The 57,671-nt window shown below is 68.9% G+C and carries 45 protein-coding genes (1 of these 45 running past the window's edge); 21 read left to right on the top strand and 24 right to left on the bottom strand.

Annotation, left to right across the window (positions count from 1 at the left end):
* The 6 genes from ACTOWL_RS21750 to ACTOWL_RS21725 all read left to right on the top strand — a co-directional run.
* Window positions 1-1,393, top strand: partial view of a glycerol-3-phosphate dehydrogenase gene (locus ACTOWL_RS21750; protein ID WP_441323373.1) — the 3' portion only. The gene continues 155 nt to the left of window position 1, outside the view; the window shows 1,393 of its 1,548 coding nt (coding positions 156-1,548); the start codon falls outside the window, past its left edge; it ends in the stop codon at window positions 1,391-1,393.
* Between the two features lie 151 nt (window positions 1,394-1,544).
* Window positions 1,545-2,597: a class II aldolase/adducin family protein gene (locus ACTOWL_RS21745; RefSeq protein WP_441323372.1), complete on the top strand. Its 1,053-nt coding sequence runs from the start codon at window positions 1,545-1,547 to the stop codon at window positions 2,595-2,597.
* A 2-nt stretch (window positions 2,598-2,599) separates the two neighbouring features.
* Entirely contained in the window at window positions 2,600-3,862 is a 1,263-nt protein-coding gene (locus tag ACTOWL_RS21740) for an FGGY-family carbohydrate kinase (RefSeq protein WP_441323371.1), read from the top strand.
* Window positions 3,862-4,710: a TIGR01459 family HAD-type hydrolase gene (locus ACTOWL_RS21735; protein ID WP_441323370.1), complete on the top strand. Its 849-nt coding sequence runs from the start codon at window positions 3,862-3,864 to the stop codon at window positions 4,708-4,710. Before ACTOWL_RS21740 ends, ACTOWL_RS21735 begins: the two co-directional genes overlap by 1 nt.
* A 99-nt stretch (window positions 4,711-4,809) precedes the next feature.
* A complete protein-coding gene (locus ACTOWL_RS21730) occupies window positions 4,810-5,559 on the top strand; it encodes a LuxR C-terminal-related transcriptional regulator (RefSeq protein ID WP_441323369.1) in 750 nt (249 codons plus the stop codon).
* Window positions 5,560-5,659: 100 nt separating this feature from the next.
* Window positions 5,660-6,439 (top strand): SDR family oxidoreductase, encoded by a 780-nt coding sequence (locus tag ACTOWL_RS21725; protein ID WP_441323368.1) that lies wholly within the window; start codon window positions 5,660-5,662, stop codon window positions 6,437-6,439.
* Between the two features lie 13 nt (window positions 6,440-6,452).
* Here the strand turns inward: ACTOWL_RS21725 and ACTOWL_RS21720 are convergent, their stop codons facing one another.
* Window positions 6,453-7,178 carry a TylF/MycF/NovP-related O-methyltransferase gene (locus ACTOWL_RS21720; RefSeq protein WP_441323367.1) on the bottom strand — a complete coding sequence of 242 codons (726 nt, stop codon included), beginning with the start codon at window positions 7,176-7,178 and terminating at the stop codon, window positions 6,453-6,455.
* 197 nt (window positions 7,179-7,375) lie between these two features.
* Here ACTOWL_RS21720 and ACTOWL_RS21715 point away from each other — a divergent pair, with 197 nt between their 5' ends.
* Entirely contained in the window at window positions 7,376-8,182 is an 807-nt protein-coding gene (locus ACTOWL_RS21715) for a DUF899 domain-containing protein (RefSeq protein WP_441323366.1), read from the top strand.
* Window positions 8,183-8,201: 19 nt separating this feature from the next.
* Here ACTOWL_RS21715 and ACTOWL_RS21710 read toward each other — a convergent pair whose 3' ends face one another.
* Window positions 8,202-8,768, bottom strand: coding sequence for a GNAT family N-acetyltransferase (locus tag ACTOWL_RS21710; protein WP_441323365.1), 567 nt, complete (start codon window positions 8,766-8,768; stop codon window positions 8,202-8,204).
* Between the two features lie 102 nt (window positions 8,769-8,870).
* Between ACTOWL_RS21710 and ACTOWL_RS21705 the strand changes: the two genes are divergently transcribed.
* Window positions 8,871-9,296, top strand: coding sequence for a GNAT family N-acetyltransferase (locus ACTOWL_RS21705; protein WP_441323364.1), 426 nt, complete (start codon window positions 8,871-8,873; stop codon window positions 9,294-9,296).
* A gap of 4 nt (window positions 9,297-9,300) precedes the next feature.
* Entirely contained in the window at window positions 9,301-10,068 is a 768-nt protein-coding gene (locus tag ACTOWL_RS21700) for an alpha/beta fold hydrolase (protein ID WP_441323363.1), read from the top strand.
* A 2-nt stretch (window positions 10,069-10,070) separates the two neighbouring features.
* On the opposite strand, the gene ACTOWL_RS21695 is transcribed toward ACTOWL_RS21700, so the two are convergent.
* On the bottom strand, window positions 10,071-10,919 hold the full coding sequence (locus ACTOWL_RS21695; protein ID WP_441323362.1) for a class I SAM-dependent methyltransferase: 849 nt from the start codon (window positions 10,917-10,919) through the stop codon (window positions 10,071-10,073).
* Between the two features lie 103 nt (window positions 10,920-11,022).
* On the opposite strand from ACTOWL_RS21695, the gene ACTOWL_RS21690 reads away from it, so the two are divergent.
* On the top strand, window positions 11,023-13,035 hold the full coding sequence (locus ACTOWL_RS21690; RefSeq protein ID WP_441323361.1) for a tetratricopeptide repeat protein: 2,013 nt from the start codon (window positions 11,023-11,025) through the stop codon (window positions 13,033-13,035).
* 13 nt (window positions 13,036-13,048) lie between these two features.
* On the opposite strand, the gene ACTOWL_RS21685 is transcribed toward ACTOWL_RS21690, so the two are convergent.
* Window positions 13,049-13,876, bottom strand: coding sequence for an oxidoreductase (locus tag ACTOWL_RS21685; RefSeq protein WP_441323360.1), 828 nt, complete (start codon window positions 13,874-13,876; stop codon window positions 13,049-13,051).
* An 87-nt stretch (window positions 13,877-13,963) separates the two neighbouring features.
* Here ACTOWL_RS21685 and ACTOWL_RS21680 point away from each other — a divergent pair, with 87 nt between their 5' ends.
* Window positions 13,964-14,383, top strand: a complete 420-nt coding sequence (locus tag ACTOWL_RS21680; protein ID WP_441323359.1) for a MerR family transcriptional regulator — start codon at window positions 13,964-13,966, stop codon at window positions 14,381-14,383.
* A gap of 60 nt (window positions 14,384-14,443) precedes the next feature.
* Here the strand turns inward: ACTOWL_RS21680 and ACTOWL_RS21675 are convergent, their stop codons facing one another.
* The 5 genes from ACTOWL_RS21675 to ACTOWL_RS21655 form a co-directional block, all read right to left on the bottom strand.
* The gene (locus ACTOWL_RS21675; RefSeq protein ID WP_441323358.1) at window positions 14,444-15,655 is read right to left on the bottom strand and encodes a CHRD domain-containing protein; all 1,212 of its coding nucleotides are present in this window, start codon (window positions 15,653-15,655) and stop codon (window positions 14,444-14,446) included.
* 138 nt (window positions 15,656-15,793) lie between these two features.
* Entirely contained in the window at window positions 15,794-18,445 is a 2,652-nt protein-coding gene (locus ACTOWL_RS21670) for a beta strand repeat-containing protein (protein ID WP_441323357.1), read from the bottom strand.
* A 288-nt stretch (window positions 18,446-18,733) separates the two neighbouring features.
* On the bottom strand, window positions 18,734-21,520 hold the full coding sequence (locus tag ACTOWL_RS21665) for a hypothetical protein (RefSeq protein WP_441323356.1): 2,787 nt from the start codon (window positions 21,518-21,520) through the stop codon (window positions 18,734-18,736).
* A gap of 268 nt (window positions 21,521-21,788) precedes the next feature.
* Window positions 21,789-23,033, bottom strand: a complete 1,245-nt coding sequence (locus ACTOWL_RS21660; RefSeq protein WP_441323355.1) for a glycerate kinase type-2 family protein — start codon at window positions 23,031-23,033, stop codon at window positions 21,789-21,791.
* Between the two features lie 121 nt (window positions 23,034-23,154).
* Window positions 23,155-24,252 (bottom strand): hypothetical protein, encoded by a 1,098-nt coding sequence (locus tag ACTOWL_RS21655; RefSeq protein WP_441323354.1) that lies wholly within the window; start codon window positions 24,250-24,252, stop codon window positions 23,155-23,157.
* Between the two features lie 247 nt (window positions 24,253-24,499).
* Between ACTOWL_RS21655 and ACTOWL_RS21650 the strand changes: the two genes are divergently transcribed.
* Together ACTOWL_RS21650 and ACTOWL_RS21645 are read left to right on the top strand one after the other, a co-directional pair.
* On the top strand, window positions 24,500-25,432 hold the full coding sequence (locus ACTOWL_RS21650) for a DMT family transporter (RefSeq protein WP_441323353.1): 933 nt from the start codon (window positions 24,500-24,502) through the stop codon (window positions 25,430-25,432).
* Between the two features lie 77 nt (window positions 25,433-25,509).
* On the top strand, window positions 25,510-26,634 hold the full coding sequence (locus ACTOWL_RS21645) for a lipase family protein (RefSeq protein WP_441323352.1): 1,125 nt from the start codon (window positions 25,510-25,512) through the stop codon (window positions 26,632-26,634).
* 124 nt (window positions 26,635-26,758) lie between these two features.
* Here ACTOWL_RS21645 and ACTOWL_RS21640 read toward each other — a convergent pair whose 3' ends face one another.
* The 3 genes from ACTOWL_RS21640 to ACTOWL_RS21630 form a co-directional block, all read right to left on the bottom strand.
* Window positions 26,759-27,736: an L-carnitine dehydrogenase gene (locus tag ACTOWL_RS21640; protein WP_441323351.1), complete on the bottom strand. Its 978-nt coding sequence runs from the start codon at window positions 27,734-27,736 to the stop codon at window positions 26,759-26,761.
* Window positions 27,726-28,649, bottom strand: a complete 924-nt coding sequence (locus ACTOWL_RS21635; protein WP_441323350.1) for a 3-keto-5-aminohexanoate cleavage protein — start codon at window positions 28,647-28,649, stop codon at window positions 27,726-27,728. The genes ACTOWL_RS21640 and ACTOWL_RS21635 overlap by 11 nt, the downstream gene beginning before the upstream one ends.
* Before the next feature lie 107 nt (window positions 28,650-28,756).
* Entirely contained in the window at window positions 28,757-29,713 is a 957-nt protein-coding gene (locus ACTOWL_RS21630; protein ID WP_441323349.1) for a GlxA family transcriptional regulator, read from the bottom strand.
* A 148-nt stretch (window positions 29,714-29,861) separates the two neighbouring features.
* On the opposite strand from ACTOWL_RS21630, the gene ACTOWL_RS21625 reads away from it, so the two are divergent.
* A complete protein-coding gene (locus ACTOWL_RS21625; RefSeq protein WP_441323348.1) occupies window positions 29,862-31,622 on the top strand; it encodes a VanW family protein in 1,761 nt (586 codons plus the stop codon).
* Here the strand turns inward: ACTOWL_RS21625 and ACTOWL_RS21620 are convergent.
* Entirely contained in the window at window positions 31,595-32,332 is a 738-nt protein-coding gene (locus ACTOWL_RS21620) for a creatininase family protein (RefSeq protein WP_441323347.1), read from the bottom strand. The two genes, ACTOWL_RS21625 and ACTOWL_RS21620, sit on opposite strands and share 28 nt — an antisense overlap.
* 89 nt (window positions 32,333-32,421) lie before the next feature.
* Window positions 32,422-34,011, bottom strand: a complete 1,590-nt coding sequence (locus ACTOWL_RS21615; protein WP_441323346.1) for a gamma-glutamyltransferase family protein — start codon at window positions 34,009-34,011, stop codon at window positions 32,422-32,424.
* Between the two features lie 334 nt (window positions 34,012-34,345).
* On the opposite strand from ACTOWL_RS21615, the gene ACTOWL_RS21610 reads away from it, so the two are divergent.
* A complete protein-coding gene (locus tag ACTOWL_RS21610; RefSeq protein WP_441323345.1) occupies window positions 34,346-35,500 on the top strand; it encodes a porin in 1,155 nt (384 codons plus the stop codon).
* Window positions 35,501-35,771: 271 nt separating this feature from the next.
* Window positions 35,772-36,926: a porin gene (locus tag ACTOWL_RS21605; RefSeq protein ID WP_441323344.1), complete on the top strand. Its 1,155-nt coding sequence runs from the start codon at window positions 35,772-35,774 to the stop codon at window positions 36,924-36,926.
* An 82-nt stretch (window positions 36,927-37,008) separates the two neighbouring features.
* Here the strand turns inward: ACTOWL_RS21605 and ACTOWL_RS21600 are convergent, their stop codons facing one another.
* A complete protein-coding gene (locus ACTOWL_RS21600) occupies window positions 37,009-38,055 on the bottom strand; it encodes a LysR family transcriptional regulator (protein WP_441323343.1) in 1,047 nt (348 codons plus the stop codon).
* Between the two features lie 519 nt (window positions 38,056-38,574).
* On the opposite strand from ACTOWL_RS21600, the gene ACTOWL_RS21595 reads away from it, so the two are divergent.
* On the top strand, window positions 38,575-40,161 hold the full coding sequence (locus ACTOWL_RS21595; protein WP_441323342.1) for a helicase HerA domain-containing protein: 1,587 nt from the start codon (window positions 38,575-38,577) through the stop codon (window positions 40,159-40,161).
* Between the two features lie 89 nt (window positions 40,162-40,250).
* Here the strand turns inward: ACTOWL_RS21595 and ACTOWL_RS21590 are convergent, their stop codons facing one another.
* Both ACTOWL_RS21590 and ACTOWL_RS21585 read right to left on the bottom strand, forming a co-directional pair.
* The gene (locus ACTOWL_RS21590) at window positions 40,251-41,243 is read right to left on the bottom strand and encodes a hypothetical protein (protein WP_441323341.1); all 993 of its coding nucleotides are present in this window, start codon (window positions 41,241-41,243) and stop codon (window positions 40,251-40,253) included.
* A 540-nt stretch (window positions 41,244-41,783) separates the two neighbouring features.
* Window positions 41,784-42,878: a DUF4238 domain-containing protein gene (locus ACTOWL_RS21585; protein WP_441323340.1), complete on the bottom strand. Its 1,095-nt coding sequence runs from the start codon at window positions 42,876-42,878 to the stop codon at window positions 41,784-41,786.
* 461 nt (window positions 42,879-43,339) lie between these two features.
* Between ACTOWL_RS21585 and ACTOWL_RS21580 the strand changes: the two genes are divergently transcribed.
* Window positions 43,340-47,746, top strand: coding sequence for a hypothetical protein (locus ACTOWL_RS21580; RefSeq protein ID WP_441323339.1), 4,407 nt, complete (start codon window positions 43,340-43,342; stop codon window positions 47,744-47,746).
* A gap of 323 nt (window positions 47,747-48,069) precedes the next feature.
* Here ACTOWL_RS21580 and ACTOWL_RS21575 read toward each other — a convergent pair whose 3' ends face one another.
* Window positions 48,070-48,906 carry a helix-turn-helix domain-containing protein gene (locus ACTOWL_RS21575; protein WP_441323338.1) on the bottom strand — a complete coding sequence of 279 codons (837 nt, stop codon included), beginning with the start codon at window positions 48,904-48,906 and terminating at the stop codon, window positions 48,070-48,072.
* Window positions 48,907-48,983: 77 nt separating this feature from the next.
* Between ACTOWL_RS21575 and ACTOWL_RS21570 the strand changes: the two genes are divergently transcribed.
* Together ACTOWL_RS21570 and ACTOWL_RS21565 are read left to right on the top strand one after the other, a co-directional pair.
* Window positions 48,984-49,712 carry an alanyl-tRNA editing protein gene (locus ACTOWL_RS21570; RefSeq protein ID WP_441323337.1) on the top strand — a complete coding sequence of 243 codons (729 nt, stop codon included), beginning with the start codon at window positions 48,984-48,986 and terminating at the stop codon, window positions 49,710-49,712.
* Entirely contained in the window at window positions 49,709-50,722 is a 1,014-nt protein-coding gene (locus tag ACTOWL_RS21565; RefSeq protein ID WP_441323336.1) for a DMT family transporter, read from the top strand. The genes ACTOWL_RS21570 and ACTOWL_RS21565 overlap by 4 nt, the downstream gene beginning before the upstream one ends.
* A 111-nt stretch (window positions 50,723-50,833) precedes the next feature.
* On the opposite strand, the gene ACTOWL_RS21560 is transcribed toward ACTOWL_RS21565, so the two are convergent.
* From ACTOWL_RS21560 to ACTOWL_RS21540, 5 genes are all read right to left on the bottom strand, one after another.
* Window positions 50,834-51,532 carry a GntR family transcriptional regulator gene (locus ACTOWL_RS21560; protein ID WP_441323335.1) on the bottom strand — a complete coding sequence of 233 codons (699 nt, stop codon included), beginning with the start codon at window positions 51,530-51,532 and terminating at the stop codon, window positions 50,834-50,836.
* A gap of 25 nt (window positions 51,533-51,557) precedes the next feature.
* A complete protein-coding gene (locus ACTOWL_RS21555) occupies window positions 51,558-53,081 on the bottom strand; it encodes a tripartite tricarboxylate transporter permease (RefSeq protein ID WP_441323334.1) in 1,524 nt (507 codons plus the stop codon).
* A gap of 64 nt (window positions 53,082-53,145) precedes the next feature.
* Window positions 53,146-53,652, bottom strand: coding sequence for a tripartite tricarboxylate transporter TctB family protein (locus tag ACTOWL_RS21550; RefSeq protein ID WP_441323333.1), 507 nt, complete (start codon window positions 53,650-53,652; stop codon window positions 53,146-53,148).
* 66 nt (window positions 53,653-53,718) lie between these two features.
* Window positions 53,719-54,735, bottom strand: a complete 1,017-nt coding sequence (locus tag ACTOWL_RS21545; RefSeq protein WP_441323332.1) for a Bug family tripartite tricarboxylate transporter substrate binding protein — start codon at window positions 54,733-54,735, stop codon at window positions 53,719-53,721.
* A 336-nt stretch (window positions 54,736-55,071) separates the two neighbouring features.
* Window positions 55,072-55,263, bottom strand: coding sequence for a hypothetical protein (locus ACTOWL_RS21540; protein WP_441323331.1), 192 nt, complete (start codon window positions 55,261-55,263; stop codon window positions 55,072-55,074).
* Between the two features lie 319 nt (window positions 55,264-55,582).
* Between ACTOWL_RS21540 and ACTOWL_RS21535 the strand changes: the two genes are divergently transcribed.
* Window positions 55,583-55,783, top strand: a complete 201-nt coding sequence (locus ACTOWL_RS21535) for a hypothetical protein (RefSeq protein WP_441323330.1) — start codon at window positions 55,583-55,585, stop codon at window positions 55,781-55,783.
* Between the two features lie 84 nt (window positions 55,784-55,867).
* On the opposite strand, the gene oxlT is transcribed toward ACTOWL_RS21535, so the two are convergent.
* Entirely contained in the window at window positions 55,868-57,184 is a 1,317-nt protein-coding gene (oxlT, locus tag ACTOWL_RS21530; RefSeq protein WP_441323329.1) for an oxalate/formate MFS antiporter, read from the bottom strand.
* Window positions 57,185-57,671 lie beyond the last annotated feature (487 nt).

Below are 57,671 nucleotides of genomic sequence, written 5' to 3'. Positions count from 1 at the left end.
CCGCAGCGGCAAGCTGGTTCATGGCGGGCTGCGCTACCTCGAATACTATGAGTTCCGGCTGGTGCGCGAGGCGTTGATCGAGCGCGAGGTGCTGCTGGAAGCGGCGCCGCACATCATCTGGCCGATGCGCTTCGTGCTGCCGCATGACGGCGGCCTGCGCCCGGCCTGGCTGCTGCGGCTGGGGCTGGCCCTGTACGACCATCTCGGCGGCCGCAAGCGCCTGCCGGCCAGCCGCGGCCTGGACCTGCACCGCGCCCCCGAGGGCAAGCCGCTGCAGGACCGCTTCCGCCGCGGCTTCGAATATTCCGACTGCTGGGTCGACGATGCCCGGCTGGTGGTGCTGAACGCGATCGGCGCGGCCGAGCGCGGCGCCGAGATCCTGACCCGCACCGAATGCGTGTCGCTGCGGCGCCGCGACGGGCTGTGGCATGCGGTGCTGCGCCCGGCCGGCGGCGGGGCCGAAAGGCCCGTCGTCGCCCGCGCCGTGGCCAACGCCGCCGGGCCTTGGGTCGACCGGGTGCTGACCGGCGCCGCCGGCCTGAAGTCGGGCAAGAAGATCCGGCTGGTGCGCGGCAGCCACATCGTGGTGCCGAAGTTCTATGACGGGCCGCAGGCCTATCTGGTGCAGAACACCGACAAGCGGGTGATCTTCATCAACCCCTATGAGCATGGCTATCTGCTGATCGGCACCACCGACATCCCGCAGACCGGCGACCCCGACCGGGTGGCGGTCGACCCGGCGGAGGTCGAGTATCTCTGCGGCGTGCTGAACCGCACCTTCCAGCGCCAGATCGGGCCGCAGGACGTGGTGCATTCCTTCGCCGGGGTGCGGCCGCTGTTCGACGACGACGCCGCCAACCCTTCAGCCGTGACCCGCGACTATGTCTTCGACGTCGACGACGACGGCGGCCGGGCGCCGATTTTGTCGGTGTTCGGCGGCAAGATCACCACCTTCCGCAAGCTGGCCGAGCACGCTCTGGATCGGCTGAAGCCCTTCTTCCCGGCGATGGGGCCGGCCTGGACCGCGGCGGTGCCGCTGCCCGGCGGCGACATGCCCGGCGCCGATTTCGATCGCTGGCTGGCGGAGTTCCGCCGCCGCCATCCCTGGCTGCCGGAGGATCTGGCCCTGCATTACGGCCGGCTCTACGGCACAAGGGCCGATACGCTGCTGGATGGCGCCCGGTCGTTGGCCGATCTCGGCCGCCATTTCGGCGGCCTGCTGTACGAGCGCGAGGCGGCCTGGCTGCGGGTGCAGGAATGGGCCGAAGACGCCGAGGACATCCTGTGGCGCCGCACCAAGCACGGGCTGCATCTGTCACCGGCGGAGACCGCGGCCTTCACCGAATGGCTGGAGGCCGCACCGGCACCGGCCGCCCAGGCGGCGGGGCGGTGATGGGCAATATGCCGTTAGATCGTAGGTTGGGTTCGCTTGGCGAACCCAACACCCGTCCAGGTTGCACGATGTTGGGTTCGCGTGCCCGCGAACCCAACCTACGCGCTCTCCTTGCGAGAGGGAGAGAGTGGATTTTTCGGGACACTTGCCCATGACCCTCGACCCAGCAACCGATCCCGAATTCCGCGCCCTGCGCGCCCTGTCCGCCAAGCTCGGCCGCGACCCGGACCGGGTGCAGGCGGCGGGCGGCAACACCTCGCTGAAGCGCGACGGCACGATGTGGATCAAGGCCTCCGGCACCTGGCTGGCCCGGGCTGAGGACGAGGAGATCCTGGTGCCGGTGCGGCTCGACCCGCTGCTGCGGGCGATGCGCGACGGCGACCCCACCGCCGAGACCGCCCGCGACTTCGTAGTGGCGGAGCACAATCCGCGCGGGCTGCGGCCGTCGATCGAGACCACCGTGCATGCGGTGCTGCCCTTCACCGCGGTGCTGCATGTCCATTGCGTCTCGACCATCGCCCTGGCCATCCGCAGCGATGCCGAGGCGCGGCTGGCCGAGCGGCTGGACGGGCTGCCCGGCGTGGACTGGGCCTTCGTGCCCTATTGCAAGCCGGGCCTGATCCTGTCGCAGGCGATCGCGGAGCGGCTTTGGCCCGGGACCAATGTCGTGGTGCTGGGCAATCACGGGCTGGTGGTGGCGGCCGACGGCGTCGCCGCGGCCGGAGCGCTGCTGGACCGCGTCTGCGCCGCCCTTGCTCTACCTCGCCGCCCCTCCCCCGCGGCGCAGCCGGAGACGCTGGCCGAGTTCGTCCGCGGCACGCCCTACCGGCTGCCGCAGGACCCGGTCGCGCATGACGCCGCGACCGATCCCGCCAGCCTGGCGCTGGCCACGGCCGGCGCCTTCTACCCCGATCATGTGATCTTCCTCGGCGCCGCCCTCGCCACGGCCCGGAATCCGGCCGAGCTGGCGGCGCTGGGCGAAGGGCCGCGCGCGCCGGCGATCGTCGGCGTGCAGGGCCGTGGCGTCGTGCTGCACCAGGGCGTGCTGCGCGGGGCGGACGAGATGGCGCGCTGCCTGGCCGATGTCGCCGCGCGGGTGCCCGCCAGTACCTCCGTCCGGCCCTTCACCCAGCCGCAGATCGACGAGTTGACCCAATGGGACGCGGAGCAATACCGGCAGTCGCTGAGCCGGCGGGAGGGCTGAGCATGACGGCACGCGCGATCGGCATTGATGTCGGCACCTCCGGCGTGCGGGCGGTGGCGGTGGACGCCGCCGGCCGCCCGGTCGGACGCGGCACCATGGCGACCGACGGCCCGGGGCTGGACCCGCGCGACCCGGAGATGTGGTGGCTGGCCACCGTGGCGGCACTGCGCCGGCTGGCGGCGGAGGCCGACCTGTCCGCGGTCGGCGCCCTGTCGGTCGACGGCACCTCCGGCACCGTGCTGGCGGCTGACGCGGCCGGGCGGCCGGTCGGATCGGCGCTGATGTACAACGACCCCTGCCCGGACGACGCGGTGGCCGCGCGGGTCGACGCCGTGGCCCCGGCCGGCAGCGCCGCCCGCGGCCGCAGCTCCGCCCTCGCCCGCGCCCTGGTGCTGCTGCGCCGGCCGGGGGCGGTCAGGGTGCTGCACCAGGCCGACTGGATCGCCGGCCGCCTGTCCGGCCGCTTCGACGTCACCGACGAGAACAACGCGCTGAAGACCGGCTACGACCCGGTGGCCCGGCGCTGGCCGGACTGGATCCTCGATCTCGGCATCGATCCCGCCGCCCTGCCGCGGGCGGTGGCGCCGGGCACGGTGGTCGGCATGGTGGATGCCGACGCCGTCGCCCTCGGCCTGCCCGCCGGCACGCTGGTGGTCGCCGGCACCACCGACGGCTGCGCCTCCTTCCTCGCCACCGGGGCGGATGCGGTGGGCGACGCGGTCACCGCACTGGGGTCAACCCTGGTGATCAAATTATTGTCCGACCGACCGGTCGATTCTCCGCAGCACGGCGTCTACAGCCACCGCATGGGCGACCGCTGGCTGGTCGGCGGCGCCTCCAACAGCGGCGGGGCGGTGATCGCCCAGCTGTTCGGCCGCGACCGGCTGCCGGCGCTGACCGCTTCGCTGCGGCCGGACCGGCCTACCGGCCTGTCCTATTATCCATTGCCCCGTCCGGGCGAGCGCTTCCCAGTCGCCGACCCTGCATTGGCACCGGTGCTGGAACCGCGGCCGGAGGACGATTCGGTGTTCTTCCAGGGCGTGCTGGAGGGCATCGCCGGGATCGAGGGCCGCGCCTATCGCCTGCTGGCGGATCTCGGGGCGCCGGCCGTGACCTCGCTGCGCAGCGTCGGCGGCGGCGCCGCCAATGCCGGCTGGACCGAGATCCGCCGCCGGCAGCTGGGCGTGCCCTTCCTGCCGGCCTTGTCGGAGGACGCGGCAGAGGGTACAGCCCGGCTGGCTTTGGCCGGACTCGGAGGACACTGATGCCGGAGATCGAACGGGTGGACGGGATCGGCAACCTGGCCGACCGCTTCGGCACCTTCTTCGTCGACCAGTACGGCGTGCTGCATGACGGCCGCCACCCCTATCCCGGCGCGATCGAGGCGCTGCGCCGGCTGAAGGATGCCGGCCGGCACATCGTGCTGCTGTCCAACTCCGGCCGCTCCGCCGCCTACAACGCCCGGCGGATGGAGACCTTGGGCTTTGCCCGCGACAGCTACGACCATTTCGTCACCTCCGGCGACATCGCCCTGGCGCTGCTGCAGAGCGGCACGCTGCCGGTCTCGCCCGGCAGCGGCGCCCGCTGCTTGGTGATCTCCAGCGGCGAGGATCGCGGCTTCGCCGAGACGCTGGGCTTCGCCGAGGCCGAGACCGGCGATGCCGCCGACCTGGTGCTGATCGCCGGCAGCCAGGGACATCTTGTTCCCCTGGAGCGCTACAGCGCGCTCCTCGCTCCAGCCGCGGCGCGCGGCGTGCCGGCGCTGTGCACCAACCCGGACAAGATCATGCTGACCCCGCTGGGCCCCGCCTTCGGCGCCGGCCGCATCGCCGAGATGTACGAAGGGCTCGGCGGCAGCGTCACCTGGGTCGGCAAGCCGCATCCGCTGATGTACCGCCACGCCGCCGCCACCGCCGGGGTGGAGCGGCCCGGCGACGTGGTCTGCGTCGGCGACAGCGTCGAGCACGACGTCGCCGGCGCCCGCGGCTTCGGCGCCGCCGCCGCGCTGGTGCGCACCGGCATCCATGCCGGCATGGAGGAGGACGAGATGGCGCGGGAATTCGCCATCGTCGGCTGCAGCCCGGACATCCTGCTGCCCTCGTTTCGCTGGTAGCCTGGCCGCACATCTGGGTTGCCGGAACAACTCCACCCTTGTTTCGTTTCTGGAACGACCCTATTCCGGGGCCGTTTCAGGACAGTATTCTCACCCACCATGCCGGACGAACGCACCCTCAGCGACCTGATCGGGCGGGCCTATGATGCCGCGGTCGGGGACGAGGACTGGACCAGCCTGGTTGCGGCGATGGCGCAGGCCGTCGGCGGCACCTCCGCCGTGCTGCGCTGGCTGGCGCGGCCGGCGGAGACGGCGGTCACGGTCAATCTGGACCTCGCCGCCCACCAAGCCTACGACGCCTACTATCACACCATCGACCCGGTCTGGCCGAAGCTGTTCGAGCTGCCGCCGGGCACCGCCGTCGACGATTGCGCCCTGGTGCCGGAGCCGGCGCTGGAGCGGACCGAGATCTACAACGACCTCTACCGCCAGAACCACCTCTGGTTCTGCCTGTCCTGGTACACGGTGGACGTGACGGCGCAGCCGGTCTGCCTGGCGATCTACCGCCCCCGTCGGCAGCCGACCTACACGGCCGAGGAGTTGCGGATGCTGCGGGCCGTCGTCCCGCATCTCGACCGGGCCGTGCAGATCGAGGGGCGCATCGCGGCCGCCGCGGACCGGCGCAAGGCCGTCCAGCTGCCACAGGCCGGCCCGGATCTCAGCGGGCGCGAGCGCGATTGCCTGGCGCGGATCGCCCAGGGCGCGTCGAGCAAGAGCATCGCCCGCCAGCTGGCGCTGTCGGTCTACACCGTCAACGAGTACATCGCCTCGGCGATGCGCAAGCTGCAGGCCTCCAGCCGCTCCGAAGCCGTGGCCACCGCCATCACCCTCGGCCTGCTGGTTCCCTGAGCGACGCCCGCATCCATGGGGTGACATCCGCCGCCGGACGTCGCACCCTGCCCCCTCCGCACGAAGCACGACCCGCCGCCGGAGCGGGAGGAGACGGACCATGGAGCTGGGATTGGCGGGCCGCAAGGCCCTGGTGTGCGCCGCGAGCAAGGGCCTCGGCAAGGGCTGCGCCCTGGCGCTGGCGCGCGAGGGCGTCGAGCTGACCATCACCGCCCGCGGCGCCGAGGCGCTGGAGGCGACGGCCGAGGAGATCCGCCGCGTCACCGGCGCCAAGGTGACGGCGCTCGCCGGCGACATCACCACAGAGGCCGGCCGCGAGGCCGCGCTGACCGCCTGCCCCGAGCCGGACATCCTGGTCAACAATGCCGGCGGCCCGCCGCCCGGCGACTTCCGCGACTGGGACCGCGACGCCTGGATCAAGGCGGTCGACGCCAACATGCTGACCCCGATCTTCCTGACCAGGGCGGTGGTCGACGGCATGGCGGCGCGCGGCTTCGGCCGCATCGTCAACATCACCTCGAGCGCGGTGAAGGCGCCGATCCCGGAGCTGGGCCTGTCGAACGGCGCCCGCTCCGGCCTGACCGGCTTCATCGCCGGGGTCGCCCGGCAGATGGCCGGCAAGGGCGTCACCATCAACGGCCTATTGCCCGGGTCCTTCGACACCGACCGGCTGCGCGGCGGCATCAATGCGGCGGCCCAGCGCTCAGGCCAGGACGCCGAGGCGGTGGCCGACCGGCGCCGCGCCGCGATCCCGGCCGGCCGCTTCGGCCAGCCGGACGAGTTCGGCGCGGCCTGCGCCTTCCTGTGCAGCGTCCATGCCGGCTACATCACCGGCCAGAACATCCTGATCGACGGCGGCGCCTTCCCCGGCACGCTCTGACGCCGGCCCGGGGTCAGGCGCGCCGGCGCAGGATCGGGTTGTCGCCGTCGTCCAGCACGAAGTCGGGCCGGCTGCGCAGGAACTCGTCGGTGGCCTTACGGCATGCGGCAAAGGCGTGATAGTCGTCGATGATGACCATTCCGCCCGGCGGCAGCCGCGGCCCGAGATAATCGAGGCAGAGCTTGACCGGGTCGTACCAGTCGCAGTCGACATGGGCCAGGGCGACCTGCTGCACCGGCGCATGGGGCAGCGTGTCCTCGAACAGCCCCTTGTGCAGGGTCACGGTCTTCCCGTCGACGGGGACGCCGTGGCCCGCCATGGCCTTGCAGACATCGCCGAAGAGATCGGTCCGATAGCCGTAGTAGCTGTCCCCGTCGATGCCGACCGAGGCGCCGCTGGCGATCGTCTCGTAGCGGGACTTGGCGTCGGCCTCGTCCTTGTCGGAGGGCGGCGGGATCATGCCGAACACGTCGAAACCGTGAAAGTGCCGGCCGCCCTTCTTGGCGAAATCGGCGAGGAGGATCGCGCTGCCGCCGAGGGCGACGCCGAATTCGAGGATGTCGCCGGGGATCCGCTTTTCGACCACGGCGGAGGCCGACGACTCCAGTCGCGCCAGCTTCTGCGGCGTGAGATAGGTCAGCTTCTCCTTCACCACCTCCCGGGTCAGCGACGACAGCCGCGCCGACGCGATCATGCCTTCGGCGCGCCGGACCACGCGGCCTATGACTGAGTTGCTCACCCGCCTACCCCCTCTTTTGATCAGGCGCGCATGCTGCCGTGCGGCGCCCCCACCGGACAAGCGGAATTCCGGACCGGCTGTCAACCGGACTTGACGCGAAGGCCTGTTGTTCTTAAAGTTAACTTATTGGTTAAGTTTCTGCCTCACCACTGTCGGCGAGGCAGGCTGCCCGACTACCCGAACCCCTGGAGGAGCCCATGGAACCGACCCGGATCGCATCCCGTGAGGACTGGCTGGCCGCGCGCAAGGCGCTGCTGGCCGAGGAGAAGGCCCTGACCCGCGCCCGCGACGAGATCAGCCGCAAGCGGCGCACCCTGCCCTGGGTCCGGATCGACACGCCCTATGTCTTCGACGGGCCGCAGGGCCGCGAGACGCTGGCCGAGCTGTTCGCCGGGCGCAGCCAGCTGATCGTCTACCATTTCATGCTGGCGCCGGGCTGGGAGCATGGCTGCCCGAGCTGCTCGTTCCTGGCCGACACCATCGACGGCACGCTGGTGCATCTGGCCGCCCGCGACGTGACCTTCGCGGCAGTGTCGCGCGCGCCGCTGGCCGAGATCCGGCGGTTCCAGCAGCGCATGGGCTGGCGCTTCACATGGGTGTCGTCGCATGGCAGCGACTTCAACTACGATTTCGGCGTCTCCTTCACGCCGCAGCAGACCGCCGGCGGCAGCACGCCCTACAATTACGGCGAGCTGCCCTTCCCCGTCGAGGAGCTGCCGGGCACCAGCGTCTTCGCCCGGGACGATGCCGGCGCCGTGTACCACACCTATTCCTCCTACGGCCGCGGCGGCGACCTGCAGCTGACCGCCTACACCTATCTCGACCTGGTGCCGAAGGGCCGCGACGAGGACGGGCTGGCCTTCACCATGTCCTGGGTGCGTCACCACGACCGCTACGAGACCGGCCCGGCCCTGGACCCGGCGGCGACCTACCAGCCGCCGAAGCAGGCGGAGTCGTGCTGCGGCCCGGCCGAAGCCAAGGTCGACGCCCAGACCTTCGCCTGAGGCGGCTCGTGGAGATGCCTCACCCCCCGATCCCGGCCAAATCGTGCCGCATGATCGGGCGGGCCGGGATGCGGCGGGCGACGGTGCGGAAGCCGAGGCGGGCGAAGGTCGAGGCGTAGCCGGAGCCCGAGGCGCTCGGCGAGACCGCGGCGTCGAAGGGATAGGCCTCCAGCGCCGGCGCCCCGGCCCGCTTCGCCGCCCGCAACGCCCCTTCGATCAAGGCGGCGCTGACGCCGCGGCGGCGCCAGCCCTTGCGGATGTAGAGGCAGGACAGCGCCCAGACCGGCACGTCGTCGACGGCCCTGAGGCGCCAGTTGCGGTCGAGCTCCGGCAGCGCCGTGCGCGGGGTCAGCTGGCACCAGCCGACCGCCAGGTCGTCCGCGGCGAAGGCGAGCAGCCCGGGCGGCGGGCCCTGCTGCACCACCGCGCGGAAATCGGCCTTGTTCCGGGTCCGCGGCCGGCGGCGATAGGCGGCGCCGATGCGGCCATGCATGCACCAGCAGCCATTGACCGCGCCGGCCGGCCCGAACAGGTCCTCCAGCGCCGGCCACCGGTCCGGCGTCAGCGGATGGATGGCGAAGCTCATGCCGGCTCTCCCGACCGGTTGCCTTTGATCAACACCCGAGGCGCCGGTCCGGCTCCGGAAACCCCTTTCGGACTCCGGCGGCGATGGTGCAGTCTCCCGGCCATGAGCGAGAAGCCCCGCATCCTCTACGGTCGCGAGCAGGACCTGGACGTCGCCGCGTTCCGGCGCGTGCTGGTCGAATCCGGCCTCGGCCGCATCCGCCCGGTCGACGACGAACCGCGGCTGCAGGCCATGATCGCCGGCGCCAACCTGATCGTGACCGCCCGACTGGACCAGCCCGGCCGGCCGCTGGTCGGGGTCGGGCGCGGCGTCACCGATTCGGTCTGGTGCTGCTATCTCTCCGACCTCGCCGTCTCGCCGTCGGCCCAGGGCCTCGGCGTCGGCAAGGGCCTGCTGGACGAGGCGCGCCGGCAGCTCGGGCCGCAGGTGAGCCTGTACCTGGTCTCGGTGCCCGACGCGGTCGGCTTCTACGAGCGGGCCGGGATGGCGCGGCTGACCGACGCCTTCTCCTACCGTCGCGAGCGCTGACATCATGACCGACCTTCCCGTCCGCCGCTTCCAGGGCCGCGATGGCGTCGACCTCGCCTATCGCGAGCTCGGCGAGGGCCGGCCGCTGGTGCTGATCCACGGCTTCTTCTCGACCGCCACGGTCAACTGGCTGCGCTACGGCCATGCCGCGGCGATCGCGGCCCGAGGCTATCGCGTGGTCATGCCGGACCTGCGCGGCCATGGCGACAGCGCCAGGCCGCACGACCCCGCCGCCTATCCACCCGACATCCTGGCCGATGACGGGCTGGCGCTGGTCGAGCAGCTCGGCCTCGCCGACTACGATCTCGGCGGCTATTCGCTGGGCGGGCGGACAGTGGTGCGGATGCTGGTGCGCGGCGCCGCGCCGGGGCGGGCGATCGTGGCCGGGATGGGCCTCGACGGCATCATCAGCGCCGGCGGCCGCAACGCCTATTTCCGCCACATCCTGACCCATCTCGGCAGCTTCCCGCGCGGCACGCCGGAATGGATGGCCGAGGCCTTCCTGAAGACCGTCGGCGGCGATCCGGAGGCGCTGCTGCAGGTGCTCGGCACCTCGGTCGACACGCCGCGCGAGGCGCTGGCGCGGATCGCGGTGCCGACCCTGGTGGCGGCCGGCGCCGAGGACGACGACAACGGCTCGGCCGCGGATCTCGCCGCCGCCCTGCCGCAGGGCCGCCACGCCGAGATCCCCGGCAACCATATGAGCGCGGTGGCGAAGCCGGAGTTGGGCCTCGCCATCGCCGACTTCCTGGGGAATGCGCCCCAGGGCTGACCTCAGGCCTTGGTGACGACGACCTCGAGATACTCGCTGGGCACGACCATGGCGCCGTCGCCGCTGCGGTTGAACCGGGCGATCAGGGCCACGAGGTCCGCCTCCAGCGCGTCCTGCCCCGCCGGCGGCAACGCCGCGAAGGCCTTCAGAAGCGGGCCGTAATACCCCCGGAAGACCTCCAGCCAATGCGCCGGCGAGCGGTAGCGGAACACGAAATGCCGCTGCGCCGAGGCGATCGACGCCGCCTCGGGCGCGAACAGCTCCGCCAGCCGCTCGCGCGCGCCCCACAGCGCCGGGGACCGGATGCCGGCCGGCGGCGGCAGGTGCCGGCCGATGGTCTTGAACAGCTGACCGATGAAGCCGTCCGGCGTCCAGTTGGCGAGGCCGATCTTGCCGCCATGCCGGCACACCCGCAGCAACTCGGCCGCGGCGCGGTCCTGGTCCGGGGTGAACATCACGCCGAAGGTCGACACGACGACGTCGAAGCTGTCATCGGCGAACGGCAGGGCCTCGGCATCGGCCTCCTGGAACCGGATCGCCAGCCGCTCGGCCGCGGCGCGCTCGCGGGCGCGGTCCAGCAACGCCGGCACATAGTCCGTGGCGGTGACGTCGCACCAGCGCCGGGCGGCGGCCAGGGCGACATTGCCGTTGCCGGCGGCGACGTCGAGCACCGACTGGCCGGCGCGGAGGTCGAGCGCCTCGCACAGCTCCTCGCCGACGATCTGCAGGGTGGTGCCGACCACGGCGTAGTCGCCGGAGGACCATGCCCCCTGCTGGCGGGCCTTGACCGCCGTGAGGTCGGGTTGAGCGGATGGCGGGTTCTGAGTCATGCTTGCGGTGGGCGCGGCCAAGATCGTTCTCCGTTGGTGACGGCAGTCGGCCCCGATGTGGCACGAGCCTCTGCCATTCCGACGAGCGTAGCCGCCGCCCGTGGAGGCGAGCGTGGGTGGCGGCGTGGAAATTCCCAAGGAATCCGCAGGAGCGGCCCGAGACGGCGCGCCGGTCGAACTGCGGCTGCTGGGGCCGCTGGCGGTGCGCCGGCACGGCGTCGCCGTCGCGCTGCCGGCATCGCGCAAGGTCCGCGCCCTGCTGGCCTATCTGGCCCTGGCGCCCCATCCGGTCGGGCGCAGCCAGCTGTGCGAGCTGCTGTGGGACGGCCCCAGCGACCCGCGGGGCGAGCTGCGCTGGTGCCTGAGCAAGATCCGCAGCTTGGTCGACGAGCCCGGCCGGCCCCGGCTGGAGACCTCGGGCGACACCGTCCGGCTCGACCTGGCGGACGGTTTCACCGACGCCGCCGAGGTCGCCCTGGCGGCGCAGCAGGGCATCGCGGCGATCGCGCCGGAGCGGCTGCAGGCGCTGGCCGCCCTGTTCGCCGGGGAGTTCCTCGACGGGCTGGAGATCGGGCGCAGCCCGGCCTTCACCGGCTGGCTGGCGGCGCAGCGCCGCCGCTTCCGCGGCTGCCGCATCGCCCTGCTGGAGCATCTCGCCACCAGCGCCCCCGACGAGCTGCGGCTCGGTCCTCTCGAGGCCTGGCTGGAGCTGGCGCCGTTCGATCCGCGCGTGCACGGGCTGGTGCTGGGTGAGCTCGCCCGGCACGGCCGGATCCGCGAAGGCGAAGCCCATCTGGCGGCGGCGATCCGGCAGTTCGAGGCCGAGGGGCTGGACGGCGCCATCCTGCGCCAGGCTTGGCAGACCGTGCGGTCGCATGGCGACGCCGCCGTCCGCCCACCGCCCGCCATGGCCGCCTCAGGCGACAGCCCTGACGACGTCGCCCTCGCCGCCCCGCGCCGTGCCTCGATCGCGGTCATGCCCTTTGCCGACCCGGCGGCGGCCGGCTCCCACAACGGCGTGGCGGATGCCCTCGCCCATGATGTCACCACCCGCCTGGCCAAGCTGCGCAGCCTGTTCGTCATCGCCCAGGGCACCGTGTTCGCCCTGCGCGACCGGCGCATCGGGGCCGAGGATGCCGGGCGGATGCTGAATGTCGACTATGTCGTCAGCGGCTTTGCCCGGCGGCAGGACCGGCGCCTGACCGTGACGGTCGAGCTGACCGAGGCCCGCAGCGCCCGGATCGTCTGGGCGGAGATGTTCAACCAGACGCTGGACGATGCATTCCTGGTGCTCGAGGAGATCGGCAACCGGATCGTCGCGGCGATCGACAGCGAGATCGAGACGATCGAGCGCAACCGCGCCATCCTGCGGCCGCCGAACTCCCTGGATGCCTGGGAGGCGCATCACCGCGGCCTGTGGCACATGTACCGCTTCACCCGGGCCGACAACGAGCAGGCGCGGCATTTCTTCGAGACCGCGCTGCGCCAGGATCCGAGCTTCGCCCGGGCCCATGCCGGCCTGTCCTTCACCCATTTCCAGAGCGCCTTCCAGGGCTGGGCCCCGCGCGGACCGGAGGTCGACCGGGCCTTCGAGGCGGCCGGGCAGAGCCTGGTCGCCGACGACCGCGACCCGACCGCGCACTGGGCCATGGGCCGGGCGCTGTGGCTGCGCGGCGACCATGACCGGTCCATCGCCGAGCTGGAGCAGGCGGTCGAGCTGAGCCCGAACTTCGCCCAGGGCCACTACACCCTCGCCTTCGTCCACTCCCAGAGCGGCGATCCGGGCGCCGCGATCGCCGCCTCCGAACGATCGCGCCGGCTGAGCCCCTTCGACCCCATGCTGTTCGGCTTCCTCGGCGCCCGCGCCATGGCGCTGGTGCGCCTGGGCCGGTTCGACGAGGCGGCCGATTGGGGGGTGAAGGCGGCCGCGCGCCCGAACGCGCATGCGCAGATCCTGGCCATCGCAGCCTTCTCACTGGCGCTGGCCGGGCGTCTGGCCGAGGCGCGCGAGCACGCCACCGCGATCCGCCGCACGCTGCCGCAGTATCGTGTCGATGACTTTCTCCTGGCCATGCGGTTCGCGCCCGAGGACCAGCGCCTGTTCCGCGAGGCGGCGAAACGCATCGGGCTCGACTGACGCCGACCAGCCCTCACCCGCGCGACTGCGACATCCGCCACATCAGCCGGTCGGTCATGCGGTCGCTGAGCAGGCGGACGAGCAGCAGCAGAACCCGGGCGCCGCCGCCCACCGCGTAACGGGTGCGGGGCCGCCTGGCCGCCGCCGCCCGGCCGATCGCCTCCGCCACCACCTCGGGCGGGGATGGGAAGCTCGACGACACGGCCCGTTCGTACATCTTGGCGTGGCGCCGGGCATAGGGGCCGTAGGCGGTGTCGCCGGACACGCGCAGCAGGCTCCCGAAGGCGATGCCGCCCCATTCGGTGCGGATCGCGCCGGGCTCGATCACCACGACGTCGATGCCGAAGGGGGTCAGCTCCATCCGCAGGCAGTCGCTCAGCCCCTCCAGCGCGTATTTGGTGGCGTGGTACCAGGCGCCGAAGGGTTCGCCGGACTTGCCGCCGATCGAGCTGACATTGATGATCCGGCCGGTCCTGTTCGCCCGCATCATCGGCAACGCCAGCTGGCACAGCCGGGCGGCGCCGAACAGGTTGACCTCGAACTGCCGGCGCGCCTCCTCCAGCGGCACATCCTCCAGCGCGCCATAGCTGCCATAGCCGGCGTTGTTGACCAGGAGGTCCAGGCGCCCGGCCTCGCCGCGGATCCGCTCCACCGCGGCGACGATCGAGGCGTCGTCGGTCAGGTCGAGCGCGACCAGCCGTGCCCCTGCGGCCGCCAGCGCCGCCATCCGGTCGGTCCGCCGGGCGGCGGCGTAGACGATGGTGCCGTCGGCGATCAGCCGCCGCACGGTCGCCTCGCCGATGCCGGACGATGCGCCGGTCACCAATGCAACTCTGTCCAACTCTCATGCTCCACAAGGACGGGAGCAGATCCTATAAGTGTGGACCTTGGTCCAGGGTCAAGGGGCCGGATTCATCGGGGCCGAACCATGCTGATCTCGGAATTCGCGCGGGCGACACGGCTGCCCGTGGATACCGTCCGCTTCTATGTCCGCCGCGGGCTGCTGGCGCCGGAGACCAACGGCAAGGGCGGCCGCAACCCCTACCAGATCTTCACCGCCGAGCATGTGCGCGAGGCCCGGCTGATCCGCATGGCCCAGTCGTTGGGCATGTCGCTGAAGGAGATCGCGGCGATCGGCCAGGAAAACCGCCGCGGCGGCATCACCCGCGAGCGCAGCATCGAGCTGATGGCGGAGCAGCTGGCCCGGGTGGAGCGCAAGGCGGCGGAGCTGGCGGCGATGGCCGGCTATCTCCGCGCCAAGCTGGCCTGGCTGAAGGGTGGCGAGCAGGGCCTGGAGCCGGATTTCAGCGCGTATTCGGACCGTGGGCCTGGCGGCGCCTGCGGCTGAGGTCGCTGCGGCTGCGCAAGCGAGAGGACGGCCCCGCCTCGCCGGCGGGGCCGCCGAGGGTTACAGCACGAAGTCGCCCGCCGCCAAAGCGTGGTCGGACAGGACGACGATGGCGATGTCGGCCGTCCTGTCGCCGTTGGTGTCGCCATAGACCGCCTGGTAGCCGTTGGGGATGGCCACCACCCGCAATTCTCCGGCCGTGCCGGTGAAGTTGCCGGTGCCGAAGACGAAGGCGGTGCTGCCCGCCCCGGCGCCGTTGGCGTCGATCGCCGACAGGTCGATCCGGTCGCCGGTCGTGAAGTCGTTGATCGTGTCCCGCCCCGCGGCCGCCGCCGTGCTGTCGGCCGTGCTGGTATAGGCGAAGCTGTCGTTGCCGGCGCCGCCCTTCAACGAGTCGGCGCCCACGCCCCCGGTGAGCACATCGTTGCCGCCGTCGCCCCACAGCCCGTTGACCCCGGCATTGCCGGTCAGGTTATCGCCGAGGCCCGAGCCGAAGAGCTGCTCGACGCCGGTCAGGATGTCGCCGGCGGCATCGCCGCCGGAGGCCGTCCCGGCGCCGAGATTGACCGTCACCCCGGCCGCGCTGCCGGTGTAGTACGCCGTGTCGGTGCCGGCGCCGCCGGCGAGGGTGTCGCCGCCGGTCCCACCGACCAGGTTATCGTTGCCGGCACCGCCGGTCAGGCTGTCGGCGCCGCCGGCCCCGCGCAGCTTGTCGTCGCCGCCGAAGGCGTCGATGACGTCGGCGGCGGCGGTGCCGTTGAAGGTGTCGGCATTCTCGCTGGCGCGGGTGACCAGCTGGCCGCGGATCGCGCCACCGCCGAACTGGGCCGAATGGATGTTGAAGTAGAAGGAGACGTCGTTCGGTCCGGTCCCGCCCTGCAGCCCGGCGATGACGCCGGCGGACAGCGGATCGCTGTCGCTGGTTTCCCAGACGCCGCTGATGGTGACCGAGCCGTCGCCGTTCTCGACGATGGTCAGGTCGTCGGCATCGTCGGTCATGCCCAGCGGCAGGATGTCGAACACGATCCCGCCATTGACCCCGCGCGCCGCGGCATGGATGTGCATCAGGACGGCATCGTCGAGCGGATCCACGGTCCGCGGGGTGCCGTCGATCAACTCGCCGAAATCGATGCCGGCGGTGATCGTGACCGAATAGGTCATGGCCGTGCCGGCGGTGTTCAGGCTGACCGTCGCGAGGCCTGTGGCGGTCTCATTGCTGCCGGTCCCGATTTCCTGGCCGGAGTTGAGGATCGCGGTGAAGGTGGTGGTCATGGCGAATCTCCCCTTTCCCATGGTTGCCCGGACACTGTTCGGTGGCACGGGCCTGCCCGTTTCACTGCGGACACGCCTCCGGGTTCGGACAGGAGAGGGAGGGAGGCGCCGCTCAGCCGGCGGCGCCTCCGGCGAGGATCAGAGCACGAAATCCGACGCGGTGAGGGGGTGGTCGGAATAGACGTTAATGGCGAAGTCCGGCAGCTTGTCGCCGGTCGCGTCGATATAGACCACCTGGATCCCCCCGGACACCAACACCCGCAGTTCGCCGGCCGTGCCGGTGAAGGCGCCGGTGCCGAAGGTGAAGGCGGTGTCGCCGTTGCCCGAGTTGCCGTCGGCGTCGATCGCCTGCAGGTTGATCTGGTCGCCGGTGGTGAAGTCGGTGATGGTGTCCTTGCCGACCCCCGAGGCCGCGCTGTCGGACAGGGCGTTGTAGACGAAGCTGTCGGCGCCGGCGCCGCCCTTGAGCGCGTCGCCGCCGCCGGCCCCGGTGAGCACGTCGTTGCCGGCCATGCCCCAGATCGTGTTGGCGTTGGCGTCGCCGGTCAGCGTGTCGACCTGGGCCGAGCCCAGCACCTGCTCGATACTGCTGAACGTGTCGCCCGCGGCGTCGCCGCCGGAGACCGCGCCGGTCGCCAGGTTCACCGTCACCCCGGCGGCGGAGCTGGCGTAGCTGGCCGTGTCGATGCCGGACCCGCCGATCAGCGCATCGGCCCCGGCCGCGCCTTCGAGGAGGTCGTTGCCGTCGCCACCGTTGAGGCTGTCGTCGCCGGTGCCGCCCAGGAGCACGTCGTTCCCGGCATCGCCGAAGACCTGGTCGTTCTCGCTGCCGGCATCGATGGAATCATCGTTGTTGTCACCATGGATGGTGTCGATGCCGGCGCCGCCGACCAGCCGGTCCGCGCCGTCGCCGCCGCTGAGATTGTCGTTGCCAGCCTCGCCGGAGAGCGCGTCGTCGCCGCCATTGCCGTTGATAAAGTCGTTGCCGAGCTCGCCGCCGATGATGTTGCGCACGTTGTTGCCGATCAGCTGGTCGCCCTGGCTCGACCCGTACAGGTTCTCGATGTTGGTCAACGTGTCGCCCTGGGCGTCGCCGCCGATGCCGGGGCCGCCCAGCAGGCTCACAATGACCCCCACGGTCGAGCCCTGGTAATTGGCGAAGTCCGAGCCGTTGCCGCCGTTGAGGACATCGGCCCCCGCCCCGCCGCGGAGCGTGTCGTCGCCATCGCCGCCGGTCAGCGTGTTGACGGCGCCGTCGCCGTAGAGGTGGTCCGACTGGGCCGAGCCGATCACGTTCTCGATGCCGGTCAGCGCGTCGCCCTGGGCGTCGCCGCCGGTGCCGGTGCCCGCCACCAGGTCGACCGTCACCCCGGCGGCCGAGGCGGCGTAGCTGGCGGTGTCGGTGCCGGCGGCGCCGGAGATCTGGTCCGCCCCGGCGCCCCCGGTGAGCGTGTCGTTGCCGAAGCCGCCGAGAAGGATGTCGTCGCCGGCCAGCCCGTCGATGGTGTCGTTGCCGTCGGAGCCGAGCATGCGGTCGGCCCCGGCCCCGGCCACCAGCGAGATGCGGAACACGTCGAAGCCGGTGCCGTTGCCCTCGGCGCCCACGCCGGTGTCGGTGGCCTGCGACTGGAAGGTGACATAGTGCCCGTCGGCCGAGATCTGGGGCGTGTTCGAGAGGTCGTTGAGCTCGGTCCCGTCGGCGGCGACGGACAGGCGCGTCACCGTGCCGGTCACCATGTCCTTCAGGAAGATGTCGCGGAGGGCGTTGGTGTCGCCCTGCACCAGGTTGCTGGAGAGGCTGAAGAAGACGACGTAGCGCCCGTCGGCGGAGATCGACGACTGGCTCGAGAGTGCGTCGCCCTGGATGCCGTCGCCGTTGGTGGAGACCCGGGTGGTGGTGTTGGTCTGCAGGTCGCGGACGAAGATGTCGGTGGCGCCGTTGGTGTCGCCGGCGACCAGGTCGGTCGCGTTGCTCTCGAACACCACATAGCGGCCGTTGCCGGAGATCGAGGAGCCGAAGGACGTGCCGTTCCCCGACACGCCGCCGGTGGAGACCGAGACCAGGGTGGTGGTGCCGCCGGCGATGTCGCGGACGAAGACGTCGGTGAGGGCGCCGTTGGTGTCGGTGGCGACCAGGTTGCTGGCGGAGCTGACGAAGGAGGCGCGGTTGCCGTCGTCGGACAGGCGGGTGACCAGGGAGTTGCCGTTGGCCTGCTGCTCGCCATCCGTCACCGAGATGCGGGTGACGACGCCGCTCGACAGGTTCTTGACGAAGGCGTCGCTGAAGCCGTTGCTGTCGCTGCCGACCAGGTTGGTCGCGGTGCTCTGGAAGCCGATGAAGGCGCCGTTGCCGGTGACGTCGACATTCTGCGACGCGCCGGTCGCCTGGCTGCCGTCGGACGCGGTCGAGACCCGGGTGGTGACGCCTGTCTGGTTGTCCCGCATGAACACGTCGAGGGCGCCGTTGGTGTCGCCGGAGACCAGGTTGGTCGCGCTGCTGTTGAAGAACACGAAGCGGCCGTCATCGGTGATCGAGGCAACGCTGGAGACGTTGTTGCCCTGCGCCCCGCCGGTCGCGGTCGAGATCAGGATGGTGGTGCCGGTCTGCGTGTCGCGCAGGAAGACGTCGAACAAGGCATTGGCGTCGCCGGCGACCAGGTTGGTCGCGGTGCTCTGGAACACGACATAGCGGCCATCGGCCGACATCACGCCGCCGGTGGCGATGTTGTCGGCGCTGCTGCCGCCGGTGCTGACTGAAATCCGGGTGAGCGAGCTGGCATTGACGGTCATACGGAAAGCCTCCCCATCGATTCTGCTGGCGATGGCGGCCTTACCGGCAAAACGCCATCGGGAAAATCAGAAGTAAAACAAAGTCGTACGAATGGAAGTTGTACGAATAATGGACACGGGTTCACATGCCGGGGCCTCAGGGTTCTACACGCCCTGATTGACTTCGGCAATCGCGGTGCACCTGTCTCAAACCTGATGAAACGGGTCCGGCGAGCCCTTTTCGACGAGGAATTCGGCGTCCGAGACACGGGAGGCGCAGCCTGGCGGCGCCTCCCGCATGACCTTCGATCAGAGCACGATGTCCGCCGAGGTCAGGGCGTGGTCGGCATAGACCACGATGATCGAATCCGGAGTCTTGTCGCCGTTGACGTCGAGATAGACGCCCTGGCGGCCGTCGCCGAAATCCACCACCCGCAGCTCGCCGGCGACGCCGGTGAAGCCGCCGGGGCCGAAGCTGAAGACGGTGTCGCCATTGGCGGCGTTGCCGTCCGCGTCGATCGCCGACAGGTCGATCCGGTCGCCGGTGGTGAAGTCGGTGATGGTGTCCTTGCCCGCGGCCGCCACGGTGCTGTCGGCCACGCTGGTGTACACGAAGCTGTCGTTGCCGGCACCGCCCTTCAGGAAATCGGCACCCAGGCCGCCGGTGATCACGTCGTCGCCGTTGCCGCCCCACAGGGTGTTGGCCCCGGTGTCGCCGGTCAGCCGGTCGCCCTGGTTCGAGCCCAGCACCTGCTCGATGCTGTTGAACGTGTCGCCCTGGGCGTCGCCACCCGACACCGCGCCGGTGGCCAGGTTCACCGTCACCCCCGCCGCGGAGGCCACGTAGCTGACCGTGTCGATGCCGTTGCCGCCCTTCAAAGCGTCGGCGCCGGCACCGCCGACGAGGATGTCGTCGCCATCCTGCCCCCACAGTTCGTTGGCCCCGGCGTCGCCGGTCAGCTTGTCGGCGAAGGCCGAGCCCGACACCTGCTCGATGCTGCCGAACGTGTCGCCCTGGGCGGCGCCGCCCGAGGCCACGCCGGCGGCCAGGTTCACCGTCACCGCGGCGGCCGAGCCGGTATAGCTCGCCATGTCGGTGCCGACACCGCCGGTCAGCCCGTCGGCCCCGGCTCCCCCTTCCAGGAAATCATTGCCGGTGCCGCCGTCGAGCTGGTCGTCCCCCTCGCCGCCGAAGAGACTGTCGACGCCGGCATCGCCGAAGACCTGGTCGTTGCCGTCACCGGCATCGACCGAGTCATTGTCGTTGCCGCCATGGATGGTGTCGACCCCGTCGAGGCCCAGGAGCCGGTCGTTGCCGTCGCCGCCGTCGAGGCTGTCATTGCCGCCCTCCCCGACCAGGGTGTCTGCACCGCCATTGCCGACGAGCGTGTCGTTGCCGAGATCGCCCCGGAGGGTGTTGCCGACATTGTTGCCGGTCAGCTGGTCGTCGAAGCTCGACCCGTACAGGATCTCGATGTCGACCAGCGTGTCGCCCTGGGCGTCGCCGCCCGAGCCGGTGCCGGCCAGCAGGTCGACCGTCACCGCCGCGGCCGAGAGCTGGTAAGCGGCGTGGTCCGAACCGGCGCCGCCGTCCAGAACGTCGGCCCCGGCCCCGCCCCAAAGCGCGTCGTTGCCCGCCCCGCCGGTCAGCCGGTTGGCGCCGCTGTTGCCGTACAGCTGGTCCGCCAGGGCCGAGCCGATCACGTTCTCGATCGAGATCAGCGTGTCGCCCTGGGCGTCGCCCCCGGAGGTGGCGCCGCTCTTCAGGCTCACCAGCACCGCCGCGGCCGAGCCCGAGTAATCCGCCGTGTCGGAGCCGTCTCCGCCGAACAGCCGATCCGCCCCGGCCCCGCCGCCCAGCGTATCGTCGCCCAGTCCGCCGGTGAGGATGTCGCTGCCCGCCAGCCCGCCGAGCGTGTCGTTGCCGTCGGAGCCGATCATGTGGTCGGCCCCGGCCGAGGCGCGGAGCGAGACCCGGAACACGTCGAAATTGTTGTTGGTGTCGGCGCCGACATCCAGGTTGGTCGCGCTCGAGTGGAACACGACGGTGCTGCCGTCGGCCGAGATCTTCGGCAGATGGCTCGAGCCATTGGCCGCCGAGCCGTCGAGCGCCACCGAGAGGCGCGTCACCGTGCCGGTCAGCATGTCCTTGACGAAGACGTCGTTGGTCAAGGCGACATCACCTGCCACCAGATTCGACGCAAAGCTCGCGAACACGACGTAGCGGCCATCGGCCGAGATGTCGGCCTGGGTCGACCGGGAGTCGGCCTCGGCCCCGGTGCCCGAGACGGAGACGCGGACCGTGGTGTCGGTCTGCAGGTCGCGCAGGAAGATGTCGCCGGTGCCGTTGGTGTCGCCCGCCACCAGGTTGGTGGCGTCGCTGTCGAAGGCGACGTAGCGGCCGTTGCCGGAGATCACCGCCTCGGCCGATTCCCCGTCCGCCTGGGTCCCGTCGGTGGCGACCGACACGCGTTCGGTGGTCCCGGCCGCGAGGTCGCGGACGAAGATGTCGGCGACCCCGTTGCTGTCGCCGCCGACGAGATTGCTGGCATAGCCAGTGAAGGTGACGCGCTGGCCGTCATCGGAGACCCGGGCGGAGATCGACCGGTCATTGGCCTGGGCTTCGTCGTCGGCGACGGAGACGCGGGTCGTGGTCCCCGCCTGCAGGTCGCGGATGAAGATGTCCTCGACGGCGTTGGTGTCGCCGGCGACGAGGTTGGTCGCAAAGCTGTAGAATGCGACATAGCGCCCGTTGGCCGAGACCTCGGCTTCCGCGGAGGCGTCGTCGCTCAGCCCTCCGCCGGCGGGGACCGAGACCAGCGTCGTGGTGCCGGTCTGGACATCCCGCAGGAAGACGTCGGTGGCGCCGTTGTCGTCGCCGGCGACGATATCGCCCGCCGCGCTGTCGAAGGTGACGTAGCGCCCGTCGCCCGAGATCGTCGGCCACAGCGACGGCAGGTCGGCGTCGCCGTTGCCGGCATCCACCGAGACCCGCGTCGTCGTGCCGGTCTGTGTGTCGTGCAGGAAGATGTCCGCACGGCCGTTGCCGTCGCCGTCGCCGGCGACCAGGTTGGTCGCATAGCTCTCGAACGTCACGTAACGGCCATCCCCGGAGACTGCCGCGCGAAGGGACCTTGCATTGCCTTCGATATTGCCGGTGCCGACCGAAACTCGGGTCATGACTTTATTCCTTCATGAAACCGACGAAGAAGATGGCTCGGCTTTCCGAATCTTCTCCAGTCTAGGAAATAAAAATACGAGGCAATACTATCCCCCCGAGCCACGTGCTTTGTACACGCGCCCCCGAACCTCAGCAATCGATTGCAGTTTCGTGTCGGCCGTGCTGTCCAGGCCGCGCCCGGCGCTACCGAACCAGGATGGCGCGGAAGTCGTTGACGTTGGTCAGGGTCGGGCCGGTCACCACCAGCCGGTCGAGCGCCGCGAAATAGCTGTAGGCGTCGTTGTTCGCCAGGAAGTCGGCTGCCGCGAGCCCCTGCACCTTGCCCTGCGCCAGCGTCGCCGCATCGGCCCAGGCGCCGGCATTGTCCTCCGACCCGTCGATGCCGTCGGTGTCGCAGGCGATGGCGGAAATGCCGGACCGACCCTGTAGCTGGAGCGTCAGCGCCAGCAGGAACTCGACATTGCGGCCGCCCCGCCCCTGCCCCTTCACCGTCACCGTGGTCTCGCCGCCGGACAAGAGCACGCAGGGCCGCGCCGCCGGCTGGCCGTGCCGCAGCGCCTGCTCGGCGATGCCGGCCAGGACGCGGCCGACCTCGCGCGCCTCGCCCTCCAGCGCGTCGCCCAGGATCACCGGCGCCAGGCCGAGCTGCCGCGCCTTCGCCGCCGCCGCCTCCAGCGCCATCTGCGGCGTCGCCAGCATGTGCAGATCGGCGGCCGGCAGCGTAGCGGGCGCGGCATTGGCACGGATCGCCCGTTCGACCGCCTCCGGCACCGCGATCTCGTAGCGGCGCAGGATCGCCAGCGCCGTCTCCGGGTCGGCGCCGCCGGCGACGGTGGGGCCGGAGCCGATCACGCCCGGCTCGTCGCCCGGCACGTCGGAGATCAGGTAGGTGACGGTGCGCGCCGGCGCCGCGGCCGCGGCCAGGCGCCCGCCCTTGATCGCGGACATCGCCTTGCGCACCGCGTTCATCTCCTGGATCGGCGCGCCGGAGCGCAGCAGCGCCTTGTTCACCGCCTGCTTGTCCTCGAGGGTCAGCCCCTCGGCCGGCAGCGACAGCAGGGCCGAGGCACCGCCCGAGATCAGGCACACCACCAGGTCGTCGGGCCCAGCGGCGCAAGCGAGGTCGAGGATGCGCTGGGCGGCGGCGCGGCCGGCGGCATCGGGCACCGGATGCGCGGCCTCGACCACCTCGATCCGTTCGGTCGGCGTGCCGTGGCCGTAGCGGGTGACCACCAGCCCCTCGCAGGGATGCGGCCACAGCGTCTCGAAGGCCCGGGCCATCCGCGCCGCGCCCTTGCCGGCGCCGAGCACGATGGTGCGGCCCGTCGGCGGCTGCGGCAGCAGGTGTCGCATCCGCGTCTCCGGATAGGCGGCGCTGAGCGCAGCCTGAAACAGGGCCTCGAGGACGGCGCGATCTGACGCGGACATGGACACTCTTTCCCTACGACATCGGCCAGTGGTCGGCCCGCCCATCGAAGGCGAGGACCGGCCGCGGTTCAAGCGCGAATCGCAGGCGGGCGGCGGCAGGGCGTTCCACCCTGCGAGAAAACTACAGCCCGATCCGCTCCGCCTCGAAGGGCAGCGTCACGGCCGTCACGGCCGGGCCGCCGGCGATGCGCAGGTCGAGGCCGGCGGGGCCATGGGCGATCGCCTCGACCCGGTCCCAGCCCGGCTCGGCCGGCACCGCCCCGAAGGCGTAGGCGATCTCGACCCGCCCCGCCGGCTCCAGCGCGATCGCGGTCGGGTAGCCCTCGGCGGTCAGCGGGTTCGGTTGCATCGAGGCGCGGTGGCCGAGATGCAGGTACATGCAGCCCTCCTCGATCCCCAGCACATGGCGGTGCCGGCCGGAGAAGGGCGGGTAGTCGCGGCCGCCATTGCTCATCCACAGCATGGTGAAGGGCAGGCGGCGCGGGTCCTTCAGCCCGAAGAACAGGAACCCCTCGCGCGCGGCCAGCGCCGCCGACCAGCCGAGCGCCGAGCCCGGCGCCTCGGCCAGCAGCACGATGTCCTCATGGCTGTCGGCGAAGGGATAGCGCGAGGCGTCGACCATGCGCCCGTCGGCCAGGCGCAGCGCGTCGAGCCCGGCGAAGCGCTGCGGGTAGGCCAGCACGGAGCGCCCCCGCGCGGCATCGGGCTCGACCGGCGTCGGCGGGGTCGTGCCGAAGGCCTTGGGCGAAAAGCTGAGCGCCGCCCCGCCCGGAGCCCGGATCATGGCGTGATGCGCCATCGGCAGCGCCCCGGCGCCGCCCTCGAAGACATGGCGCTGGTAGACGATCGGCTGGCCCCGGCGCAGCGTCACCGCCTTGCGCACGGTGGCGCCGAAGACCTGCTCCTGCAGCGTGAAGCGCGCGGTGACGCCGCCGGAATCCTGGTCGATGCCGTCGAGAGTCCAGTGCCCGTTGGCGGTCCAGCCATGGCCGGGCGCGCCGTCGAGGTCGCTGTCGGCGAAGGGGGCGCAGAAGAAGTCGCCGGCCAGGTTGCGCAGGCCGAGCGGGATGTCGTCCGGCAGCGCCTCGCCGCTGTCGATCCAGGGCGCCCGGTGCAGCGGCCGGATCTCCCGCCCGTTCCAGCGCATCACGACATCGTGCAGATGCCCGCCCGCCGGGTTGAACACGACCTGCACCGCATCGACACCGAACTCGATCATCGCTCTCACCCGAATGATGCCGCAGCCTCTTAGCCCGGATTTCCCATTCCGCCTATGGCGTCGTCGCGCGCTCTCGCCCCGCTGCGCGACGGCCGCCCGGCGCGCATGCCAGCCTTTCCGGCTTTCGCCACCCGTTTTCCGCCAACAGGCGTATGTCTGACATTCGGGGCAGGACGGGCAACCCGCCGCCCCGGAGGGGATCGAGACGACCATGCGACTCTGGCGGCGCGGCGACGAGACTGTCCCGATGGCCCCTTTGCACGCGCCGACGGCGCCCCCTGCCCGCGCGGCCGTTTCCGGCGTCGAGACGCCGCTGCTCGGCGTGCTGTGCTCGCTGTTCGCCAACCTGATGTTCGCGTCCAGCGACGCGCTGGTGAAGGGGCTGACGGCCAGCTATTCGATCTTCCAGATCATCCCGATGCAGGTCGCCTTCGCCTGCATCCCGATTCTGATCATGCTGCGCCGCGACGGCGGGCTCGGCCGGATGCGGGCGGCGCATCCGCGGCTGATCGTGGCGCGCGGCCTCCTGGCCGGGATCGGCACGATCTTCGGCTTCTACGCCTTCTCCGCCCTGCCCCTGGCCGATGTCTACGCCATCGCCTTCTGCACGCCCATGGTGGTGACCATCCTGTCGATCCCGATCCTGGGCGAGCAGGTGCGGGCCCATCGCTGGGCCGCGGTGGTGGTCGGCTTCCTGGGCATCCTGGTGATGGTGCGGCCGGGCTTCGCGTCGCTGACGCTGGGGCATCTGTCCGCCCTGGGCTCGGTCTTCACCGGCGCCGGGGTGGTGCTGATCATGCGCAAGATCAGCCGGGACGAGCAGCGCGCCGTGATGGTCACGGCGGTGATGCTGGGGCTGCTGGTGACCAGCCTGCCGGTCGCGCTGTTCGTGTTCAAGCTGCCGAGCTGGTTCGACCTGCTGCGGGTCGGCGCCGCCGGCCTGCTGATGGGCTCCGCCCAGTTCCTGGTGGTGCGGGCGCTGTCGCTGGCGCCGGCCAGCACCATCGCGCCGATGCAGTACACCATGATCGTCTGGGCCCTGGCCTATGGCAGCCTGTTCTTCGGCAACGCCGTCGAGCCCTTCGTCGTGCTCGGCGCCGGCATCGTCATCGCCTCCAGCCTGTACATCATGCACCGCGAGCGCATCCGCGGCCGGACCCTGCGGGCGCATGTGAAGTAGCTTTCAGAATATTATCTCTCTGCTATAATAATATTTGCCACTTTCTCTAATTTTATTATTAATTCGAGGAATTCATCATGACCATCCCGACTGCAACGGCCGATGCCGCGAGCATCAGCCTGCTTCAGCTCTGCCAGATCTCGTATCTCGATCCTTCCACCATCCACGACAGCTTTCCGCTGGCTTGGCCGGCGCCGGACGGCAGCAACTGGTCGCTGGCCTGGGGACCGGCGCAGGACCCGTCCCAGGCCAACCTCGCCTATGTCGCGGTCCGCAGCAGCGCGACGGGACAGACTCTGTCCGTGGCCGTCGTCGTGCGCGGCACGGACTTGGACATGTGGTACATGTCGCCGCTGGGGCTGTGGAACCAGATCGTCGAGGACCTCGGGTCCGACAGCCAGCAGGCGCCGCCCTGGGCCGCCCCGAGCGACGCGCGGATAGCCGCCGGGACCGCCGACGCGCTGTCCCGCGTCGCCGGCATGACCTCGGGTGGGCAGTCCCTGGTCGGCTTCCTCGCAGGCTTCTACGGCAAAGCCGCCAGCTCGCAGGTGCCGCTGCAGGTGACCGGGCACAGCCTGGGCGGCTGCGTCACCACCGTGCTGGCGCCCTGGCTGCAGGCACAGCTGGCGGAGCAGGGCCTGTCCCCCGCCATCGTGCCGACCACGTATGCGGGACCGACCGCCGGCAACCAGGCCTTCGCCGACGCCTTCCGCAGCGCCTTTCCGACCGCGACCTGCTACCGCAACACGCTCGACATCGTCCCCAAGGCGATGGCGGAGCTGCTCGGGATCCCGTTGATCTATGACGATGTCGGCCCGGACATCCTGGCGCCGACCATCATCGCCAGCGCGATCGTCGGCTACTATTTCTGGCTGGACTATTGGGGCGTCTCTTATGCCGACATTCCGGACAGCGTCGCGCTGCCGGGCGCCTGGCTGACGACCGATCCCAACGACCCGCTCGGCCCCTGGCTCGACGAGGTGCTGCAGCAGCACGAGACCACGACCTATATGAACCTGCTCGGCGGGACCTCCGTGACCGAGGGCGAGGTCGCGATGGCGCGACGGAGGATGGCGACGGCGGCGATCCGCCGGCCGCCGCCCGCACGCACGGTCTCGGGCGATCCGGAGTATGCCGCGCGGCTGAAGGCCTTCCTGGCCGCGTCGCGCCAGGTGGCCCTCCGGCCCGGCGGCGCGCGCTGATCCTGAGCAGAAAGAACGCCCGGCCGGATCGGGATCCGGCCGGGCGGAGTCAGGCGAACAACGGCCGGGGCTCGCAACCAATCCGACCGCGCCATCCCCGCGGGCGCGGGGATCGGGCGGCGGCTCAGGCTTGGCCCGGCCGCGGATCGTAGGTCGGGTGGCCGGTGTCGCGGTCGGCGGCCTCCAGCGCCTGCAGGATCCGGATGATGCGCTCGTCGCGCCAGCGCTCGATCTTCTTCACCGGCCAGCCGCCGGCCTGTTCGCGCGTGCCGTCGACCATGCGATCGATCAGGGTGCCGGTCAGCTTCGGCGCCACCAGCTTGGTCCAGGGCAGCTCCAGCGCCGGGCCGAACTGCTCCAGCATATGCCTCATGCCGCCCTCGCCGCCGGCGAGGTGGTAGGTCAGGTTGGTGCCCATGAAGGCCCAGCGGATGCCGGCGCCGAAGCAGATCGCCTCGTCGATCTCCTTGGTGGTGGCAATGCCGTCGGCGACCAGGTGCAGCGCCTCGCGCCACAGCGCCTCCAAGAGGCGATCGGCGATGTAGCCGTCGATCTCGTTGCGGACATGCAGCGGCTTCATGCCGAGCGAGGCATAGAAGGCCGAGGCGGTCTTAATGGTCTCCGGCGCCGTCTGCTTGCCGCCCACCACCTCGACCAGCGGCAGCAGGTAGACCGGGTTGAACGGATGGCCGATGACGATCCGCTCCGGATGCCGCGCCCCCTCCTGGATCTCGCTGGGCAGCAGGCCGGAGGAGGAGGAGCCGAGGATGACGTCGGCCGGCGCCGCCTCCGCCATGGCGTGGTGCAGCTTGCGCTTCAGCTCGATCCGCTCCGGCGCGCTCTCCTGCACGAAATCGGATGAGGCGGCGACCGCCTCGGCCGAACTGACAACCGCCAGCCGGTCCGGGCTTGCGCCCTCGGCCAGGCCGATCCGGGTCAGGGCCGGCCAGGCATTGGCGACGGCGTCGCGCAGCGCCTGCTCGCCGGCCGGGGACGGGTCCCAGGCGACGACGTCGAGGCCGCGGGCCAGCGCCCGCGCGGCCCAGCCGCTGCCGATGACGCCGCCGCCGACGATGCCGAAGGTCCTGATCTCACGCGGCATGGGCCTGCCCCTTCAGCTTGAGGCCGAGATGGCTGCGCGCCTCGGCCGGAGTCATCACCTTCGACCCCATCGCCTCGATGATGGTCCGCGCCCGCTCGACCAGACTGCCGTTGGAGGCATAGACGCCCTTGTCGAGATAGAGGTTGTCCTCGAGCCCGACCCGGACATGGCCGCCCAGCAGCACCGCCTGGGCGACGAAGGGCAGCTGCAGCCGGCCGATGGCAAAGCCGGCCCAGACCGCGCCGTCCGGCAGCATGTCGCGCATCGCCAGCATCATCCGCGGGTCGGGCGGCGTGCCCCAGGGAATGCCGAGGCAGAGCTGGAACAGCGGCGGCGCGTCGAGCAGCCCCTCCTCCACCATCCGCCGGGCGAACCAGAGGTTGCCGGTGTCGAAGATCTCGAGCTCAGGCTTCACCCCGAGCTCCTGGATCCGCTTCGCCTGCTGGCGCAGGATGTCGGGGGTGGAGACATAGACCAGCGAGCCGTCGCCGAAGTTCAGCGAGCCGCAGTCGAGGGTGCAGATCTCCGGCAGCAGCTGCTCGACATGCGGCAGGCGGTCGATGCCGCCGACCAGGTCGGTGTCGGCACCGAATTTCGTCGGGTTGTCCTGCGGCCCGATCACCAGGTCGCCGCCCATGCCGGCGGTCAGGTTGATGATGATGTCGACGCCGGAGGAGCGGATGCGGTCGACCACCTCGCGGTAGAGGGCCGGGTCGCGGCTGGCCTTGCCGGTCTCGGGGTTGCGGACATGGATATGGGCCACGGTGGCGCCGGCCTTCGCCGCCTCCAGCGCCGCGTCGGCGATCTGCTGCGGCGTCACCGGGATCGCCGGATGCTTGCCCACCGTGTCGCCGGCGCCGGTGACGGCGCAGGTCACGATCACGCGCCGGTTGATGTCAGTCTGCAGGGCCATTGCTTACCGCCTCCCCGTATCGCCGGCGCACCGGCCGCTGGGACGAGGCTACGCCCGGGCGACCGCCCGGACCTTGATCGGGAGCGACAAAGCCTTGACGCTTTCCGCTAGGCGGCGGAGGCGCGCCGGTCGCGGCTGGGCGGCACGCCGAATTCGCGGCGGTAGCAGCGGCAGAAATGCTCGTAGCTGCCGAAGCCGCAGGCGACCGCGACCTCCAAAAGCGGGTCGTCGGAATACTGCACCATCGACCGTGCCCGCTGCAGCCGCAGCGACTGGTAGAAGCCCTGCGGACCCTTGCCGAGATGGAGGGCGAACAGCCGCTCGACCTGGCGCGGCGACATGTCGACGGTGCGAGCCAGGGCGGTGACCGCGATCGGGCTGGCGACGTTGCGCTCCATGATCTCGACCATCCGGGCCAGGCGGCTGTCGCGGATGTCGAGCTGGCGCGGCACCGACAGGCGCTGCCGGTCCTCGGCGTGCCGCAGGGTGTTGTAGATGAACTGCTCCGACACCGCCGCCGCCAGGCGGGCGCCATGGTCCATGCGGATGATCTGCAGCATCAGGTCCAGCGCGGCGGTGCCGCCGGCGCAGGTCAGGCGGCGGCGGTCGGTCTCGAACAGGCAGGCGCGGGCTTCGACTCGCGGGAACTGCTCGGCGAAGCCGTCCAGCGCCTCCCAATGCGCGGTGGCGCGGTAGCCGTCGAGCAGCCCGGCGGCGGCGAGCGCGAAGCAGCCGGTGTCGATGCCGCCCAGCACCGCGCCGGCGCGGTCGAGCCGGCGGAACCAGCGGATCAGCGCCGGAGTGACGGCCGCCAGCGGCTCGAAGGCGGCGCAGACGATCAGCATCGGCAGGTCGTCGGCGCTGCCGGCGACGGCGTCGGCCGGCAGCGGCAGGCCGTTCGACGCCGGCACCGGCAAGCCATCGGCGGAGAAGATGGTCCAGTGATAGACCTGCCGCCGCGACAGCCGGTTGGCGACGCGCAGCGGCTCGATCGCCGAGGCGAAGGCCATCATCGAGAACTGCGGCAGCAGCAGGAAGCCGATGCGGCGGGAGGCGTCGGTCATGGCGGGCCCGATCGGAAGCGTCGCCTTTCATCAAGCCGGCGGGCCCGGACGTCAAGTGCACGCGTGCAGCTGCCATCGGCGCGACATCGTCCGGCCATCTTCCGCTGCTTCACTGCCCCTGTCGTCGGGGTCGGGAGCAGCAGCGAGAATGGCAGCGCCAGCGGATCACAAAGTCCCGTCGCGGCGGGACGCGCTGGTCTTCGGCGCCAAGGCGGCGCTGCTGCGCGGCGGCCGGGCCCTGCGCGAGATCCGCCGCCGGCCGGCGCGCCATCCGCGCGCGGACACGCTGTGCGATACCGCCATCGTCGCCGAGATCCGCTCGCCGCTGTGGTCCGGGCCGGTCGGGGCCGCCGAGCACGACCTGACCGCCGGCAAGATCCACAATCTGCGCCTGGCCCTGCGCGCCCTCGACGGCGTCGAGGTGCCGGCCGGCGCGGTGTTCAGCTTCTGGCGCCAGATCGGCCGCGCCACGCGCCGGCGCGGCTTCGTCGCCGGGCGCGAGCTGCGCGAGGGCTGCCTGGTCGCCAGCACCGGCGGCGGGCTGTGCCAGCTGTCGAACGGCCTGTACGAGGCGGCGCTGGCCGCGGGCTTCGAGATCGTCGAGCGCCACGCCCACAGCCGGCTGGTGCCGGGCTCGCGCGCCGCCGCCGGGCGCGACGCCACGGTGTTCTGGAACTATGTCGACCTGCGCGTCCGCAGCCGTTCCGCCTTCCGCATCGAGGCGCGGCTGACCGGGGCGGAGCTGGAGCTCCGCTTCCGCAGCGCCGCCGCCGCGGCGTCCGGTGTCGTGGTCGCCTTCCCGGCCTTGCGCGAGGCCGCCAATGACTGCGTCGGCTGCGCCCATGAGGATTGCAGCCATCACCTGCCGAAGGGTCCGGAGATCACCCGGCGGCCGACCGCCTGGCTGGTCGACGGAAGCTGGCCGGAATTCGCGGCGCTGCTGCGCACCCAGGCCGGGCCGGAGGACAAGCTGTTCCTGCCGATGCGCTGGCGGGCCCGCTATGCCTGGCCGGAGCTGCCGGGCGGCGAGAGCCGCGCCACCCTGGTCGCGCTGGCCCGCGCCCGGGCGCTGCGCCGCCTGCCGGCGGTGGGCGGCGCGCTGCCCCGGGCGATGCTGGGCTTCGACCGGCGGCTGGCCGAGGCCTATGCCCGCCGCCTGTCCTATCGCCACACCCATCTGGTGGTCGGCCAGGGGCTGCTGCCGCATCTCTGGCGCCTCGGCTGCCTGCAGGGCCGCAGCTTCGACGTGCTGATGGAGCGCTGGCCGCTGGCGGCGCTGCAGGCCCGGCTGGACCGGGCCCTGGCCCGCCATCCGGAGAGCCCGACGCTGGGCGATTTCCGGGCGCCGGACGAGATCGTCGCGGCGGAGACCGAGGCGCTGGCTGCGGCCGCCCGCCTCTACACCCCGCATGGCGGCATCGCCGCGCGCTTCGCGGACCGGGCGGTGCATCTGGACTGGGCGCTGCCGGACGTCGCCACGGCGCCACGGCCCGCGATCGGCGGCCGCACCATCCTGTTCCCGGCCTCGGCCCTGGGCCGCAAGGGCGCCTATGCCCTGCGCGAGGCGGTCGAGGGGCTGGACATCGACCTCGCCGTGACCGGCCGGGCGCGCGAGCAGGCCGGCCCGTTCTGGCGCAATGTCGCGGCACGGCCCCTGCCCGCCGGCGCCTGGCCCGACCCGGTCGCCGCGGTGGTGCTGCCGGCGATCGTCGAGCACCAGCCGCGGGCGCTGCTGCGCGCCATGGCGCTGGGCATCCCGGTGATCGCCACCGCCGCCTGCGGCATCGACGCGGGACCGGGCGTCACCCTGGTGCCGGAGGACGATGCCGCGGCCCTGCGCGAGGCGCTGCTGCAGGCGCTGGGCGACGCGCCCCAGCAGATTCAGACTTCCGCCAGGAACTCCGCATAGGTGCCGGAGATCGCCGCCACCGCCGCATCGTAGAACTGCCTGCCGTGCTCCGGCGTCGCCAGGCCGGGGTTGGAGCCGATGCGGCCGTCCGGGAAGCGGCGGCGGTAGTCGACGGCGTCGTAGAACCGGCCCGACGGCGCGATCGGCGGGTCCAGTTCGGCCGACTTGATGTGGTCGGGGAACAGGTGCTGGGTGACCGCCACCTCGCTGGCCGTGGCGTGGCTGCCCTCGGCCACGCCGTACAGCTCCTTCGACAGGCGCTGCACGGCCGGATTGTCCCACCAGTTGACCAGGCGGCAGCGGATCGACGGGCTCCCGAGGGCCCGCCGCTCGGAGTAGATCTCGTAGAAGGCGGCCTGGATGGTGGCGATGTTGCCGCCATGGCCGTTGACGAACAGGAAGTGGTCGAAGCCGTGCTCGGCCAGCGCCATCACATAGTCGCGGATCACCAGCACCAGGGTCGACGGCTTCAGCGTCATGCTGCCCGGGAAGGTCATGTGGTGATGCGCCATGCCGACGCCGATGGTCGGGCCGACCACCGCCCCGGTCTTGTCGCCGACGCCGCGGGCGATGCCCTCGGCGCACAGCGCATCGGTGCCGATCAGCCCGTTCGGGCCGTGCTGCTCGGTCGAGCCGATCGGCATGATCGCGCCGCGCGAGGTCTCGAGATAGGCCTCGATCTCCGGCCAGGAGCTGAGCTGAAGCTGCATGGGTCCTCCGTTCCCTGGGGTCGCCTTGTCCAATCCGGCAACGGCCCAGGAGTTCCTTGGAAAGCGCGCCGATCAGCGCCCGGGCATCGTCAAATCCCCAGCGCGCAGCCGTCCTTGCGGGGGTCGGAGCCGGCGATCAGCACGCCGCGCTGATGGTCGATCAGGATCGCCTGGCCGCCGCCCAGCGGCTCGTCCCGCCGCGCGACCGTGTGGCCGCGGCCGGCAAGCTCCGCCGCCACGTCCTCGCCGATCCGCGGCTCGAGCTGCAGCTCGCCGTCGAAGGCGAAGCTGCGCGGCAGGTCCAGCGCCGCCTGCGGGTCGAGGCCGCGGTCGATGATCGAGGACACGAACTGGGCCTGGCCGGCCGCCTGGTAGTGCCCGCCCATCACCCCGAACACGCCGGCGGTGCGGCCGCCGCGGCGCAGCAGGCCGGGGATGATGGTGTGCATCGGCCGCTTGCCCGGCCCGATCGCGTTCGGATGCCCCGGCTCGACCCGGAAGGACCGGCCGCGGCTGTGCAGCAGCACGCCGGTCTCAGGATCCAGCAGCCCGCTGCCGAAGCTGTCGAAGATCGAGTTGATGAAGGAAACGGCGTTGCCGTCGCGGTCGACGACGCAGAGATAGATGGTGTCGCGGTGCTCCGGCTCGGTCCACAGGGCCGGGCGGCCGGCGCGCTTCGGGTCGATCCGCCGGCGCAGCGGGGCCAGCACCTCCTCCGACAGCAGGATGCGCGGGTCGTGCGGCATGTGGTCGGGATCGCTGATCAGCGCGTCGCGGTGGTGATAGGCGATCCTGGTCGCCTCGGCGTGCAGGTGGATGCGGTCAGCCTCCGGCATCTCTATCGCCAGATCCTCGCCGGACAGCAGGCCGAGGATCATCAGCGCCGCCAGCCCCTGGCCGTTCGGCGGGCACTCCACCACCTCGGTGCCGTGATAGTCGAGCCGGATCGGATCGACCCAGTTGGCGACCTCGCGGCCGGCGGCGAAATCGTCGAGCGTGTGCAGCCCGCCCTGGGCCTTGAGGAGGCGGACCAGCGACTCCGCCACCGCGCCCTCGTAGAAGGCGGCGGCGCCATGGGCGGCGATGTCGCGCAGCCGGGCGCCGAGGCGCGGCTGGGCATGCCGGTCGCCAACCGCCGGGATCCGGCCGCCGGGCAGGAACACGGCGCGGCAGCCGGCGTCGCCGGCCAGGAAGCCGGCATCCTCGGCCCAGTCCCAGGCGACGCGCGGCGCCACCGGATAGCCCTGCTCCGCATACAGGATGGCGCGGGCGAACAGCCGGTCGAGCGGCAGCGACCCGTGCTCGGCATGCAGCCGGCACCAGGCCGAGATCGCGCCCGGCACCGTCACCGCATGCGGGCTGCGCTGCGGGATCGCCGTCAGGCCCTGGGCCGCCAGCGCCTCCGCCGAGGCCGCGCGCGGGGCACGGCCGCTGCCGTTCAGCGCCAGCGCGTCGCGTCCGGCCGGGGCGTAGAGCACGAAGCAGTCGCCGCCGATGCCGGTCATGTGGGCCTCGACCACGCATTGCACCGCGACCGCTGCCAGCGCCGCGTCGACCGCGTTGCCGCCATCCATCAGCACCTCGAGCCCCGCGGCCGAGGCCAGCGGGTGCGAGGTGGCGATCGCCGCCTCGCCCGCGATCAGCGCCGAGCGCCCCGGCTGGCCGAAATCCCGCTGCATGTCCCGCGCCCTTTCCCGTTCGAACCCCTGGTTGATATCGGCGCCGGCGGGCGTTGGCAACCGCACCCGACTGCCTTTTCGGCCCGGCCTGGCAACGATCCCATCTGATCCAGTCAAAACATACATTCGAGACTGGATTTTATTTACATACATTCACGCATGCTGGAATTTAGTCTGAGTTGTTAACAGAGTCGTCACAATACAGCTCGAATTTCGGCTTTTTTATCTAAAACTCTATTGCCTTCATTTGCAGGCACTCATAAGGTCGTCGCGCTTCGGCTGGGGGACGGCCGTCGCGAGACAGGACAACAATCCGTCATCGAGGGGACGAGCAATGCGGAAGGTTTTGCTGCTCGGGGTGTGCCTTGCGGCCGCCGCGGGAGGGATCAATGCGGCCCAGGCGGCGGAAACGCCTGTCACCTCGGGCCTGTCGCTGAAGATCAGTGGCTGGATCGGCTTCCTGGCCGGCCTGTCGCTCAGCAACACGGATGACGACACCTTCGACCGCGACTACGACTTCGTGTCCAATGCGCGGCTGCAGTTCGACATCAAGAACGTCACCGATTCCGGCCTGGAATACGGCGCCCGCATCCGCATGAACAATGTCGACCGCCGCAACGACGTCACGGTCGACCGCACCTATCTCTACCTGAAGGGTGCGTTCGGCACCGTCACCCTCGGCGACGCGCCCTACGCCATCGGCGATTTCGGCTACGTCTATGCCCATGACACGCTGAACAGCAAGCTCGGCTTCGGCGCCGGCTGGGGCGACGGGCTGGACGGCAAGTTCAGCCTGTTCGGCGGCTCCGACACCTTCTACGCCTTCGACCCGACCTACGGCATCGGCGGGCTGAACGGCCGGGACACCAAGGTCAAGTACACCTCGCCGAGCTTCTCCGGCTTCTCCTTCGGCATCGACTTCACGCCGCTGGCCGGCGGCCCCGGCCATGCCGGCAATGGCGGCCGCAACGACCTGTTCGACGACAGCACCACCCGCTACGAGAACATCGTCACCGGCGGCGTCAACTACACCAACACGTTCGACGGGACGACGGTGGTGGCGCGGGCCTCGGCCGGCACCGGCAACGGCGTCAGCGGCAATGACGACTACGAGGCCTACAGCCTCGGCGGCCAGATCGTGCATTCGAGCGGCTTCGCCGCCAGCGTCAACTGGGTGCACTTCGCCAGCACCTTCCGCGCCGACAAGGCGATCGACTCGATCACCGGCGACCTGTCCTACTACGGCGGGCCGTACGTCATCTCGGTCGGCTACGCCTACACCACGGCGGAGAAGGGCAACGAGCTGGAATCCACCTTCACCGACGGCGCCGACCTGCAGGCCAACCACAGCGCCTCCCTGTCGTTCCTCTACAACTTCGCCCCTGGCCTCGGCAGCTTCACCGAGCTGGTCTATGAGAAGAACGAGTTCCGCACCGGCCAGGACTACGAGGCGACCGCGCTGACCACCGGCGTGTCCCTCTCCTTCTGATCGATCGCCGAGAGGTCCCGGCAGACTTGAAGGGCGGCGCCAGGGGCCGCCCTTCCTCTTGCCGACGCCGGCACAACCCACTGCCCGAAGCACCGCCTTCGGACAGCATTCCTGCATGACCATTTTATGAAGTTTGCCGACAATCCACCGTTTTGCCGTGGCCGGTGATTGATTTTAAAATTTACCGTTTTGTATAAGCCTCGCCGTGACAGAGGCGGGTCGGCGTTTCGACTGCGAAACCGCCACACCCGACACGCGAGGGGAAGTAAAAATGCGGAAGTTTTTGTTGCTCGGGGTGGGCCTTGCGGCCGCCGCGGGAGGGACGAGTATTGCCCAGGCGGCGGATGCGAACGTCACCTCGGGCCTGTCGCTGAAGATCAGCGGCTGGATCGGCTTCATGGCCGGCCTGTCGCTCAGCAACACCGCCGACGACACCTTCGACCGCGACTACGACTTCGTGTCCAATGCGCGGCTGCAGTTCGACGTCAAGAACGTCACCGATTCCGGCCTGGAATACGGCGCCCGCATCCGTATGAACAACGTCGATCGCCGCAACGACGTCACGATCGACCGCACCTATCTTTACGTGAAGAGCGACTTCGGCACGGTCACCCTCGGCGACGCGCCCTACGCCATCGCCGATTTCGGCTACGTCTATGCCCATGACACGCTGAACGGCAAGCTCGGCCTCGGCGCCGGCTGGGGCGACGGGCTGGACGGCAAGTTCAACCTGTTCGGCGGCTCCGACACCTTCTACGCCGTGGATCCGAGCTACGGCATCGGCGGGCTGAACGGCAAGGACACCAAGGTCAAATACACCTCGCCGAGCTTCTCCGGCTTCTCCATCGGCGTCGACTTCACGCCGCTCGCCGGCGGCAACGGCCATGCCGGCAATGGCGGCCGCAACGACCTGTTCGACGACAGCAGCGCCCGCTACGAGAACATCGTCACCGCCGGCATCAACTACACCAACACGTTCGACGGGACGACGGTGGTGGTGCGGGGATCGGCCGGCACCGGCAACGGCGTCAGCGGCAATGACGACTACGAGGCCTACAGCCTCGGCGGCCAGATCGTCCATTCCAGCGGCTTCGCCGGCAGCGTCAACTGGGTGCATTTCGCCAGCACCTTCCGGGCCGAGAAGGCGATCGACTCGATCACCGGCGACCTGTCCTATTACGGCGGCCCGTATGTCGTCTCGGTCGGCTATTCCTACACCACGGCGGAGAAGGGCAACGAGCTGGAGTCCTCCTTCACCGACGGCGCCGACCTGCAGGCCAACCACAGCGTCATCGGCTCGTTCCTCTACAACTTCGCGCCGGGCCTCAGCAGCTTCACCGAACTGGCCTATGAGCGGAACGAGTTCCGCACCGGCCAGGACTACGAGGCGACCGCGCTGACCACCGGCGTGGTGCTCGCCTTCTGATCGAAGACCGACTTCCTGACCGACCGAGCGAAGGAGAGGGCGGCGCCAGGGGCCGCCCTCTCCGCTTTCGGGAACGGCATCGTCAGGAGGCCGCCCCGCTACGCAACTCGATCGGGTCGGAGGACCGGCGACCGCCATGGACCGCCGCCAGCGCCGCCGCCGCAATCTCGGTGCGCAGCCAGCTGTGGTCCGGGTCGCGATGGCGCCGTTCGTGCCAGATCAGCGCGACTTCGTAGGGCGGCAGCTCCAGCGGCGGCTCGACCACCGCCAGCGGCAGCATGGCAGCAACCCGGGTGGCGACGCGGTGCGGCACGGTCAGCACCAGGTCGGTCTCGGCGATCATCGCCGGCGCCGTCAGCATGTTGGGCACCAGGATCGGGTCGCGGTCCGGCAGGTCCAGCTTGGCGAGCCCGTCATAGACCTGGCCGAAGCCGTCCTCGGAGCCCGAGGCGATCACGGCGTGGCGCAGGGTCGAGAAGCGCTCGATGGTCCATTCCTGCGCCAGGGCCGGGTGATCCTGCCGCAGCAGGCAGGCGAAGCGGTCGGAATAGAGGCTGCGCCGGAAATAGCCGGGCGGGGTGTCGCCGATCTGCCCGACGGCCAGGTCGATCTCGCCCAGCTCGAGCCGCCGCAGCGCGCCGGCCAGGAGCGGATCTGTGACGACGTCGAGATTGGGCGCGCGATCGCGCAGCCGCGGCAGCAGGCGCGGCAGCAGCACCAGCGCCTGATGGTCGGGCATCGCCATCGTCGCCTTCGACCGCCACTCCTCCGGCGCGAAGCTGCGGCTCGACACGATCTCGCGAATCGCGCCCAGCACCGATGGCAGCAGCGTGGCGAGGCGCTCGCCCCGCGGCGTCGGCGCCAGGCCGGTCGAGGTGCGGACCAGGAGATCGTCGTTGAACATGCCGCGCAGCCTGGCCAGCGCCCGGCTCATCGCCGGCTGGCTCTGGCCGACATGCTGGGCGGCGTGGGTGACGTTGCGGTGTTCCAGCAGCGCTTCCAGCGCCACCAGCAGATTCAGGTCGACCGAGGCCAGATTCATCGCCGGCCGCTGCGGCGCCGGATAACGGTCGCCGGTGATCAAGGCCTGTGGCGCCGAAGCCGTCGGCGTGAAAACACCTTCAAGCATGCAGTCTTCCCTCTTCCAGACAGGGAGCGGGCGAAGGCTCCAAAGCCGCTCTGTGGCAATGTCACTCCCTGCCGGCGGAGACCGATGCCGTATGGGCGGCGGTGTCTGCCGGTGGGGTGAACATGATCTTATGCTCATTTTGTGAACAGATGCTCAGACGGGGACCGGTGAGAGTCAAGCGCGGAGGTGAAGCGGTTCCACCGCCCCGGACCGGGAATTGTCCGATGTTTCTCAGGCGGTTGGCGGGACCGAATGGGCTGCGACCGGGTCGCAACCCTTGCTGGCCGGCCGCATTGCCCGCCCGACCGCAGCACCGATCGCCGGCGTCCCGGCCTGTCGCGGATCCGGTTCCCGCATCACGCTATCCATTATTGATATGGTTCTGCGGTCGGTCGGCGGGTCCGGGCACGCCGGGACCCTGACCTGCCCCATCGGGTTGCCCCCCGCCCGTCCGGTCGTGATAGACCATGCCCGGCCCCGCCCTCCCCGGAGGACGGGGCCGCGATGTGCGGAGGGGTGATGACGGTTCAAATCGACATCGGAACGCTGTCCGACGGGACATCGGCCATGATCGATCTCGAGGAACTGCTGGCGACGCGGCTGCTGGTGCAGGGCAATTCCGGCTCCGGCAAGTCGCATCTGCTGCGCCGCCTGCTGGAGCAGAGCGCGCCCTGGGTGCAGCAGGTGGTGGTCGACCCCGAGGGCGACTTCATCAGCCTGGCCGACCGCTTCGGCCATATCGTGGTCGACGGCGACCGGTCCGACGAGGACCTGTACCGCATCGCCGGCCGGGTGCGGCAGCACCGCACCTCCGCCGTGCTGAACCTGGAGCGCTGCGACATCGATTCCCAGATGCGCGCCGCCGCCGCCTTCCTGAACGGGCTGTTCGACGCCGAGCGCGACCTCTGGTACCCGGTGCTGGTGGTGGTGGACGAGGCCCAGCTGTTCGCCCCCGCCGCGGCCGGCGACGTGTCGGAGGAGGCGCGCAAGGCGACGCTGGGCGCCATGGCCAATCTGATGAGCCGCGGCCGCAAGCGCGGCCTGGCCGGGGTGATCGCCACCCAGCGCCTGGCCAAGCTGGCCAAGAACGTCGCGGCCGAGGCCTCGAACTTCCTGATGGGCCGCACCTTCCTCGACATCGACATGGCCCGCGCCGCCGACCTGCTGGGGCTGGAACGGCGCCAGGCCGAGATGTTCCGCGACCTCGGCCGCGGCCGCTTCGTCGCCCTCGGCCCGGCCCTGTCGCGCCGGCCGATCGAGATCCGCATCGGCGCGGTCGAGACCGGCGCGCGCTCGGCCAGCCCGAAGCTGCTGCCGATGCCCGAGGCGCCGCCCGAGGATGTGCACGAGCTGATCTTCAGGGCCGCCGGGTCCGAGCCGCCGATGCCGCGGCCGACGCGGCCGCCGCCGCAGCCGCAGCAATCGACCGCCGAGCTGCTGGCCCAGCTGATCCGCAGCCGCCCCGACACCGCCCCGGCGGCGGAGGAGGATGCGATGACCCAGGCCGAGCGCGACGCCGCGATCGACGCGGTGCTGCGCGACCTGGTGGCGGCGGAGGATTCGGCCTTCCGCCCGATCGCGGTGCTGTACCAGGATTTCCTGGTGCGCTGCCGGATCCAGCGGGTCGGCAGCCGCAGCGCCCCGGCGCTCGACCTCGCCGGCTTCCGCGGCCGGCTGGCCGTGGCCCGGGCCGGGGTCGACACCGACACGGCGGAGAGCCCGGCCTGGCAGCACGCGACCGGGCTGGCGCGGGAGCTGCCGGAGGACATGCAGGGCATCTTCCTGCTGCTGGTCAGGGCGGCGATGGCCGGCGCCCCCTGCCCGTCCGACGCCACCATCGCCCGCGCCTACGGCACCCAGTCGGTCGGCCGCACCCGGCGCCTGCTGTCCTATATGGAGCAGCGCAACTTCATCGTCTGCCGCACCTCGGGGCGCGGTGGCCACCGCATCGTGGCGCTGCCGGACCTGGGCTGCGAGACCGCGCCCGGCGACCCGAATGCGCGGGAGGAGGCACCGGCGAGGACCGTGGCCGATCGCGACGCTGCCGCGGCCGGCGAGGATCGCGCCACGGCCGACGAAACCGAAACGGTTCCGCCCCTCTCCTGAGAGGCTGCGCCCCTTGACGTCTCGATGGTCGCCGAATCGGAAACGCAGCCGGCGAGGCCACCTGATGGCGGCCTCGCGGCATCCGCTGCTCACGGCCTCTTGTCCGCCGCGCTCCGGTTCCCGAGGCCGGGGGCGGGGCTGCCGTCGGCTGTCCCATGCTCCGGCAACCCCAGGCGCCGCGCCAGGGCGGGCGGCCTGAGCAGGGTGCGGCCGTGCTGCTTGGCATAGGCCGCCTGACGCTGGAATTCGGCTTCGTCCGGATCGAGCTCGGCCGGCGGCGGCTGGGAATCGGGCGTGGGCGGCGCGGCGCCGCCGGGATCGGGCGGCCGGTCGTCCAGCTTGCGGAAGAGCTTGCCGCCGGGGGCGAAGATCTCGCCGGTGGTGGTGTTGAGGTTGTAGATCGCGTCCCCTGGCAGGCCGAGGTCGGCGGCCGGGATGGTGCGGTAGGTTCCGGGGGTATAGTCGTATTTGCGCGGCGGCGGGGGCGGAGGGGCGGCCTGGCCGGGGACCTCGTCCCATGGCTTCGGGCCGGCGCCGGCCGGATCGGCCTTCGGCCCGAGAGCGGCGGCGAGGGCCTGGCGGGAGAGGCCGATGTCGCGGGCGAGGCGCCGGATCAGGGCCTCGATCGGCAAAGCGGTGTCGGCGAGGTCGACGTCGATGCGCTCGTCCTCGGTGAGCCGTTCCCAGAGCTCGGTGGTCAGCCGCTCGCGGGCCTCGGGCTTGCCGGCGGCGATGGCGCGGGAGACGCGCTCGCCGACGGCGCGGCGCCGCCGATCCTTCTGGTCCTGCCGCCGGTCCTTCTGGGCCGCGGCCTTGCGCTGTGCCTCCTCGCGCTGCTGGCGCAGCCTGGCCTTCAGCGCAATGGCACGGCGGATGCCGAGAAAGAGATTGCTGAAATGGGTCTCGGCAGTGCCGGCGCGATCGAGATCGCCGGCCTTGAGGGCGGTCATGCCCTGGGCCTGGAAACCCACGGCCAGCGCCTCGGCGACATGGGCCATGCGGGACAGCATCGCGAGGTCGGCCTCGTCCGTGGCCGGCGAAGCGGCGAAGAGAGTCCTGAACCTGGTGGTGCCATCGACCATTCCCGCATTAGAACAAAACAGGAACTTAGAGTCAAGCGAAACCGCAACTCTTTGAATCGTCGCGGCATCTCAGGGGCCGAAGCCGCCCGGGTGACCACGCCCCTGCGGGGCTCGCCATGACGGTTCTTCTTCACGAGACCGCGCCGGAGAGATCACCGAGCCCGACACCGGCTCGGCCATAGCCGGGCGCGCGCTTGTGGATGACGGGGCGCCCGGTTCTGGACAACACCTCAGCGATCAGCGGTGGTGACACCGGACCTCAGGGCAACGCTCCAGACGCATCTGGGCCGCGCCATTTTCGGCCATTGCCCTTACGCCTCAAACCGGTCGGCGTTTAAATCCCTCGGATCCGGCCTCTTCGCGGCCTACTTTGGTCCGGCTGAGTGCCGATAACCGGACGTTGACCGGCCTTTTCCCTGAGCGGACCTAGCTGCAGGCGGCTCGGTGCAGACGATCGCTGGTGTTGCTGGCTTCTTCAGATCTGACATCCCCGGCGATCCAAGCCGTGAGGGGCATGCACCGGCACAAAGATGGTAACCATCATATCAGATGGAATCCCCCGGCTCCCAGGAACTCGCTCTCGATCACCGCCCTTCTGGCAAATCCAGTTTCCGAGCCATTCGTATAGATTTTAGGACTGGCGCGAAACCTAATAAATGAGGGCCAGCGGTTCGGCCACCCTTCATGTGTTCTAGCCTGCAAAATGAGAGGCTTTGATTTATCCCATTCCGATCCATCGAATGGCCTATAGTGTTCTCCTTCTTCGTCCGTATACGCTAGTATCATCTTTACAATTTCATGCCTCTTATTAGGCCTAAGGGAAATGGAATCGTCTCGTATCTGCTGTATGTAATCAATTTTCTCCCAATTATCAAAATATAGGGTTGATTGGCACTTGATAATCTGAAGCTGATTAAGTGAAGACACATCGGAGAATTTATCAGCAACGACCCAACCAGCAGAATTGGCTATATTATAGACATCTCCATCATACATAATGCAGTAAATCGCAGGAGATAGCGGTAGCATTAACAATGCACCCGAATTTCCTGCTCCATGCGAACGTCCTCTAGCTAATTTATTCTGATTGTACCATCGATTTGTGAGAATTGCAGGATCGTCTGATGTTATAAATGGTGTTCTTGTCACGTTCCGAACTAGGCATACCTTTAGATCCTCTATTACATTCAAGGTTCTCACCGAGACCCTGATACCCATGTGCACTATATCCTGCTCCGACATTTGATGCTCGGGCGGAATATTCCCGCGGAAAACGATATCATCCTGGTCTGCCATCATCATCGCCGTTCGACGAGATGCAGCATCGGTTCTATGGTATTGCAACAACCAAAAGCGTTTCAGCGCACCGATGTGTTGCGGAGTGAGGGAGAATTCTGGAGACGACATCTCCCGCACGACGGTGGCGTACTCTCCTTCCGGAAATTGGAGAGCTCTTTCCAATATTAGGTCTTTTCCATAAAAGTACGCCTTTGCACACTGCCCTTTGATAGGCGCATTTTGTATCCTATTGCCATTTAAAATATGAAACATATTTATTGATTTTCGATTATTATTCACAGAGAACGCATCTAGATGGCAACGAGGAACATAATGCTGATTTTTGTTTTGCGCCATGTGTCAACTCGCATTTGGCAGATATTCCGTTTGGCAGCCACTCAGACGGCACCAGGCAGCGCCGCTCCCCATCCGAGTACCAGATTATTATGTGCAGGTCCCGGTGCCGCAAAGGTCGTGTGCGATCATGTCCGCCCTTCCGGTCGGGGTGTGGTGGCGGCAGCACTCCCGGTGCCCGATGGTCGTCATCGTCGCATGTTTCTGTCGGCGCCGGCAGCGGCATGTTTCGGCAGCCGCACGCCTGATCTGACCGGTCGGCACGGCGCCATAAGCGGTCACTCTTAGCGCTTCTGCGAAGCGGACTTTCACGTTATGGCAGAAGCCGATTCTTTGACACGCGGCCATGTTGGCCCGCTACACTTGGCCGTCGATTCGACGAGAAGCTATAATAAGCTGTAAGCCAATTGGATTCGAGCCCATCCACCCATTCGAACGATTCAAGCAATCCGATATCATCCTAAATGAAGGCTGATCGCTCCCCTCTTCCTGCAACCAGTTCAGACTTTGTCGAGCTGAACCGATGGTTCGTTCCGATAGGAAGGGACGAGGAACCCAATATCGACATCGGCCTCACCTGGGGCCGGAAGATCGGCGGATGGCTTAACTGGCAAGAGTTGCGCGAGCGTCGCCGCGTCGTACTGCTCGCAGAGGCGTTGAGCGGAAAGTCGGAAGAGTTTCGGAATCAGGCTGAGATACTCGCCGTAGCCGGTGAAGCGGCATTCTACCTGAGGATCGAAGAACTCGCCGATCAAGGCTTCGATGCGGCTCTAGAGCCCTCAACGGCCGGGCTCTTTGAGGATTGGCGAAAAGGCTCTGCAGAGGGCTGGTTTTTCCTCGATTCAGTCGATGAGGCCAGGCTCAACGGTAAAAGCCTCGACACTGCACTAAAACGCTTCGTCCGCGAACTGGATCAGTCGCTGCCGCGCGCCCGCGTCTTTGTTTCCTGCAGAGTAAGCGATTGGAAAGGTCGCGAAGACCGGGCGCTGATTGAACGCCGACTTCCTGTCTTCGAAGTTCCGCAACAAGCGACGCCAGATAGTGCGGATAGTAGCCCGCTACTGACCCCGATCTTTGGATCAAAAGAACCGCATCAACAGAAAAATACGAGCGATAGCGAGCCGATTCCGAAGGCTCTGCTTGTCGTTCGGCTGGTGCCTCTTTCGATGGAACAGTGTCGAACGTTGGCAGAGCGCGCAGGCGTATCGGACATCAGCCGCTTCGCAGAGGAAATCGAACGCAACGGCCTTGACGCTTACACCGAGCGGCCGGGCGACGTGCTCGACCTCGCCGAGTATTGGAAAACCTATAAGCGGTTCGGCAGCCTCACCGAGATGGTGGGGCACGCCATCGACCGGAAACTTCAAGAGCAGGATCAGTTTCGTGGCGATAGCGGTGTCTTGTCGCTGTCAAAGGCAAGAGCGGGCGCTGAGCGGCTGGCAACAGCGCTGACTCTCGGAAAGTCCTTCACACTGCGGGCGCCGGGGACCGACCCCGATCCCAGCCTCGCCGCCGGTGCGCTCGACCCTGCTCACATCCTTGATGACTGGAGTGATGCTGAGCGAGCCGCGCTATTGCGTCGGGGGATTTTTGCCCCGGCCACCTATGGCCGAATTCGGTTCCATCATCGATCGAGTCAGGAGTATCTCGCCGCGCAATGGCTTCATCACCTTCTGCAGGCGAACTGTCCCCGATCCGAAATCTGGGCTCTGCTGTTTGGCGAGCGCTACGGTGTTGAAACCGTTGTTCCATCGCTCAGACCAGAAGCGGTCTGGCTGTCGCTGCGGCACCCGGATTTTCGAGAGGAGATTCTCCGCCGTGAGCCTTTGCTCCTTGTCCGCCACGGCGATCCCAGGTCATTGCCGTTGGAAACGAAGGAGCGCCTGCTAGCTGCCTATGCCGCGAAGCATGCAGCAGGTGAGATTTCCGACGACACGCTCGACAGTCGATCGATCGGGATGTTTACCGATCCGAAGCTTGCTGAGGCCATCCAGGAAGCATGGAAAGCTAATGGCCGCGACGATTTCCGATTCGATTTGCTGCGATTGATCCGTGACGGTGCGATTTCCGCCTGTAATGGGCTCGCCCGGAAAGTGGCACTCGATGACACGGCTCCGGACCACCTAAGGACCGTCGCCTTGGAGGCGTTGAGAGCTACTCGCGACAAGAAGGCCCTCTCCGCCGTTGCAAAGCAACTCATCGGGAATGCGTCGAAGACCAAATCGCGCATCACGGCCAACTTTGCCAGGACGCTCTTCCCTGAGCACCTCAGCGTGGACGAACTGTTTGCCCTTGTCGCGAAGTCGCCTCCGCCCAGCAAGAACTCGACGGAGGGGGGCTTCGCTCACGAGATCGTCTATCTATACAAAGCCTGCCCGGATGTAGCATCCAGGACGAGGTTCGTTGACTGCCTTGCACGCATTTGCCTTCGCAAGCCTTTTGTGGGTCGTCACGAGCGCATTTCAAAACGGTACAGCGAACTGGCCGGGCATGCGGAACCAATCGCCGTGGCGGAGGTAGCCGCCTTCAAGGGCAAGCCACCTGCCTATCTGGTGAAGCTTCTCATGGCGGTAGAGCGCGCCCGCGAGCGAACCCCTCATGCCGAAGACGATCCCAACCTTTTCCAGATGATGAGAGACCGGCCGCACCTTCAGCGCGCTCTATTCTGGGCCGATGTTGGCGAACACCGCCGGAACAAGGACGAGGTGCTCTACTACTGGCAAATGGTGTTCTTAGGAACCCCTCTATGGAGACTAGGCGAGAACGACCTCGGATGGCTATTCGAGGATCTTGCGGCTCGGCCGTACGAGGCAGACCGCCGGATTGCACTGAGTGCCATCGTTTCGATCTTGCGTGATACCGGTCGTTTGAAGAGGGACGTGGCCGAACTGCGCAAGCTGGTTAGGTCCGATCCGGTGCTGCTCGCCGATCTCAAAGCGCATCTGACACCGCCTAAGAAGACCCGTGGCTCGCGGCATCTCCATAGGCATTCCAAGAAGACTGAGAAAGAGCGCGAAGCACAGAAAGAACGGGACAAGCGCTCTTGGGTGGAATTTGAGCACGAGCTCCGTCGAGATCCTAGTCTAATCCGCGATCCGAAATACTTGAAGAGTTGGAAGACTGGTGCGTATCGCCTGAAGCATTTAACTCATTGGCTTCAGCGCCGCGCGAATGTAGATGAAAGCAGCGCGCCCAAGGAATGGAGGCTTCTTGAGGAGGGATTTGGGAACGAGGTGGCCGAGGCGTACCGGGATGGGATGAAAGCGCTCTGGCGTCTGACGCCGACCAAAGCACCGACACGAAGCGAAGGCGGCGGCGTATCCAGCAGCTGGATGACCATACTTGCCTATGGCGGCGTTCATATTGAAGCTTTGGAGAATCCTGATTGGGCAAGCGGGCTTTCGCAAAGAGAGGCAAAGCGGGCTGCACAGCATGGTTGCATCAGCGAGCAGGGTTACCCGGAGTGGCTTGACGACCTGATCGTCTCGCACCCGAAGGCGGTATTGCCGGTGGTGCGGCAGTCGCTCACGGAGGGATGGTCAGTCTCATCCGAAGTCCGATCCGACCTGATCTATCGCTACGCCAATCCGGCCTTTCCGATTCTGCCGGCACTCAGGCCAACCCTGTTTGAAGTTCTAATTTCCAGCGAACCCAATACGCTGTCGATGCTTGATCGCGGACTTCGGATTTTCCGCAACCTCAACCTCAACGAGGATCAGCGCCGGCAGCTATTGGATGTCTCTCGCCAGAGATATGCCGATCACGTCAAGGCCGGTAGGACCGATTTCGCGATTCGCTATTTGGCACTCCTGCTGATGTTAGATCTGGAACTCGCGCTCGATGACCTGGAGATGTGGATCAACTCCGGGCCCGACGCGCCGAAGGTAAAGGCCGAGCGGGCGTTCGGCCTCTTATTCAATCGACACGATCCACTTGTAACCGGCGTCCTCACGCAAGCTTCCGTGCCAACGCTCGGGCGCCTGCTGCTACTGGCGTACACCTACGTCCGACCGATGGATGACGTCATCCATGAAGGCACTTATACACCGGGCACTCGCGACAATGCCGAGGACGCCCGCAACGTGATTCTGAGCGCTGTTGTGGAACGCCCCGGCGCCGATACGTTTCGGGTGCTGCAGCGCATCACCCTGCACCCCGCCGTCACGCTCCGCGCTACCCGCTTCAGGGAGCTTGCAAGGAGCAAGGCTGAACGTGACTCGGAGATTCCTGCATGGTCCGCGAAGGAAGTGCTTGGCTTCGAGCGCCAGCACACGGCGCCGGTAAAGACAGGCGCTGACCTACTCAAAGTCGTTATGGGTGTTCTTGTCGACATTCAACGCGGCCTCACGGCGGGCGATGTCACTTCCCGTCCGCTTCTTGAGAGGGCGGCAAGCGAAGACGAGGTGCAAAACTGGGTCGTCGAGCAAATCAATTTTCGGTCACGCGAGCGCTTTCATGCCCATCGCGAAGCACAGGTCGCCGGCGGCAACATGCCGGACATCATCCTCTCATCGACCGCGGCGCCTTGTCAGGTCGCGATCGAGGTGAAGCATGGCGGCAAGGGCTGGAGTTTCGCTGATCTCGAAAACGCCTTACGCAACCAGTTGGCGGGGGACTACCTCAAGGTTGCCGAGAGGCGGCACGGCATCCTGCTTGTCTCCCACCATAAGAACCGTGCCTGGATCGACCCGACAACCAGTAAGCGACTCACGTTCGAGCGCTTGATCGAGCAGCTTGGTGCCGTCGCGGCCGAACTGGTCGAGAACAAGAGCCTTGATCCGATTGAGGTGCGGTGCGTTGGGATTGATGCGTCATCGCCGGCGGAGGCGCAGCCCGCCAGACGCAAACCCAGCCGAGTATCCCCACCCTGAACGGCGTACGCTCTCTCAGCCTCATATGTTACAAACCTGCTTGGCCGGAAAGGATATGCAGCACCTAGAATGAGCCGTGCAAACTGACGCCTCGCCCGCAGTCGGTTGCGATGAATTTCGGGCATCGGAAAGCCGGCTGACTTGAAGAAGTTCCGCAAAGGGGTGACCTGTCCTGTAACCGAAGGTCAAGTTTTGGGACTTGCCGGGTCGACACGAACGTCCGCTCCGGAGGCGCCGGAAAGCCTCCGAGCAGACGGACCGGACAGCCCAGATCTTCGCTGGGCAACCTCCGCACCGAGCCGCAAGCGGCGACGGCTCTCTCCTCAGGCGGAGCGCGTCGCCCCGGCATACTGCAGCGGCGTGATCCCGTGGCAGCGCTTGAAGTGGCGGGTCAGCGCGCTCTGGTCGTAGAAGCCGGCGGCGAGGGCGACCTCGGCGATCGGCAGCCCCTGCGCCAGGTACCGGCCGGCGCGGTCGACGCGCAGCTGGGTGATATAGGCGTGCGGGGTCAGGCCGGTGGTGCGCTTGAACAGGCTGATCAGCTGGTACTGGGTCAGCCCGACCGCAGCGCTCAGCTCCGCCAGCGAGATCGTCTCGCCCAGGCGCGCCTGGATGAACTCGGTGGCGGCGCGCAGCCGGGTCCGGTCGCGGGGCCCGGGCTGAATCCGCGCCTCGCCGCTGCCGTGGCGGCGGAACAGGGTGCCGAAGGTCGACACCAGCAGCTCGCGCTCCAGCAGCGGGTCCAGCCCGGCCTGCAGGGCGCGGTGCAGCGCCAGGAAGCCGGCGATCAGGTCGCGGTCGGCATAGGCGTTGCGGGTGAAATAGGTCAGGTCCTCGACGCCGAGCGACCGCGCCACCTCCTGCAGCGCCGCCTCCTCCAGATACAGCGCGCGGTACAGCCAGCGCCGGCTCTCGCCCATCCAGCCGGCATGCGGCTCGACCGGGTTGAACACGAACAGCGCCTGGTCCTCGCTCGCCGGCTCGGTCACGCCGCGGGTCCTGATGATCGAGCCGCCGCCCTCGGTGACGGCGACGACCAGCGCCTCATGGCGATGCGGCGGATACTCCTGGGTGCGGAAATCCGCCTGCATCAGGCTGAGGCCGGGGACGGTCCGGTCCTGCCAGTAATGGGCGATGTTGAGCCGATCGACCCGGGCCATCAAAACCTCGATTTCCGCCAATAGCGCCGCGCGCGCCGGGGCGAGACTGCCGTGATCGCTGCATCAGGTCGCTCATCATGGCACGCTCCTTCTATCACGAGAATCCCGAACGCCTCATCCTCGAGACCGAGGTCATCGACGCCCGGCCGGGCCGGGTGCTGCTAGCGCAATCCCCCTTCTATCCCGGCGGCGGCGGGCAGCTGGCGGACCGCGGCACGCTGCGCTGGCAGGGCGGCGAGCACGCCGTCGCCGGCTTCGAGCCCGCGGGCGGCCGGCTGTGGCACCTGCTGGAGGACCCGACGGTCGAGGTCGCCGGCCCGGTCGAGGCCGCGGTCGACCCCGAGTTCCGCCGGATGATGCGCGAGCTGCACACCGGCACCCATATCCTGAACGCGCTGGTGTTCCGGCATTTCGACGGCGCGCTGGTCACCGGCGTCCAGTTCGGCGCCGACGGCACCGCCCGGCTCGACTTCGACCTGCCGGACGCCGACAACGACCGGCTGCGGGCGCTGGAGGCGCCGATCAACGAAATCGTCCGCCAGGACCTGGCGGTGCGCGACGACTACGTGACGATCGCCGAAGCCCATGCCACGCCGGGGCTGATCCGGTCGAAATCGGTGACCCCGCCGCCGACCGCCGACGGGCTGATCCGCATCGTCGACATCGCCGGGCTCGACCGCCAGGCCTGCGGCGGCACCCATCTGGCCTCCACCGGCCGGTCCGCGCCGATCCGCATCCTCAAGGTCGACAACAAGGGCCGCCACAACCGGCGCATCCGCATCGGCCTGGCCGGGGCGGCGCCGTGATCGCGGGCCGCGGCGGCCTGCTGGACCTGGTCTGGCGCCGGCCCTATGCGCTGCTGCCCCTGCCGCCGCTGTTCTGGGCCGGCAACCTGGTGATCGGCCGCGCCTTCGCCCAGGAGCTGCCGCCCTTCGGCCTGACCTTCTGGCGCTGGGTGGTCGCCTCGGCGGTGCTGCTGCCCTTCGTCTGGCGCGACCTGGTCGCGCATCGGCGCACGCTGCTGGCGCATTGGCCCGTCATCGTCGCCTGCGCCGCCAGCGGCTTCGCCGGTTATCCCGTGCTGAACTATCTCGGGCTGCACAGCACGCCGGCGGCGACGGCGGCGATGCTCAACTCCACCCTGCCGCTGATGGTGCCGATCTTCGCCTGGGCGATCACCCGGGAGGCGCCACACCGGCGCGTCGTCGCCGGCATCGTCCTGTCCTTCCTCGGCGTCGGCTGGATCGTCGGGCGCGGCGACCCCGCCACCCTCGCCACGCTGTCGATCGGCGGCGGCGAGATCCTGGTGCTGTTCGCCGTCGCCGGCTTCGCGCTCTACTCCGTGCTGCTGCGCTGGCGCCCCAGGAGCGTTCCGGACATGGCGTTCCTGGCGGCGACGACGCTGGCCGCGTGCGTCCTGATGGCGCCGTTCTGGATCTTCGAGGAAACGGCCGGGCGGTCGGTTCCGGTCGAGCCCTATGCCATCGCCTCGCTGCTGTTCATCGGCGTCTGCGCCTCGCTCCTGGGGAACCTGTTCTGGAACCGCTGCGTCGCGACGCTGGGGCCGGCGCTGACCGGGGCGTCCTTCCATCTCATGGCGGTCTATTCCTCGGCGCTCGCCTTCCTGCTGCTCGGCGAGCCGGTCCACGGCTTCCACCTCGTCGGCATCGGCCTGATCCTGCTCGGCTTCGCGATCGCGGTCCTGCCGGGGCGTGCCTCGTCCCGGCCGCGATTGCATTCGCGGATCTTTCGGGCGCTCACCGATGGCCTCTCCCGCTTGCGGGAGAGGTCGGAGACGCGAAGCGGCTCCGGGTGAGGGCCCTTTGTCGAGGCCGGTGCCAGCCCTCACCCGCCAGCGCTACGCGCTGTCGACCTCTCCCGCCAGGCGGGAGAGGCAACGCGCTTTCATACCCGAGGACGCACCCGCTCACACCAGGAAGTGGCAATGCCGCTCGATATGCTCGGCCAGGCCCAGCGTGTGGTCGCGGTCGAGCCGGGCAGCCAGCTCCGCGTCGCGGCGCTCCAGCGCCTCGATGATCCGGAGATGGTCCTGGATCGACCGGTCGGCCCGGTCGTCCTCGCGGATGGTGCGGCGCCGGATGGCGTCGATCTGCAGGAACAGATCGGCCGTCCGGGCGATGATCAGCCGGTTGCCGCCGAGCCGGACGATCGCCTGGTGGAAGGCGATGTTGGCGTCGGAATAGCCGTCGATCTCCGCCGCCGGACGGCCCTCGAAGCCTTCGAACATGCCGCGCAGCGCCGCGATCTCCGCCGCCGTCGCCCGGGCCGCCGCCAGCCGCGCCGCCATGCTCTCCAGCGCCGCCCAGACCTGCACCATCTCGACGATCTGGCGCTTGGTCCGGCGCCGGACGAAGATGCCGCGGCGCGGCAGGGTCAGGACGAAGCCCTCCTGCTCCAGCACCGTCAGCGCCTCGCGGATCGGCGTGCGGCTGACGCCGAGGTCCCGGCACAGCTGCCGCTCGTCCAGCCGGATCTCGCCGGGATGGTCGTACAGGTCCATCGCCGAGATCGCGTGCTTCAGCGCCAGATAGGCCTGGGCGCGGAAGCTGTCATTCGCGTCGAGGCGAGAGAGCGCCAGCCGGGTGCTGATCCGCGCCTCGAGCACCGCCCCCTCCCCCGCCCGCGGCCTGTCAGTCCGCAGCGACGATGTCGCCCGGCTTCCCGCCGCCGCGCAGGCGGGCGATCACGAGCGAGATCAGCGGCCAGAACAGCATCGCCAGGGCCAGGGCGCAGATGCTGCCGACCAGGCCGTTCGACCAGAAGATCGACAGGCTGCCCTGGGACAGCAGCATCGCCTGCCGGAACGAGCCCTCGGCCATGTCGCCCAGCACCAGGGCCAGCACCAGGGGCGCCAGCGGATAGGACAGCTTCTTGAACAGGTAGCCGACGACGCCGAAGACCAGCATGACGCTGATATCGGCCAGGGCGTTGTTGACCGTGTAGGCGCCGACCGCGCAGATGACGATGATCACCGGCGCGATGATGCTGAACGGGATGCGCAGGATCGAGGCGAACAGCGGCACCGTCGTCAGCACCACGATCAGCCCGGCGATGTTGCCGAGATACATGCTGGCGATCAGGCCCCAGACGAAGTCGGGGTGCTCGACGAACAGCAGCGGCCCGGGCTGCAGCCCCCAGATCAAGAGGCCGCCCAGCAGCACCGCCGCGGTCGGCGACCCGGGGATGCCGAGGGTCAGCATCGGCAGCAGGGCGCTGGTGCCGGCGGCATGGGCCGCGGTCTCCGGCGCGACCACGCCCTCCATCTCGCCGCGGCCGAAGCGCTTGCCGTTGCGCGAGAACCGCTTGGCCAGGCCGTAGGCCATGAAGGAGGCGGGGGTGGCGCCGCCCGGGGTGATGCCCATCCAGCAGCCGACGATCGCGCTTCGGATCGCCGTGACCCAGTATTTCGGCAGCTGCTTCCAGGCCTCCAGCACCACCTTGGCGTTGATCTTCGCGCTCTTGCCCCGGAAGGCCAGGCCTTCCTCCATGGTCAGCAGGATCTCGCCGATGCCGAACAGGCCGATCACCGCGATCAGGAAGTCGAAGCCGCGCAGCAGCTCGGTCGACCCGAAGGTCATGCGCAGCTGGCCGGTGACGGTGTCGAGGCCGACCGCGGCCAGGGCGAAGCCGAGCATCATCGAGGCGATCACCTTCAACGGCGCCTCGCGGCCCATGCCGATGAAACTACAGAAGGTCAGGAGCTGGACCGCGAAGAACTCCGCCGGTCCGAAGCGCAGGGCGAAGCTGGCGATCAAGGGCGCCAGGAAGGTCAGCAGCACGACGGCGACGAAGGCGCCGAAGAAGGACGAGGTGAAGGCCGCCGTCAGCGCTTCCGCGGCCTTGCCCTGCTGCGCCATGGGATAGCCGTCGAAGGTGGTGGCGACCGACCACGGCTCCCCGGGGATGTTGAACAGGATCGAGGTGATGGCGCCGCCGAACAGCGCCCCCCAGTAGATGCAGGACAGCATGATGATCGCCGAGGTCGGCGACATCGCGAAGGTCAGCGGCAGGAGGATGGCCACGCCGTTGGCGCCGCCAAGCCCGGGCAGGACGCCGATCAGCACGCCGAGCGTGATGCCGACGAACATGTAGACGATGTTCATCGGGTCGGCGAGCACGCCGAAGCCGTGAATCAGAGAATAGAGCGCGTCCAACGATCCCTCCCAGCGTTTCGCGTCGCCCGCTGCGCGCGGGTCTTTCGTTGTTCCGATCGGCCGGCTAGTAGCCGAGCATGGTCTCGAGCGGCCCCTTGGGCAGCGGCACCAGGAACCAGATCTCGAACATCAGGAAGAGCGCGACCGGCACCAGGATCGCGACGGGCACGATCTTCGCCACCGGGTATTTGCCGAGCCAGCGCATGAAGAAGGCGATGAACAGGGCCGCGGCGACGTAGAGGCCGGTGAAGCCGATCAGCGCCACGAACACGATGGTCGGCGCCAGCACCTTCATGACCAGCTTGAGCTGGGACCGCCCGACGAAGGCGCCGAGATCGGCCGACCGGCCGAACAGGTTGACCAGCAGCGTGCCGGCGCTGGCCAGGAACAGGGCGAGGCCGACATAGAACGGGAAATAGCCCGATTCCGGGCCGTCATAGGCCCAGCCGATGCCGACCCGCAGGCTGTCGACCATCACCACCACGGCGATGATCATCAGGACGGCCGCGACGATGATCTCCATCGTCCGCACGCTGACGGTGCTCTCGGATCCCTGCTCGTGGTTCGCCATGCCTGATCCTCCTCGGGGACGTCGGGAAACGGAGGCCCGGGGGCGGAGGGCCCCCGGGACCAGGCCCTACTTCGCGATGAAGCCGGCCACTTCCATCAGGCTCTTGTGGGTCTGCTCGGTTTCGGTCAGCCAGGTCTTGAACGCATCGCCGGTCATGGTGGTGGTGTTGAAGGCGCCGGCCGCCATGAACTCCTTCCACTCGGGCGTGTCACGCACCTTCTCGAACAGCCCGACATAATAGGCCACCTGATCCGGCGACGCCTCGGGCGGCATGAAGATGCCGCGCAGCATCAGGTACTTCATGTCCAGGCCGGCCTCCTTGCAGGTCGGCACGTCGCTCCAGGCCTTGCCTTCCGCCTGCGGCGTGGTCACGGCAATGCGCTGGTCGTCGAAGACGCAGAGCGGGCGCAGCGCGCCGGCGCGCCATTGCGACACCGCCTCGATCGGGTTGTTGACGCTGGAGTTGACGTGGTTGCCGACCAGCTGGGCGGCGACGTCGCCGCCGCCTTTGTAGGGGATGTAGGTCAGCCGCTTGCCGATGATCTGCTCGAGCCCGGCGGTGATGATCTGGTCTTCCTGCTTCGAGCCGGTGCCGCCCATCTTGAAGGCGTTGTCGCCCCCCGCCTTGATCGCGGTGACGTAGTCCTGCGCCGTCTGATACGGCTCGGAGGAATTCACCCACAGGATGAACTCGTCCAGCGCCAGCATTGTGACCGGCGTCAGATCCTTCCAGTTGAATGGCACGCCGGTCGCCAGCGGGGTGGTGAACAGGTTCGACAGGGTGATGATGATCTTGTGCGGGTCGCCGCCCGACCCCTTGACGTCGAGGAAGCCTTCCGCCCCGGCGCCGCCGGAGCGGTTGACCACGACGATCGACTGCTCCATCAGCCCGTGCTTCTGGATGATGCCCTGGATCATGCGGGCCATCTGATCGGCGCCGCCGCCGGTGCCCGCGGGCACGACGAATTCGACGTTGCGGGTGGGTTTCCAGTCCGCCTGGGCGATGCCCGCCCCCAGCAAGGTGACAGCAGCCGCGGCACAGGCGAATCCATGCAGAAGCGCGTTGCGCAATTTCCCGGTCATTGGTGCCTCCCCAGCGCCGCGGCTTCGCGTCAATCGCGGCCCGACTGTCTTGTTGGTGGATGGCCAGGTCGGTGACCGAGACTGGCTGGTATCCAATATATTGTATCTGGAATGTAACGCAATGGATCTTTTGTGAACCGGATCGATTCATTTCGATCGCCACACCGCATCGCAGCAGAACGAAATTACAAACAGCGAAAGATCGGCCCTTTCCAGGCCGTTAGGGCCGGCGTCACCTCTTCGCCTGTGCACAAGGGCCGGAAACGACGACAGGCGGCCCGAGAGGGGCCGCCTGTTCTGACATGCGGAAACGTTGAAAGCGGGAGAGAGGCCTGCTCAGGCCGCCTTGCGCCAGAGGTTGCTGTTGGCGGGGGCCTGAACTTCGGCCGCCCGGCGATGCGGCGTCGCCATGCGGCGGACATCGGTGGCGATCGAACCGAACAGGTCGGGCGCCTTCACGGCAATCTCGGAGATCACGGCGGCCAGGCCGGCGCCGGCGATGATGAGGGCGATCAAACCGAGGGTCATGGCGGGCTCCGTGGGTTGGGTCTCTTGCGCTGCATCATATGGCAGAGACGCTGACCTTCAGCAAGATCGCGCATTATGGATTTTGTATGCCAGATAACCATGGCAGATCTGCAGATTCCGGCTCACTCGGAGGAATCCGATCTATCTCATTGTATCTACGATATTTTTTCTGGTGACGATGATGAGAAAGCGGAGCCGCCAGCCAGCGGTCGGCTGCATACCCGTTTTACGTATTCTGTATACCAGATTGTCTTGCCCGTTCGCCGATCGGGCGTATATTGCATCGCAGCAGGACACGAACCCCGCGAAAGGATTGATCATGACCGGCTTGCTGATCGGGACCGCACTGGCCCTCGTCGCCCTCCTGGGCCTCGTCTCCGCCCCCCGCCTGGCGGTGGCCCAGGGCGGCTCGCTGTCGGGCAATGCCGCGGACGGGCTGCGCCGGGCCGAGACCGGCGGCGAGACCGATGAGTCCGAGGCCGCCGACCCGACCTGGGCCAGCTTCATGCGTGCGCTGTAAGGCGCAGCAGCCAAAGAAAAAGGGAGGCGATGGCTCGCCTCCCTGGGGATTGTCTCGGATGCCGGGGGCGTCCCGGCCCGGTTCTCAGTTGGCGAGGCGCGGCTCCCCTTCCGGGGTCATGCCGGCTCGTGCCTGTTCCAGCGCCCGGGCCCGCATCGGCTTGAGCACGAACATCGCCATCACCGCCGCGATCACGTTCACCAGCGCGGCGAAGATGAACACCATGTCCCAGCTGCCGAGCTGGGCGACCGCGATGCTGGCGAGGGGCACGACCAGCGAGGCCGTCCCCTTGGCGGTGTAGAGCAGCCCGGCATTGGTGGTGGCGTAGCGCGACCCGAAGGTGTCGCCGCAGGTCGCCGGGAACAGCGAGTAGATCTCGCCCCAGGCGAAGAACACCATCGCGGTCAGGATCACGAACGCCACCGGGTCCTGGCCGAACTCCATCAGCATGACGATGCCGACCCCCTCCAGGAAGAAGGCGATGAACATCGTGTTCTCGCGGCCGATATGGTCCGAGACCCAGCCGAAGAACGGCCGGGTGACGCCGTTCAGCACGCGGTCGAGCGACAGCGCGAAGGTCAGGGCCGGCATGGTCAGGCCGAGCAGGCTGACCGGCGTGTCGCCGATCTTGAAGTCGGCCGCGATCGGGGCCAACTGCGCCGTCGCCAGGAGGCCGCCCGAGGCGACCATGACGAACATCGCGTACATCACCCAGAACACCGGGCTGCGCAGCATCTCCGACGGCGCATAGTCGCGCCGGGTCTGCGCGATCTTGGCCTTCATCACCGGCAGCTGGCCCTTGGCCGGCGTCGCCAGCAGGAAGGACAGCAGCACCACGGCGCCGCCCTGGATCAGGCCGAAGGTCATGAAGGTCGATTCATAGCCCGAGGAATGGATCATGTTGGCGATCGGCACGATGGTCACGGCCGAGCCGGCGCCGAAGCCGGCCGCGGTCAGCCCCGCCGCCAGGCCGCGCCGGTCCGGGAACCATTTCAGCGCCGCGCCGACGCAGGTGCCGTAGACGGCGCCGGCGCCGATACCGCCGATCGCCGCGGCGATGTAGAGCAGGGTCAGCGAATCCGCCACCGAGTTCAGCGCCCAGGCGATGGCGCAGAGCAGGCCGCCGATCAGGACCACGATGCGCGGCCCGAACTTGTCGACGAACCAGCCTTCGACCGGTACCAGCCAGGTCTCGGTCAGCACGAAGATGGTGAAGGCAACCTGGATCGCCGGCAGTCCCCAGTGATGCGTGGCATTGATCGGCCCGACGAACAGGGTCCAGCCATATTGCAGGTTCGCCACCATCGCCATGCAGACGATGCCGATGAGCAGCTGGAGCCAGCGTCCCCCTGGCGGTCCTTTGATCGCCGGCCCTGTCTGGGATGAGTTTTCAGTCAGCATTTCCGTCCCAATCCTTCGCATGTCGGTTGAGGCAACCCCATGGCATCGGAGGTGACGGCCCGTGACGGACGCCATCGTCCTCGAGGAGGGGTGCGCCGGACTGCGGCCGCGGACCGGAATCGACCGGCTTCGTTGGGTCAACAGTACCGTTGCGCCGATGTGTGAATCGGCTGCCCCTCCCCTCGGTTATGTCGTTGTTATCTGGGGCCGTTATGGCCGGCCCTCTGGCATACCAAATGCAGAACCTGAGATACCAAAGACCGTTTCCGCTGCGCTGACAAGCCGGAATCGTGGCTGCACCGCAGCATCTCGCGACCGCTATTCCGCGGCGGCGCGGCTGCCTTCGCGCAGCACCCGGACCATGGTCTTGCCGAGCGATGCCGGGGAGTCGGCGACGGCGATGCCGGCGGCCTTCAGCGCCTCGATCTTGTGGTCGGCGGTGTCATGGCCGCCGGAGATCACGGCGCCGGCATGGCCCATGCGGCGG

Origin of the sequence: Inquilinus sp. CA228 (assembly GCF_052078665.1) — a bacterium.
In the GTDB taxonomy this organism is placed as follows: Bacteria; Pseudomonadota; Alphaproteobacteria; order DSM-16000; family Inquilinaceae; genus Inquilinus.
This window is presented reverse-complemented; position numbering and strand designations above follow the sequence as displayed.

What these genes read in the sequence shown, in the direction of transcription:
- ACTOWL_RS21745 (WP_441323372.1), top strand. Translation starts at nt 1,545, where the DNA reads ATGACCCTCGACCCAGCAACCGATCCCGAATTCCGCGCCCTGCGCGCC.
- ACTOWL_RS21740 (WP_441323371.1), top strand. Translation starts at nt 2,600, where the DNA reads ATGACGGCACGCGCGATCGGCATTGATGTCGGCACCTCCGGCGTGCGG.
- ACTOWL_RS21735 (WP_441323370.1), top strand. Translation starts at nt 3,862, where the DNA reads ATGCCGGAGATCGAACGGGTGGACGGGATCGGCAACCTGGCCGACCGC.
- ACTOWL_RS21730 (WP_441323369.1), top strand. Translation starts at nt 4,810, where the DNA reads ATGCCGGACGAACGCACCCTCAGCGACCTGATCGGGCGGGCCTATGAT.
- ACTOWL_RS21725 (WP_441323368.1), top strand. Translation starts at nt 5,660, where the DNA reads ATGGAGCTGGGATTGGCGGGCCGCAAGGCCCTGGTGTGCGCCGCGAGC.
- ACTOWL_RS21715 (WP_441323366.1), top strand. Translation starts at nt 7,376, where the DNA reads ATGGAACCGACCCGGATCGCATCCCGTGAGGACTGGCTGGCCGCGCGC.
- ACTOWL_RS21710 (WP_441323365.1), bottom strand. Translation starts at nt 8,768, where the DNA reads ATGAGCTTCGCCATCCATCCGCTGACGCCGGACCGGTGGCCGGCGCTG.
- ACTOWL_RS21705 (WP_441323364.1), top strand. Translation starts at nt 8,871, where the DNA reads ATGAGCGAGAAGCCCCGCATCCTCTACGGTCGCGAGCAGGACCTGGAC.
- ACTOWL_RS21700 (WP_441323363.1), top strand. Translation starts at nt 9,301, where the DNA reads ATGACCGACCTTCCCGTCCGCCGCTTCCAGGGCCGCGATGGCGTCGAC.
- ACTOWL_RS21680 (WP_441323359.1), top strand. Translation starts at nt 13,964, where the DNA reads ATGCTGATCTCGGAATTCGCGCGGGCGACACGGCTGCCCGTGGATACC.
- ACTOWL_RS21675 (WP_441323358.1), bottom strand. Translation starts at nt 15,655, where the DNA reads ATGACCACCACCTTCACCGCGATCCTCAACTCCGGCCAGGAAATCGGG.
- ACTOWL_RS21670 (WP_441323357.1), bottom strand. Translation starts at nt 18,445, where the DNA reads ATGACCGTCAATGCCAGCTCGCTCACCCGGATTTCAGTCAGCACCGGC.
- ACTOWL_RS21660 (WP_441323355.1), bottom strand. Translation starts at nt 23,033, where the DNA reads ATGTCCGCGTCAGATCGCGCCGTCCTCGAGGCCCTGTTTCAGGCTGCG.
- ACTOWL_RS21655 (WP_441323354.1), bottom strand. Translation starts at nt 24,252, where the DNA reads ATGATCGAGTTCGGTGTCGATGCGGTGCAGGTCGTGTTCAACCCGGCG.
- ACTOWL_RS21650 (WP_441323353.1), top strand. Translation starts at nt 24,500, where the DNA reads ATGGCCCCTTTGCACGCGCCGACGGCGCCCCCTGCCCGCGCGGCCGTT.
- ACTOWL_RS21645 (WP_441323352.1), top strand. Translation starts at nt 25,510, where the DNA reads ATGACCATCCCGACTGCAACGGCCGATGCCGCGAGCATCAGCCTGCTT.
- ACTOWL_RS21640 (WP_441323351.1), bottom strand. Translation starts at nt 27,736, where the DNA reads ATGCCGCGTGAGATCAGGACCTTCGGCATCGTCGGCGGCGGCGTCATC.
- ACTOWL_RS21635 (WP_441323350.1), bottom strand. Translation starts at nt 28,649, where the DNA reads ATGGCCCTGCAGACTGACATCAACCGGCGCGTGATCGTGACCTGCGCC.
- ACTOWL_RS21630 (WP_441323349.1), bottom strand. Translation starts at nt 29,713, where the DNA reads ATGACCGACGCCTCCCGCCGCATCGGCTTCCTGCTGCTGCCGCAGTTC.
- ACTOWL_RS21625 (WP_441323348.1), top strand. Translation starts at nt 29,862, where the DNA reads ATGGCAGCGCCAGCGGATCACAAAGTCCCGTCGCGGCGGGACGCGCTG.
- ACTOWL_RS21620 (WP_441323347.1), bottom strand. Translation starts at nt 32,332, where the DNA reads ATGCAGCTTCAGCTCAGCTCCTGGCCGGAGATCGAGGCCTATCTCGAG.
- ACTOWL_RS21615 (WP_441323346.1), bottom strand. Translation starts at nt 34,011, where the DNA reads ATGCAGCGGGATTTCGGCCAGCCGGGGCGCTCGGCGCTGATCGCGGGC.
- ACTOWL_RS21610 (WP_441323345.1), top strand. Translation starts at nt 34,346, where the DNA reads ATGCGGAAGGTTTTGCTGCTCGGGGTGTGCCTTGCGGCCGCCGCGGGA.
- ACTOWL_RS21605 (WP_441323344.1), top strand. Translation starts at nt 35,772, where the DNA reads ATGCGGAAGTTTTTGTTGCTCGGGGTGGGCCTTGCGGCCGCCGCGGGA.
- ACTOWL_RS21600 (WP_441323343.1), bottom strand. Translation starts at nt 38,055, where the DNA reads ATGCTTGAAGGTGTTTTCACGCCGACGGCTTCGGCGCCACAGGCCTTG.
- ACTOWL_RS21595 (WP_441323342.1), top strand. Translation starts at nt 38,575, where the DNA reads ATGACGGTTCAAATCGACATCGGAACGCTGTCCGACGGGACATCGGCC.
- ACTOWL_RS21590 (WP_441323341.1), bottom strand. Translation starts at nt 41,243, where the DNA reads ATGGTCGATGGCACCACCAGGTTCAGGACTCTCTTCGCCGCTTCGCCG.
- ACTOWL_RS21585 (WP_441323340.1), bottom strand. Translation starts at nt 42,878, where the DNA reads ATGGCGCAAAACAAAAATCAGCATTATGTTCCTCGTTGCCATCTAGAT.
- ACTOWL_RS21580 (WP_441323339.1), top strand. Translation starts at nt 43,340, where the DNA reads ATGAAGGCTGATCGCTCCCCTCTTCCTGCAACCAGTTCAGACTTTGTC.
- ACTOWL_RS21575 (WP_441323338.1), bottom strand. Translation starts at nt 48,906, where the DNA reads ATGGCCCGGGTCGATCGGCTCAACATCGCCCATTACTGGCAGGACCGG.
- ACTOWL_RS21570 (WP_441323337.1), top strand. Translation starts at nt 48,984, where the DNA reads ATGGCACGCTCCTTCTATCACGAGAATCCCGAACGCCTCATCCTCGAG.
- ACTOWL_RS21550 (WP_441323333.1), bottom strand. Translation starts at nt 53,652, where the DNA reads ATGGCGAACCACGAGCAGGGATCCGAGAGCACCGTCAGCGTGCGGACG.
- ACTOWL_RS21545 (WP_441323332.1), bottom strand. Translation starts at nt 54,735, where the DNA reads ATGACCGGGAAATTGCGCAACGCGCTTCTGCATGGATTCGCCTGTGCC.
- ACTOWL_RS21540 (WP_441323331.1), bottom strand. Translation starts at nt 55,263, where the DNA reads ATGACCCTCGGTTTGATCGCCCTCATCATCGCCGGCGCCGGCCTGGCC.
- ACTOWL_RS21535 (WP_441323330.1), top strand. Translation starts at nt 55,583, where the DNA reads ATGACCGGCTTGCTGATCGGGACCGCACTGGCCCTCGTCGCCCTCCTG.
- oxlT (WP_441323329.1), bottom strand. Translation starts at nt 57,184, where the DNA reads ATGCTGACTGAAAACTCATCCCAGACAGGGCCGGCGATCAAAGGACCG.